Annotated in this window: 50 protein-coding genes and 6 pseudogenes (1 of these 56 running past the window's edge); 22 read left to right on the forward strand and 34 right to left on the reverse strand. The window is 58.1% G+C overall.

Annotation, left to right across the window (positions count from 1 at the left end):
* The first annotated feature begins 334 nt into the window (after window positions 1–334).
* Window positions 335–1,342 carry a DUF3179 domain-containing protein gene (locus HBA54_RS17475; RefSeq protein ID WP_167226983.1) on the forward strand — a complete coding sequence of 336 codons (1,008 nt, stop codon included), beginning with the start codon at window positions 335–337 and terminating at the stop codon, window positions 1,340–1,342.
* Window positions 1,343–1,348: 6 nt separating this feature from the next.
* Here HBA54_RS17475 and HBA54_RS17480 read toward each other — a convergent pair whose 3' ends face one another.
* Window positions 1,349–1,978, reverse strand: a complete 630-nt coding sequence (locus tag HBA54_RS17480) for a TetR/AcrR family transcriptional regulator (protein WP_167226985.1) — start codon at window positions 1,976–1,978, stop codon at window positions 1,349–1,351.
* A gap of 148 nt (window positions 1,979–2,126) precedes the next feature.
* Here HBA54_RS17480 and HBA54_RS17485 point away from each other — a divergent pair, with 148 nt between their 5' ends.
* From HBA54_RS17485 to HBA54_RS17495, 3 genes are read left to right on the forward strand one after another with little or no spacing between them, the layout of a single operon-like run.
* The gene (locus HBA54_RS17485; protein WP_205944726.1) at window positions 2,127–4,493 is read left to right on the forward strand and encodes an efflux RND transporter permease subunit; all 2,367 of its coding nucleotides are present in this window, start codon (window positions 2,127–2,129) and stop codon (window positions 4,491–4,493) included.
* Complete coding sequence (locus HBA54_RS17490; protein ID WP_205944727.1) at window positions 4,453–5,295, forward strand: outer membrane lipoprotein-sorting protein; 843 nt, start codon at window positions 4,453–4,455, stop codon at window positions 5,293–5,295. The genes HBA54_RS17485 and HBA54_RS17490 overlap by 41 nt, the downstream gene beginning before the upstream one ends.
* Window positions 5,296–5,354: 59 nt before the next feature.
* Window positions 5,355–6,521 carry a hypothetical protein gene (locus HBA54_RS17495; protein ID WP_167226989.1) on the forward strand — a complete coding sequence of 389 codons (1,167 nt, stop codon included), beginning with the start codon at window positions 5,355–5,357 and terminating at the stop codon, window positions 6,519–6,521.
* A 123-nt stretch (window positions 6,522–6,644) separates the two neighbouring features.
* Here the strand turns inward: HBA54_RS17495 and HBA54_RS17500 are convergent, their stop codons facing one another.
* A complete protein-coding gene (locus tag HBA54_RS17500; RefSeq protein ID WP_167226991.1) occupies window positions 6,645–7,325 on the reverse strand; it encodes a FadR/GntR family transcriptional regulator in 681 nt (226 codons plus the stop codon).
* Between the two features lie 201 nt (window positions 7,326–7,526).
* On the opposite strand from HBA54_RS17500, the gene HBA54_RS17505 reads away from it, so the two are divergent.
* From HBA54_RS17505 to HBA54_RS17525, 5 genes are read left to right on the forward strand one after another with little or no spacing between them, the layout of a single operon-like run.
* Window positions 7,527–8,522, forward strand: coding sequence for an ABC transporter substrate-binding protein (locus HBA54_RS17505; protein WP_167226993.1), 996 nt, complete (start codon window positions 7,527–7,529; stop codon window positions 8,520–8,522).
* A 16-nt stretch (window positions 8,523–8,538) separates the two neighbouring features.
* Window positions 8,539–9,408, forward strand: a complete 870-nt coding sequence (locus HBA54_RS17510; protein ID WP_205944728.1) for an ABC transporter permease — start codon at window positions 8,539–8,541, stop codon at window positions 9,406–9,408.
* On the forward strand, window positions 9,405–10,196 hold the full coding sequence (locus HBA54_RS17515) for an ABC transporter ATP-binding protein (protein ID WP_167226995.1): 792 nt from the start codon (window positions 9,405–9,407) through the stop codon (window positions 10,194–10,196). Before HBA54_RS17510 ends, HBA54_RS17515 begins: the two co-directional genes overlap by 4 nt.
* 9 nt (window positions 10,197–10,205) lie before the next feature.
* Window positions 10,206–10,961, forward strand: coding sequence for an ABC transporter permease (locus HBA54_RS17520; RefSeq protein WP_167226997.1), 756 nt, complete (start codon window positions 10,206–10,208; stop codon window positions 10,959–10,961).
* Between the two features lie 20 nt (window positions 10,962–10,981).
* Entirely contained in the window at window positions 10,982–11,674 is a 693-nt protein-coding gene (locus tag HBA54_RS17525; RefSeq protein WP_167226999.1) for a fumarylacetoacetate hydrolase family protein, read from the forward strand.
* A 37-nt stretch (window positions 11,675–11,711) separates the two neighbouring features.
* Here HBA54_RS17525 and HBA54_RS17530 read toward each other — a convergent pair whose 3' ends face one another.
* The 3 genes from HBA54_RS17530 to dusA are packed head-to-tail and all read right to left on the reverse strand — an operon-like array spanning window position 11,712 to window position 15,055.
* Entirely contained in the window at window positions 11,712–12,371 is a 660-nt protein-coding gene (locus HBA54_RS17530) for a GNAT family N-acetyltransferase (RefSeq protein ID WP_167227001.1), read from the reverse strand.
* Entirely contained in the window at window positions 12,368–14,089 is a 1,722-nt protein-coding gene (locus HBA54_RS17535; RefSeq protein ID WP_167227003.1) for a dihydroxy-acid dehydratase, read from the reverse strand. The genes HBA54_RS17530 and HBA54_RS17535 overlap by 4 nt, the downstream gene beginning before the upstream one ends.
* A gap of 6 nt (window positions 14,090–14,095) precedes the next feature.
* Window positions 14,096–15,055 carry a tRNA dihydrouridine(20/20a) synthase DusA gene (gene dusA, locus HBA54_RS17540; RefSeq protein WP_167227293.1) on the reverse strand — a complete coding sequence of 320 codons (960 nt, stop codon included), beginning with the start codon at window positions 15,053–15,055 and terminating at the stop codon, window positions 14,096–14,098.
* Between the two features lie 169 nt (window positions 15,056–15,224).
* Here dusA and HBA54_RS17545 point away from each other — a divergent pair, with 169 nt between their 5' ends.
* The gene (locus HBA54_RS17545) at window positions 15,225–15,470 is read left to right on the forward strand and encodes a DUF3363 domain-containing protein (RefSeq protein ID WP_167227005.1); all 246 of its coding nucleotides are present in this window, start codon (window positions 15,225–15,227) and stop codon (window positions 15,468–15,470) included.
* Between the two features lie 254 nt (window positions 15,471–15,724).
* Here HBA54_RS17545 and HBA54_RS17550 read toward each other — a convergent pair whose 3' ends face one another.
* Window positions 15,725–16,309: a CGNR zinc finger domain-containing protein gene (locus HBA54_RS17550; RefSeq protein WP_167227007.1), complete on the reverse strand. Its 585-nt coding sequence runs from the start codon at window positions 16,307–16,309 to the stop codon at window positions 15,725–15,727.
* Between the two features lie 107 nt (window positions 16,310–16,416).
* On the opposite strand from HBA54_RS17550, the gene HBA54_RS17555 reads away from it, so the two are divergent.
* Window positions 16,417–17,328, forward strand: coding sequence for an SDR family oxidoreductase (locus HBA54_RS17555; RefSeq protein ID WP_167227009.1), 912 nt, complete (start codon window positions 16,417–16,419; stop codon window positions 17,326–17,328).
* A gap of 11 nt (window positions 17,329–17,339) precedes the next feature.
* Entirely contained in the window at window positions 17,340–18,320 is a 981-nt protein-coding gene (locus tag HBA54_RS17560; protein ID WP_167227011.1) for a DMT family transporter, read from the forward strand.
* Between the two features lie 741 nt (window positions 18,321–19,061).
* Here HBA54_RS17560 and HBA54_RS29700 read toward each other — a convergent pair.
* A complete protein-coding gene (locus tag HBA54_RS29700) occupies window positions 19,062–19,580 on the reverse strand; it encodes a helix-turn-helix domain-containing protein (protein ID WP_322096064.1) in 519 nt (172 codons plus the stop codon).
* A gap of 139 nt (window positions 19,581–19,719) precedes the next feature.
* Between HBA54_RS29700 and HBA54_RS17575 the strand changes: the two genes are divergently transcribed.
* The 3 genes and pseudogenes from HBA54_RS17575 to HBA54_RS17585 all read left to right on the forward strand — a co-directional run.
* On the forward strand, window positions 19,720–20,277 hold the full coding sequence (locus HBA54_RS17575) for a hypothetical protein (protein WP_167227013.1): 558 nt from the start codon (window positions 19,720–19,722) through the stop codon (window positions 20,275–20,277).
* Between the two features lie 6 nt (window positions 20,278–20,283).
* Window positions 20,284–20,529 carry a helix-turn-helix transcriptional regulator gene (locus HBA54_RS30015; protein ID WP_167227015.1) on the forward strand — a complete coding sequence of 82 codons (246 nt, stop codon included), beginning with the start codon at window positions 20,284–20,286 and terminating at the stop codon, window positions 20,527–20,529.
* Window positions 20,445–20,792 (forward strand): annotated as a pseudogene (locus HBA54_RS17585) (integrase core domain-containing protein); the annotation flags it as partial. The gene HBA54_RS30015 and the pseudogene HBA54_RS17585, both read left to right, overlap by 85 nt.
* 400 nt (window positions 20,793–21,192) lie before the next feature.
* Here the strand turns inward: HBA54_RS17585 and HBA54_RS17590 are convergent.
* Window positions 21,193–21,579 carry an ectoine synthase gene (locus HBA54_RS17590; protein WP_167227017.1) on the reverse strand — a complete coding sequence of 129 codons (387 nt, stop codon included), beginning with the start codon at window positions 21,577–21,579 and terminating at the stop codon, window positions 21,193–21,195.
* 517 nt (window positions 21,580–22,096) lie between these two features.
* On the opposite strand from HBA54_RS17590, the pseudogene HBA54_RS17595 reads away from it, so the two are divergent.
* Window positions 22,097–23,214 (forward strand): annotated as a pseudogene (locus tag HBA54_RS17595) (IS5 family transposase).
* Window positions 23,215–23,308: 94 nt separating this feature from the next.
* On the opposite strand, the gene HBA54_RS17600 reads toward HBA54_RS17595, so the two are convergent.
* From HBA54_RS17600 to HBA54_RS17610, 3 genes are all read right to left on the reverse strand, one after another.
* The gene (locus HBA54_RS17600) at window positions 23,309–24,631 is read right to left on the reverse strand and encodes an aspartate aminotransferase family protein (RefSeq protein WP_167227019.1); all 1,323 of its coding nucleotides are present in this window, start codon (window positions 24,629–24,631) and stop codon (window positions 23,309–23,311) included.
* Between the two features lie 212 nt (window positions 24,632–24,843).
* Window positions 24,844–25,575, reverse strand: coding sequence for a formyl transferase (locus HBA54_RS17605; RefSeq protein ID WP_167227021.1), 732 nt, complete (start codon window positions 25,573–25,575; stop codon window positions 24,844–24,846).
* Window positions 25,576–25,738: 163 nt separating this feature from the next.
* Window positions 25,739–27,022 (reverse strand): aminotransferase class I/II-fold pyridoxal phosphate-dependent enzyme, encoded by a 1,284-nt coding sequence (locus tag HBA54_RS17610; protein ID WP_167227023.1) that lies wholly within the window; start codon window positions 27,020–27,022, stop codon window positions 25,739–25,741.
* A gap of 301 nt (window positions 27,023–27,323) precedes the next feature.
* Between HBA54_RS17610 and HBA54_RS17615 the strand changes: the two are divergent.
* Window positions 27,324–28,309: pseudogene (locus HBA54_RS17615) on the forward strand (IS3 family transposase); the annotation flags it as partial.
* Between the two features lie 18 nt (window positions 28,310–28,327).
* Here the strand turns inward: HBA54_RS17615 and HBA54_RS17620 are convergent.
* From HBA54_RS17620 to HBA54_RS29135, 3 genes and pseudogenes are all read right to left on the reverse strand, one after another.
* On the reverse strand, window positions 28,328–28,549 hold the full coding sequence (locus tag HBA54_RS17620; protein ID WP_322096068.1) for a transposase: 222 nt from the start codon (window positions 28,547–28,549) through the stop codon (window positions 28,328–28,330).
* A gap of 233 nt (window positions 28,550–28,782) precedes the next feature.
* Window positions 28,783–30,021: an MFS transporter gene (locus HBA54_RS17625; protein WP_322096065.1), complete on the reverse strand. Its 1,239-nt coding sequence runs from the start codon at window positions 30,019–30,021 to the stop codon at window positions 28,783–28,785.
* A gap of 403 nt (window positions 30,022–30,424) precedes the next feature.
* Window positions 30,425–31,143 (reverse strand): annotated as a pseudogene (locus tag HBA54_RS29135) (integrase core domain-containing protein); the annotation flags it as partial.
* A 145-nt stretch (window positions 31,144–31,288) separates the two neighbouring features.
* Here HBA54_RS29135 and HBA54_RS30020 point away from each other — a divergent pair.
* Both HBA54_RS30020 and HBA54_RS17640 read left to right on the forward strand, forming a co-directional pair.
* Window positions 31,289–31,882 carry a hypothetical protein gene (locus HBA54_RS30020; protein ID WP_437126219.1) on the forward strand — a complete coding sequence of 198 codons (594 nt, stop codon included), beginning with the start codon at window positions 31,289–31,291 and terminating at the stop codon, window positions 31,880–31,882.
* A 345-nt stretch (window positions 31,883–32,227) separates the two neighbouring features.
* Window positions 32,228–33,361 (forward strand): ATP-grasp domain-containing protein, encoded by a 1,134-nt coding sequence (locus tag HBA54_RS17640; protein WP_205944731.1) that lies wholly within the window; start codon window positions 32,228–32,230, stop codon window positions 33,359–33,361.
* A 705-nt stretch (window positions 33,362–34,066) separates the two neighbouring features.
* Here HBA54_RS17640 and HBA54_RS17645 read toward each other — a convergent pair.
* From HBA54_RS17645 to HBA54_RS17710, 14 genes are all read right to left on the reverse strand, one after another.
* Complete coding sequence (locus HBA54_RS17645; protein WP_167227031.1) at window positions 34,067–34,234, reverse strand: hypothetical protein; 168 nt, start codon at window positions 34,232–34,234, stop codon at window positions 34,067–34,069.
* Between the two features lie 224 nt (window positions 34,235–34,458).
* Window positions 34,459–35,244, reverse strand: coding sequence for a 3-oxoacyl-ACP reductase FabG (gene fabG / locus HBA54_RS17650; RefSeq protein ID WP_205944732.1), 786 nt, complete (start codon window positions 35,242–35,244; stop codon window positions 34,459–34,461).
* Entirely contained in the window at window positions 35,241–36,998 is a 1,758-nt protein-coding gene (locus HBA54_RS17655; RefSeq protein WP_167227033.1) for an acetolactate synthase catalytic subunit, read from the reverse strand. The genes fabG and HBA54_RS17655 overlap by 4 nt, the downstream gene beginning before the upstream one ends.
* A 29-nt stretch (window positions 36,999–37,027) precedes the next feature.
* Window positions 37,028–38,290, reverse strand: a complete 1,263-nt coding sequence (locus HBA54_RS17660) for an aspartate aminotransferase family protein (RefSeq protein WP_167227035.1) — start codon at window positions 38,288–38,290, stop codon at window positions 37,028–37,030.
* Between the two features lie 65 nt (window positions 38,291–38,355).
* Window positions 38,356–39,405 carry a hydantoinase/oxoprolinase family protein gene (locus HBA54_RS17665; RefSeq protein WP_167227037.1) on the reverse strand — a complete coding sequence of 350 codons (1,050 nt, stop codon included), beginning with the start codon at window positions 39,403–39,405 and terminating at the stop codon, window positions 38,356–38,358.
* Complete coding sequence (locus HBA54_RS17670) at window positions 39,402–40,967, reverse strand: M81 family metallopeptidase (protein WP_167227039.1); 1,566 nt, start codon at window positions 40,965–40,967, stop codon at window positions 39,402–39,404. Before HBA54_RS17670 ends, HBA54_RS17665 begins: the two co-directional genes overlap by 4 nt.
* A 782-nt stretch (window positions 40,968–41,749) precedes the next feature.
* Window positions 41,750–42,640, reverse strand: a complete 891-nt coding sequence (locus HBA54_RS17675; protein ID WP_167227041.1) for an urea carboxylase-associated family protein — start codon at window positions 42,638–42,640, stop codon at window positions 41,750–41,752.
* Between the two features lie 79 nt (window positions 42,641–42,719).
* Window positions 42,720–44,156 (reverse strand): amidase, encoded by a 1,437-nt coding sequence (locus tag HBA54_RS17680; RefSeq protein ID WP_167227043.1) that lies wholly within the window; start codon window positions 44,154–44,156, stop codon window positions 42,720–42,722.
* Window positions 44,143–45,141 (reverse strand): ABC transporter ATP-binding protein, encoded by a 999-nt coding sequence (locus HBA54_RS17685; protein ID WP_167227045.1) that lies wholly within the window; start codon window positions 45,139–45,141, stop codon window positions 44,143–44,145. Before HBA54_RS17685 ends, HBA54_RS17680 begins: the two co-directional genes overlap by 14 nt.
* Window positions 45,138–46,130, reverse strand: coding sequence for an ABC transporter ATP-binding protein (locus HBA54_RS17690; protein WP_167227047.1), 993 nt, complete (start codon window positions 46,128–46,130; stop codon window positions 45,138–45,140). The genes HBA54_RS17685 and HBA54_RS17690 overlap by 4 nt, the downstream gene beginning before the upstream one ends.
* On the reverse strand, window positions 46,127–46,930 hold the full coding sequence (locus HBA54_RS17695; RefSeq protein ID WP_167227300.1) for an ABC transporter permease: 804 nt from the start codon (window positions 46,928–46,930) through the stop codon (window positions 46,127–46,129). The genes HBA54_RS17690 and HBA54_RS17695 overlap by 4 nt, the downstream gene beginning before the upstream one ends.
* An 80-nt stretch (window positions 46,931–47,010) precedes the next feature.
* Window positions 47,011–48,027 (reverse strand): ABC transporter permease, encoded by a 1,017-nt coding sequence (locus HBA54_RS17700; RefSeq protein ID WP_167227049.1) that lies wholly within the window; start codon window positions 48,025–48,027, stop codon window positions 47,011–47,013.
* Between the two features lie 47 nt (window positions 48,028–48,074).
* The gene (locus HBA54_RS17705) at window positions 48,075–49,604 is read right to left on the reverse strand and encodes an ABC transporter substrate-binding protein (RefSeq protein WP_167227051.1); all 1,530 of its coding nucleotides are present in this window, start codon (window positions 49,602–49,604) and stop codon (window positions 48,075–48,077) included.
* 31 nt (window positions 49,605–49,635) lie between these two features.
* Window positions 49,636–50,883: a pyridoxal phosphate-dependent decarboxylase family protein gene (locus HBA54_RS17710; protein ID WP_167227053.1), complete on the reverse strand. Its 1,248-nt coding sequence runs from the start codon at window positions 50,881–50,883 to the stop codon at window positions 49,636–49,638.
* Between the two features lie 241 nt (window positions 50,884–51,124).
* Here HBA54_RS17710 and HBA54_RS17715 point away from each other — a divergent pair, with 241 nt between their 5' ends.
* Both HBA54_RS17715 and HBA54_RS17720 read left to right on the forward strand, forming a co-directional pair.
* Window positions 51,125–51,868: a GntR family transcriptional regulator gene (locus tag HBA54_RS17715; protein ID WP_167227055.1), complete on the forward strand. Its 744-nt coding sequence runs from the start codon at window positions 51,125–51,127 to the stop codon at window positions 51,866–51,868.
* Between the two features lie 13 nt (window positions 51,869–51,881).
* Window positions 51,882–52,028 (forward strand): annotated as a pseudogene (locus tag HBA54_RS17720) (transposase); the annotation flags it as partial.
* A 250-nt stretch (window positions 52,029–52,278) separates the two neighbouring features.
* Here the strand turns inward: HBA54_RS17720 and HBA54_RS17725 are convergent.
* The 6 genes and pseudogenes from HBA54_RS17725 to HBA54_RS17750 all read right to left on the reverse strand — a co-directional run.
* Window positions 52,279–52,514: pseudogene (locus HBA54_RS17725) on the reverse strand (transposase); the annotation flags it as partial.
* Window positions 52,515–52,753: 239 nt separating this feature from the next.
* Entirely contained in the window at window positions 52,754–53,500 is a 747-nt protein-coding gene (locus HBA54_RS29705) for a winged helix-turn-helix domain-containing protein (protein ID WP_167227057.1), read from the reverse strand.
* A 546-nt stretch (window positions 53,501–54,046) separates the two neighbouring features.
* On the reverse strand, window positions 54,047–54,820 hold the full coding sequence (locus tag HBA54_RS17735; protein WP_167227302.1) for an amino acid ABC transporter ATP-binding protein: 774 nt from the start codon (window positions 54,818–54,820) through the stop codon (window positions 54,047–54,049).
* Window positions 54,817–55,587: an amino acid ABC transporter permease gene (locus tag HBA54_RS17740; protein ID WP_167227059.1), complete on the reverse strand. Its 771-nt coding sequence runs from the start codon at window positions 55,585–55,587 to the stop codon at window positions 54,817–54,819. Before HBA54_RS17740 ends, HBA54_RS17735 begins: the two co-directional genes overlap by 4 nt.
* Entirely contained in the window at window positions 55,584–56,228 is a 645-nt protein-coding gene (locus HBA54_RS17745) for an amino acid ABC transporter permease (RefSeq protein WP_167227061.1), read from the reverse strand. Before HBA54_RS17745 ends, HBA54_RS17740 begins: the two co-directional genes overlap by 4 nt.
* Window positions 56,229–56,309: 81 nt before the next feature.
* Window positions 56,310–57,188 (reverse strand): substrate-binding periplasmic protein, encoded by an 879-nt coding sequence (locus HBA54_RS17750; RefSeq protein ID WP_167227063.1) that lies wholly within the window; start codon window positions 57,186–57,188, stop codon window positions 56,310–56,312.
* A gap of 184 nt (window positions 57,189–57,372) precedes the next feature.
* Here HBA54_RS17750 and HBA54_RS17755 point away from each other — a divergent pair, with 184 nt between their 5' ends.
* A protein-coding gene (locus HBA54_RS17755) for an aminotransferase-like domain-containing protein (RefSeq protein WP_240932749.1) crosses the window boundary here: on the forward strand, window positions 57,373–57,671 show its beginning. Its footprint extends 1,090 nt past the window's final position; 299 of the gene's 1,389 nt are visible here — the first part of the coding sequence; it begins with the start codon at window positions 57,373–57,375; its stop codon lies off the right edge, out of view.

Here is a 57,671-nt window from a genome sequence, read left to right on the forward strand (position 1 = left end):
CTGGGCCTTCACCCTCACCGCCACCGCCTGCAATCTTGTGCGAATACCAAAGCTCCTGGCCCAAACATGAGACCAACGCTCCACCAAAGCGCCGATCACCCGGGATAGACCAGCACCCAAAACCACCATCATAGGGGGCTGACCTCAAACCAAGGCCCAAAACCCTATACGTCAGACTTTTTCAGCAGCCTGTTAGAGCAGATTCACCCGATCAATGGATCGCCTCCGGCGATTCCATCCGATCAGGATCTGCTCTAGAAGCTCCCACCCGCCCCCTCCCTCCTCAAGTGAAATTGATTGGTCCGGACCGCAGGTTTGCGGTCATGCTCGGGCCATGTCAAAGCTGCGCAACACCCGCCCGCGCCGGCTGACCGCTTTCGGTTTCGCCGCGCTTCTTCCCGCCGCGTTGTGTTTGATCAGCGTTGCGGCCCTTGCCAATCCAGAGCGCTGGGCCCGGGAGTGGCCGGATACCGATTTCTCTCAGGCCTCCGTCGTCTTTGATGAGATCCTCAGCGGCGGCCCGCCCAAAGACGGCATTCCCTCCATCGACCAGCCGCAGTTCGTTGACGTTGCCAAGGTGACGGACCTGTCGGCAAGCGAGCCGGTGGTCGGTCTTTCGATCAACGGCGATGCCCGGGCCTATCCCCTACGCATCCTGACATGGCACGAGATCGTCAACGATACCGTCGGCGGTGTGGCGGTCGCCGTGACCTATTGTCCGCTGTGCAACTCCGCCGTCGTCTTCGAGCGCAGCGTTGAGGGCGAGGTCACCGAGTTCGGCACCACCGGCAAGCTGCGCAATTCCGACCTGGTGATGTACGACCGCAAGTCCGAGAGCTGGTGGCAGCAGTTCCTCGGCGAAGCCATCGTGGGGGAACGGACGGGGACGCGCCTGAAGATCGTGCCGGCCCGCCTGGAATCCTGGAGCAGGTTCGCCGCGCGTTTCCCCGACGGCCGGGTCCTGATCCCCAACAACCCCGGCCTGCGGCCTTACGGCGCAAACCCCTATGTGGGCTATGACACGCTCGACCGCCCCTTCCTCTACAACGGCGAAATGCCGGTGGGGATCGCGCCCATGAAACGGGTGATTGCCGTCGGCGCAGAGGCCTGGGCGCTGGACCTGCTGCGGGAAAAGGGAAAAATCGAAAGCGGCGATCTGCTGCTGACCTGGGAACCCGGCCAAAACTCGGCGCTCGACACCCGCAGCATCGCCGAAGGCCGCGAAGTCGGCAATGTGGTGGTGCAGCGCAAGGCGGGCGACGGAACGGTCGATGTCCCCTACGACGTGACCTTCGCTTTCGTGTTTCACGCCTTCCGGCCCGAAGGGACGATCCACCAGTAAACCGGTTCAGGCCGGCGCGTAGAGCTTCAGAAAGTCGGCCACGGTGGCTTCAACATGGGCGGCGATTTCGGCCTCGCTTGCCGCCTCCTGGACGCCCAGCGTACAGCGCATATGCATCGGATCCTTCAGCATATGTAAAAGCTTCGAAGCCGCGTCCCCGACATCGGGCATGTCGAGGCGCCCGCGCCGGTTCATCTCCGTCAGATAGGGCGTCAGGTTCTCCACCCAGCGCAGCGGGCCGCACTGAAAGAAGGTCTGGCCCAGTTCCGGAAAGCGCTCGGTCTCCGACACCACCGTGCGGAACAGGGCTATGGCCTCCGCAGAGGTGACCAGCCCCAGAAAACGATTCCCAAGATCACAGAGCACTGCAAAGGGGTCGGCCTCCGGATCGAGTTCCAGGCAGTCGATGCCGGCAACCCGGTTGCAGTGGCTCATCATCACCGCGGCAAAGAGCACGTCCTTGCCGGGAAAATGACTGTAGACCGTGCGTTTCGAGACTTCCGCCTTGGCGGCAATGGCATCCATCGACACGGTGCCGTAGCCGGAATGCAGAAACAAATCGGCCGCCGCCTCAATAATCGCCGTTCGCTTCGGAGACAGCGTTTCATCGGCATCGGCAGCCGTCTCCGTCAGCATTCTGTCACCTATCGCACTGTCAGCCATCATCAACCGCTTGACTTCGGGTTCACATTCCTATGTAAACTGAACGGTGTAGTTTACATACATAGCAGATTTCTAAAGCTATCACAATCATCCGGACTTAGGCGACAACGGGGCTGCGATTATGTCGAAATCCAAGGGTTTGAGCGGGAAATCGATGTCCGGAGGCTGGATCGTTTCCTATGCGGAACTGATCATCCGGCTGCGCTGGCTGGTTATCCTGGGCAGCGTCGCCCTGGCGGTGGCTCTGGGCAGCGGCGGCCAGTTCCTGGGCTTTTCAACGGACTACCGGGTCTTCTTCGGCAAGGAAAACCCGCAGCTCAAAGCCTTCGAATCGATGCAGCAGATCTACACCAAGGATGACAACATCCTCTTCGTCCTGCAGCCCAGGGACGGCGAAGTTTTTACCCCGGAAATGCTTGGCGCCATTCGGGAACTGACCGAGGCTTCCTGGCAGCTACCCTTCTCCCGCCGCGTCGACTCGATCACCAACTTCCAGCACAGCTATGCCCAGGGCGACGACCTGACGGTCGAGGATCTGGTCCCCGCACGGGCCGGTCTTACAACTGAAAAGATCGCCGCAATCCGGGCGACCGCCCTCGGCGAGCCGCTGCTGATCAACCGGTTGATCGCGCCGGATGCCCGCACCACTGGTGTCAACGTGACCCTGACCCTGCCGGGCGAGAGCGAATCCGAGGTGCCGGTCGCCATGGCGGCAGCGCGTGAGATTGTCGAGGCGTTTCGGGAAAGGCACCCCGACATCACCGTGGCGGTGACCGGGCTGGTGGCCCTGAACAATGCCTTCAGCGAGGCCAGCTTCGCCGATCTCGCCACCCTCATCCCCATCATGTACGGCATCATCATCGCCGGTCTGCTGATCTTCCTGCGCTCCATCGCAGGAACCATCGCGACGCTTCTGGTCGTCGGCCTCTCGGCCGGCACCGCCATGGGGCTGACCGGCTGGCTGGGCATCAACCTCACCCCGCCCTCTTCCACCGCACCGACCATCATCCTGACCCTCGCGGTAGCCGACAGCATCCATCTGCTGGTAACGCTGCTCCACGCCATGCGCCAGGGCGCCAGCAAGCGTGAGGCCATCATCGAGTCCCTGCGGGTGAACTTCAACCCGATCTTCCTGACCTCCCTCACCACGGCGATCGGCTTCCTCTCTCTCAACTTCAGCGACGCGCCGCCGTTTCGCGATCTCGGCAACATCACCGCCATGGGCGTGATCGCCGCCTGGATCTATTCGGTTTCCTTCCTGCCGGCCTTCCTCGCCGTGGTGCCGCTGCGGGTGAAGCGGCAGACCACGGGCAGCAACGATCTGATGCAGCGGCTGGCGGAGTTCGTCCTGCGGCGGCGCCAACCCCTGCTCTACGGCATGACCGCCCTGGTGATCGCCCTGGCGGTCTGGATACCGCGCATCGAACTGAACGACCAGTTCGTCAACTATTTTGACCCCAGCATTCAGTTCCGCACCGACACCGACTTTGCCATGGAGAACCTCTCCGGCATCTACCAGATCGAGTTCTCCCTGCCCGCCGCCGCAGAGGGCGGCATCAGCGAGCCCGAATACCTGACCAAGGTCGATGCCTTTTCCGATTGGCTGCGTGAACAGCCGGGCGTGGTTCACGTGCAAACCATCACCGACATCTTTCGCCGCCTGAACAAGAACATGCACGGCGACGATCCGGACTGGTACCGCCTGCCCGACGAGCGCAACCTGGCGGCACAGTATCTGCTGCTCTTCGAAATGTCGCTGCCCTACGGGCTGGACCTGAACAACCAGATCAACGTCGACAAGTCATCGCTGCGGTTTCTGGCCACCCTTGAGAACATGACCACCCGTGAAGCCAGGGTACTGAAGCAGAACTCCGAGGCCTGGATCGCCGCCAACATCCCGGCCTCCGTCACCGAGGCGACCAGCCCCTTCGTCATGTTCGCCTATATCTCGGAACGCAACATCATCTCCATGCTGACCGGAACCGGCCTGGCCCTGGTGCTGATATCGTTGTCACTGATCATCGCGCTACGCAGCCTGAGAGTCGGTTTGCTCAGCATCATTCCCAATGTCATCCCCGCCGTCATGGCCTTTGGCATCTGGGGCCTGCTGGTCGGTGAGATCGGTCTCGCCTCCTCCGTCGTCGCCGCCACCAGCCTGGGCATCATCGTCGACGACTCCGTGCATTTCCTCAGCAAATACCTACGCGCCCGCCGCGAGCGCGGCGCCAGTCCCGAAGATGCCGTGCGCTATGCCTTTGCCACGGTGGGCCGGGCGCTCTCGGTAACCTCGGCAGTCCTCGTCGCCGGCTTCGGCACCCTGGCGCTGTCTGCCTTTGAACTGAACCAGAGCCTGGGGCTGTTGACCGCCCTGGCGATTTTCGCGGCGCTGGTCGCCGACTTCCTGCTTCTGCCCCCCCTCTTGCTCGCGATCGACAAGGAGAAAAAGCATGCGGATGAACCGAAAGCTCTTCCTCAAGCTGGAGAATAACAAGGTCCTGCTGGCCGTAACGCTGGTGATGCTGGCCGCCGCCAGCACCTCGGCCTTCGGCGAAACGCCGGAAGAAAAAGGCCTCGCCATCGCCGAGGAAGTGGATCGCCGTGACCTGGGTTTCGGTGACAGTTCCTCGCTTTTGAAGATGGAGTTGACCAACAAGCAGGGCCAGAGCAGCACACGCGAGTTGCGCATCCTGACCCTGGAGGTGCCGGAGCGCGCGGAGGGCGACAAGTCCCTGGTCGTCTTCGATCATCCCCGCGATATCGAGGGCACCGCCTTCCTGAGTTTCACCAAGATCCTCGATCCCGACGACCAATGGCTCTACCTGCCGGCCCTGAAGCGGGTGAAGCGTATCTCTTCGGCCAATAAGTCCGGCCCCTTTGTCGGCAGCGAATTCGCCTATGAGGACCTGCTGTCCCAGGAGGTCGACAAGTACGACTACCGCTGGCTGCGCGACGAAGCCTGCGGCGAGGCGGCGGACGGCCTGGCCTGCTTCGTGATCGAACGCTTCCCGCGCTATGAGAACTCCGGCTACGCACGACAGGTCACCTGGATCGATCAGCAGGAGTATCGGCCCATAAGGATCGACTTCTATGACCGCAAGGATTCTCTGCTGAAGACCCTGACGCTGAGCCGGTACAACCAATACCTCGGCCAGTACTGGCGTGCCGACGATCAGTACATGGTGAACCACCAGACCGGCAAGACAACCCGCCTGACTTTCGACGAGTGGGAGCTGCGGGTCGGGGTGAACGAGAGCGATTTCAATCCCAACCGCCTGAAGCGGCTGCGGTGAGAATGCATCGGGGGGGAACAGCGCGGCGGTCTGTCCTGGCCGCCGCCGGAATGCTGTGCATGACCGGCTTGTCGGCGCCGGCGCAGGACTTCGACTTTTCCGGCTTCGTCGCCGGGGAAACCCGGATCTTTCCGGATAAGGCCCAGTTCCCCGGACAGAACAACAGCCACATCTCGCCCTCCCTGGTGATCCAGCCGGAACTGCGCTACCGCTGGAACGGCCGGGACGACCGCATCACCTTCGTGCCCTTCCTGCGGCTGGATGCCGACGATGAGAACCGCACCCACGTCGATATCCGCGAGTTGAACTGGTATCGTCAGGCCGATGACTGGGACGTTGTCCTGGGTGTCAGCAAGGTGTTCTGGGGCGTTGCCGAATCGCGCCACCTGATCGACATCGTCAACCAGACCGATCTTGTCGAAAGCCCGGATCAGGAAGACAAGCTGGGCCAGCCGATGGCCAACCTGAACCTGCTGCGCGACTGGGGAACACTCAGTTTTTTCGTATTGCCGGGCTTTCGCGAGCGTACCTTTCCCGACGACGATGCGCGGCTGCGCGGCGCCCTGCCCATCGACGACGATCCTTCCTATGAATCAAGCGCCGAAGAGTGGCATGTCGATTTCGCGTTGCGTTACTCCCAGACCATCGGCGACTGGGATTTCGGGCTGGCGCATTTCTACGGCACCAGCCGCGAACCGCAGCTCATCCCCACAGTGGATTCCGATGGCAATGCCTTCCTGCGGCAGCGCTATGACCTGATCCACCAGACCAGCCTGGACGCCCAGTACACCACCGGCCCCTGGCTTCTGAAGCTGGAGGCACTGACCCGCGACGGTCATGACGGCGACCGCTTCTTCGCCGCCGTCGGAGGGTTCGAGTACACCTTCTTCGGCGCCTTTGAGAGCAATACCGACCTGGGCCTGCTGGCCGAGTACCTGCATGACGGGCGCGACAGCGGAACGCCGGCCACACCCTTTGAAGACGACATCTTCCTGGGCACGCGCCTGGCGCTGAACGATGTCGAGGACACCGAACTTCTGGCCGGCGTCATCCTGGACCTCGATCAGGAAGAGCGGATCTTCAGCGTCGAGTTCGAACGGCGCCTCAGCGACAACCTGAACCTGGAAATCGAAGGCCAGGTCTTCGACAACATCGACTCGAACGACCTGTTAAGCGGATTCGAAGACGATTCCTTTGTCGAAATAAGGCTGTCCTGGTTCTTCTAGACTCTTTTCTAGTAGACGGCACCGGCCCGCTCCCCCTCCCGGCCACCCATGCGATTATCCTAGTGGGTGGCCGGGAGGGGGAGCGGGCCGGAACCGCATCGACGTCAGTCGAGCTTAAATCAGCTACTCGGCGGCCTGGCTGCTGGCGAGGAGATTGCCCTGCACATGGGACAGATGGCGGCGCATGGTCTGGCCGGCAGCCTCCATGTCCCGCTCCTCGATAGCGCGCACCAGCGCCTCGTGCTCGGCAAAGCTATGGTGATCCGACGGCGGGCGGTCGACCTTGGACCTCAGGCGCCCCCAGACCACGGTGCGGCGCACCGCATTCAGGGTGTCGAAGAGCGCCACCAGGACCGTGTTGTGCGTTGCCTCGGCCACCGCGCGGTGCAGGGCGTTGTCGCTGTTCTCGTACTGCCGCCAGGTCTTTGCCTCCCGGGACATTTTCATGCAGAGCCGCATCTCGGCGACATCGCCGGCGGTGGCGTTCAAGGCCGCCTCGCGGGCAATCTGGGGTTCGATCAGAAGACGGGCCTGCATCACTTCGCGCGGATTGGTCAACTCCGCGATGGCGGCAATGTTGGAGAACTCCTCGACCGGCCGGCTGCCGATGAAGGTGCCCTTGCCCACATGGCGCCAGAGCTCCCGATTCTCCTCCATGATGGCGAGCGCCTTGCGCAGCTCGCCGCGTGAAACGCCGAGGATGTCGCAAAGCTCCCGCTCCGCCGGAAGGCGGCTGTTGGCCGGCAGATCGCGCTGCGCCAGATAGGCCCGCAGCTGCGTCAAGGCACCCTGACCCTGATCCATGTGTGCTCCATCGCGTCAGACTTGCGGAAACCTAACCGTCACCGCGTTACCGGGTCAAATCCTTTGACCAATATAAAGTATTTGCCTAACCAATCATATATTGGTTAAATCCTCTCAAGCTCACGCAGTCTGGTGCGGCGCTATCGATGGATCGATGTGCCCCAGCCGGATCGACAAGAAGCAAAACCGGGAGGAACAACCATGCAGCGCTACCTCAATCCCTTCAGGCAGGCCGCGGCCGCCGTAACTCTGGCAGCAGCCGTACTGATCGCCGCCGCGCCCGGCCAGGCAGCGGAAAAGATCCGCGTCTCGCTCGGCGATGTTGTCTCCGTCGAGACTCTGGCCTTCGTGATCGCTCTGGAACGGGCCAAGGATCGCGGCGTCGACTACGAAATGACCTCTTTCGCCAAGGAAGAGCTGGCCATCCAGTCGATCGTCAACGGACAGTCCGACCTGGGCGTGGGCACGCCCTATTCGGTCATACAAAAGAGCAAGGTGCCGCTGAAGGTGGTCTTCCAGATGTCGCGCCTGGTCTTCTTTCCCGTGGCATCGACCGAGTACAAGACCTGGAAAGACCTGAACGGCGAACCCTTCACTTTCCACGCCCGCGGTACCGGCACGGAGGCCATCGGCAACATCATCGCCAAGCGCGAGGGGATCGAATTCGGTCCGCGCAGCTATGTGCCGGGATCGGAGAACCGCATCATCGCGATGATGAAGGGGCAGATCAAAGCCTCCATCGTTGATCTTTCCAACAAGAACAAATTGATGAACCTGGCCGGTGACAAGTTTCACATCCTGCCGGGCTTGAGCGACCCGGCCAGCGACGAATTGATCTTCGCCAGCGGCGAGTGGATCGAAAACCACCCCGAGGCGGTCGGCATCATCGTCGAAGAACTGCTGAAACTGTGGCACGAGATGAAGGAAAACCCGGCGGTCATAGAAGAGGAGCGGGTGAAACGGAACCTGCTGGCGGACCAGCCGAAAGAAATCCTGGCCGAAGTGGTCGATTACTACACCGAAGGCGCCAAAGAGGGGCTCTTTGATCCCGATGGCGGCGGCGTCGCTGCAGCCAGAGCCGACTTCGAATTCTATACCGCGGCCGGCCAGATGGCAGGCCCGGCCGATAGCCTGAACGTCGAGGACTACTGGAACCTTGGTCCGCTGAACGCCGCCAGGCAGAAGCTCGGCCTCTAGGGCGAAGGCCGGGAACGTGCAGCGTTCAAACCCTGTACCGGCGGCGCCGGCGGAGGCAGGCAGCCCGCCACTCTCCGCCGGCAATCCGAGCCATCTGACCGCCGGCGGCGGACCGGCGGCCTGGCTTGGGATCCTGACCCATCCGCTTTTTCTCCGCCTTGCCTCCATCGTAACCGTCATGGCCGCCTGGGAGTATGCGGGACGGGTGCCGATCAGCCCCGCCTTTCCGACTTTCCTGGAAACCATGGGTGCTCTCGGCGGACTGATTGCCGACGGCACCCTGATCGAGGCGTTCTGGATTACCCTGCAGCCGCTCGTCATCGGCCTGCTGGCCTCGGTAACGATCGGCGTTGCTTTTGGCGTGACCATGGGGCTCAACCGCCTGGCCGAGTGGCTGGTTTCGCCGATTTTTATTATCGCCCAGTCGGCCCCCCTGGCCGCCCTGATCCCCATCCTGACCTTCGCTTACGGCATCGGCCTGACGTCAAAGGTGATGACGGTCTGTATCATGGCCATGCCGGTGATCGTGCTGAATTCGCTGAACGCCGTGCGCCACACGCCGGTCTCCCTCTTGGAGATGGGGCGTTCTTTCCTGGGGTCACGGCGCCAGATCATTTGGAAGGTCATTCTGCCCGCAGCGGCACCGGTCATCTTCGCCGGCCTGCGCCTGGGCTGTGCCGCCGGCTTCATCGGCGTCATTCTGGCCGAGTTGCTGATCACCCCCACGGGTATCGGCGATATCATCACCTACAACCAGTCGATCGCGGAGTATCCGAAAATGTACGCCGCGATCTTTTCGATCATCGTTTTCTCGGTGCTTTTCATCGAAGCGCTGGAGCGCCTGGAGGTCACCATGTTCCGTCCCGAAAAGCGAGCCGCACGATGAGCGCCGTCGCTGCTACCGTCAGCGCATCCGCAGCGGCCATGGTCCGGGTCGACAGCCTCTCCAAGGTCTATCCCGGCGGGGTCGAAGCCCTGAACAGCGTTTCCATCGACTTTCCCGAAGGCCAGCTCACCACCCTGCTCGGCCCCTCCGGCTGCGGGAAAACGACGCTGTTGAAGATTATCGCCGGGCTGCTGCCGGCCAGCCAGGGCAGCGTGCAGGTGGACGGGCGCCCGGTGACCGGGCCGGGGCCGGAGCGCGCCTTTGTGTTCCAGGACTTCGCCCTGATGCCCTGGGCCAGCGTCCTGCGCAACGTGGGCTTCGGCCTGGAGTTGCGCGGTGTTGCCCGCTCCGAGCGCGAAGCGGTGGCGGAGAAGTACATCATCCAGGTCGGTCTGGCAGGTTTCGAACATGCCTATCCCCACGAACTCTCCGGCGGTATGCGCCAGCGCGTCGGCCTGGCCCGCGCCCTGGCGGTCAATGCCAAGGTTCTGCTGCTCGACGAGCCCTTCTCCGCCGTCGACGAGCAGACCCGGCGCAAGTTCCAGGAAGATCTCCTCCAACTGGTGGCCCAGGAACGCAAGACTTTCATCTTCGTCACCCACAGCATCGAAGAGGCGGTCTACGTGTCCGACCGTATCGTGCTGCTTTCGCGCCGGCCCAGCCGTGTTTCCTCCATCGTCGAGCCGGCCATTCCCCGCGACGGCGGCACCGAAGAAATCCGCCGCAATCCGGTCTACCTCGATACCGTCGAGGAGATCTGGCAGAGCCTGCGGCAGTACCTTGATTAGGAGGACGCGATGACCATCGGCAAAATCCGCGTCCCGCTGTTCTGTTCGCTATTCCTCTGGGCCGCGCTCTGGGAGGTTGTCGGCCAAAGCGGCGCCAGCTTCATCATCCCCCCGCTCTCGGCGATCTTCGAGCGGATGGCGGAGATCGTGCCCACCGCCTCTTTCGCCTCTGCCCTTTGGATCACCGCCAAGGCCTTCCTGCTGGGGAACCTCATAGCCATCGGACTGGGCGTGCCGCTCGGCGTGCTGATGGGCCGCTCGATTATTGCCGACCGCATCTTTCTGCCCTGGGTGAACCTTTTCCTCTCGGCCCCTTTGACCGCCCTGGTACCGGTCATCATGGTGATCTTCGGCCTGGGCGAGACGACAATCATCATGACCGTGGTGCTCTTCGCCGTCTGGATCATCGTGCTCGACGCCCGCGCCGGGGTGCGGGCGATCTCGCCCTCGCTTGTCGAAATGGCCCGCTGCTTCGGCGCCAGCCGCTGGCAGGCCTTCAGCAAGATCTATCTGCTCGCCGCCCTGCCGGAGATCCTCGCCGGTATCCGGCTGGGCATGATCCGCGCCGTCAAAGGCGTGGTCATCGGCCAGTTGCTGGTTTCCATCATCGGCTTCGGCAAGCTCTTCGAACTCTATTCCTCACGTTTCCTGATGGAGCATTTCTGGGCCCTGCTCTTCGTCCTCTTCGCCTTTGCCTTCACGCTCAATGAAGTACTGGCTTGGCTGGAGCGAAAGCTCGACTACTATGCTGCCGCCAGGCAATAGCCTTTCTGATTGGAGAAACAATGAAAGCGACCTTTGCGATCCAACCGCCCGCGACCGCGACCCTTCCGGTAAGAGGCAGCGACAGCCTGTTCCCGATCCACCGGGTCTACTGCGTCGGACGCAATTATGCCGCCCATGCCATCGAGATGGGCCATGATCCGGACCGCGAAGACCCCTTTTTCTTTCAGAAGAATCCCGACAACCTGGTGGTCAACGGTGGGGACTTTCCCTATCCCGACAAGTCCAGCGACGTCCACCATGAGATCGAAATGGCCGTGGCGCTGCACAAGGGCGGCAAAAACATCGCCGTGGCGGACGCCCTGGACCATGTCTGGGGCTACGGCGTCGCCCTCGACATGACCCGGCGCGACCTGCAGGGCCAGTGCAAGAAGGCCGGCCGGCCCTGGGAAATCGGCAAGGCCTTCGAGCATTCGGCCCCCTGCAGCGCCCTGATGCCGGCCAGCGAGATCGGCCATCCCGACAGCGGCGCGGTCTGGCTGAAGGTCAACGGCGAAATCCGCCAGGAAGGCGACCTGAACCAGCTCATCTGGAAGGTGCCGGAGATGATCGCCTATCTCTCGGGCCTGTTCACCCTGGCACCCGGCGATGTGATCCTCTCCGGCACGCCGTCGGGCGTCGGCCCGGTACAGCGCGGCGACGTTCTGGAAGGACATATCGAGGGTGTCGGCGAACTGCACACGAAGGTGACCTGACCGAGCCCTGGTCTCTCCAGCGGAGCGGCCGGCCTTCTCAGCTCGGCGAATAGGACAGGCGCAGACAGGGCTGGCCGGTAGCCTCGTGCCGGTGCTCATCATCCTGGCGAAAGCCATAGCGCTCATAAAAGCGCCGGCCAATCGGGTTCTCCTTGAACACGTCGAGCACCAGCGCCCCGCGCTCCGCAACGGCCTTGTCCATCAGTGCCTTGCCGATTTTCTGGCCGTGATAATCCGGGTCGACGAACAGGGCCCCGACTTCATTTTCCAGAAGGGCGACGAAACCGACGATCTGACCCTCTCGCTCCGCCACCCAGGTTTCGGCATTCGGCAGATAGAGCTTGCGGATGTTTTCCTTCTCCTGCTCGAGGAAATCCTGTTCCAGAAAAGGATGTGCGAGCCGGCTGGCTTTGAACCAGACCTCGATCAGCGTCTCGACGTCTTTTTCCTGATATTTTCTGATCAGAGACATGGGCTTTCCTGTTGTGGGGGGCGGCACATCGATGGCCGCCTGGAGCGGCGCGATGTTGGCGCCATGACCGTTGAGGATGTAAACACGGGCGAAACCCTGGCTTGCCAGGGATGTCAGTACGTCGCAGGCCAGCGCGGTGAAGGTGGGAACGCTGACCGAGATCGTGCCCGGCGACGTCTTCAGATAGGCCTCGACTTCTGGCCAGGTCCTTTCCGCGAGTCTCATGCGGATCGGTCCTTTCCCGAAACAGCCCGCAGGATATCCAGATCGCAACCCTGTTCGGCCTGCAGCACATGATCGCGCCACAGCTTGCGCCAACCCCTGGTGCCGTCGATCCCGGCAGGCGGCTGAAAAGCGGCGCGGCGGCGGGCCAGTTCATCCTCGGCCACCAGCAGGTCGAGGCGCCGCTCGGCCACCGAAAGGCGGATGCGGTCGCCCTGCTTCACCAGGCCCAGCGGCCCGCCAAGCGCGGCCTCCGGCGAGACATGCAGGATAATGGTGCCAAAGGCGGTGCCGCTCATGCGGGCATCGGAAATGCGCACCATGTCCTTCACCCCGGCCCGAGCAAGCTTGGCGGGAATCGGCAGATAGCCGGCCTCCGGCATGCCGCTGGCCAGCGGACCGGCGTTCTGCAGCACCAGAAAATCGTCCGGCGTCACGTCCAGATCGGGATCATCGATACGCCGCGCCAGATCGTCCAGCGAGGTAAAGACGACGGCGCGGCCTTCCCGCTCGAAGAGGTCGGGGCTGGCCGCCGCGCGCTTCAGGATCGCCCCCTTGGGCGCCAGGGAACCGCTCAAGGCGACCAGACCGCCCTGCGGCGAGATGGGATCGTCGAGCGGACGCACCACCGCCGGATCGACCCAGGGATCACTCTCGTCGAGCAGGGCGCCCAGCGTCTTGCCGGTGACACCGCAGACATCCAGATGCAGGCTGTCGCGCAGGGCCCGCAACACGGCGGGCGCACCGCCGGCGGCATGCAGATCCTCCATATAATGGGCGCCGGTCGGTTTCAGGTCGACGAGCACCGGGGTCTCGTCACTGATCCGGTTCAAAAGGTCCGGGTCCAGTTCCAGGCCGAGACGCCCGAAGATCGCCGCCAGATGCACCACCGCATTGGTCGAGCCGCTGATCGCCAGGAGAACGCGCAGGGCATTTTCCACCGACGCCGGCGTGATCAGGCGGTCGAAGGTCAGATCGCTGCCGACCAGCCCGGCCGCCCGCAGGCCGCTGGCTTCGGCCTGACGCAACCGGTCGGCATGCACCGCCGGAACCGCGGCCCCGCCGGTCAGCATAAGGCCGAGAGTCTCAGCCAGGATGGCCATGGTGCTGGCGGTGCCCATGACAGCGCAGGTACCCTGGGTCGTCGCCAGATTGCCCTCGATCTCGTGGATCTGCTTGTCGTCGATGATGCCGGCGCGGTACTGCGCCCAGAAGCGGCGGCAATCAGTGCAGGCACCCAGGCGCTCGCCCTTGTGACGGCCGGTCGACATGGGCCCGGTCGCCAGCACGATGGCCGGTTTCGCGGCCGAGATCGCGCCCATGATGAGGGCCGGCAGGGTCTTGTCGCAGCCGCCGACCAGCACCACCGCGTCCATCGGCTGCGCCCGGATCATCTCCTCGACATCCATGGCCATGAGGTTGCGGTAGAGCAGGCTGGTGGGGTTCAGGTAGACCTCGCCCAGGGAGGTGACGGGAAAGTCCAGCGGCAGGGCGCCGCCGGCCAGGACGCCGCGCTTTACCGCCTCGATCAGCTCCGGCACGCCGCGGTGGCAGTTGTTGAAACCGCTGGCCGTCCAGGTAATGCCGACGATGGGGCGGCCCAGCATCTCGTCGGAATATCCCATGGAGCGTGCGAAAGAACGGCGCAGGTAGGCGGCAAAATCCGGGTCGCCATAGTCGGTCAGGCCGCCGGCGAAACCGCGCTTCTTGTCCTCGGTCATGGCGTCTTAGGCCGCCTGCCGTTTCTGTCCGGCTTCCTGCCAGCGTGCCAGTGCCGCCAGAACAACTTCCGGGCCGGCGCCCGGCAGATGCGCCTCTTCCGAAAGATGACGCCGCCAGGCCCGCGCCCCCGGCAGACCGTTGAAGAGACCCAGCATGTGCCGGGTGATGGACTTCAAGGGCACGCCCAGGCAAAGCTGTCGCTCCACATAGGGCAGAAAATCCTCGACGATCTGTTCGCGGCTGCGCGGCGCAACCGGCTCATCGAAAATGCGGCGATCCGCCTCGGCCAGGATATAGGGTGTCTGATAGGCGGCCCGTCCGATCATCACGCCATCGACCTGTTGAAGGTGGGCCTCGGCCTCCTCCAGAGTCTGTACCCCGCCGTTCAACACGATCTCCAGATCCGCGAAGTCGCGCTTCAGGGCGTAAACCACTTCGTAGCGCAGCGGCGGCACCTCGCGGTTCTGCTTGGGACTGAGACCGCTCAGCCAGGCCTTGCGGGCATGAATGGTGAAAGAACGGCAGCCGGCGGCCGCGATGGTTTCGACGAAGGCCTGCAGGGCCTCATAGGAATCCTGCTCATCGACGCCGATGCGGGTTTTCACCGTCACCGGGATATCGACAGCACCGATCATCGCCGCCACACAGTCGGCCACGAGATCCGGCTCGGTCATCAGGCAGGCGCCGAAACGGCCGCGCTGCACCCGGTCGCTGGGACAGCCGAGATTGAGATTGATCTCATCGTAGCCGCGCAACGCGCCTTCGCGCGCGCAGGCGGCCAGGTCGTCCGGATCGGACCCGCCGAGCTGCAACGCTACGGGATGCTCGACATCGTCGAAGGCAAGGAAACGGTCGCGGTCGCCATGCAGGATGGCACCGGTCGTCACCATCTCCGTATAGAGCAGCGCGCGCTGGCTGATGGTCCGCAGAAAGGCCCGCTCGTGCCGATCCGTCCAGTCCATCATGGGCGCCACGGACAATAAATGTTCTTTATTTTTCAACTGTTTATACTACCCTTCAAGGGACCAGGCCGTGGACCTGTGCACCTCAAAATAGCTCAAATTGCACAGGTTTGGACCTCTTTTGATCTCCCTGGGCACAGGTAGCGCACACGCGGAGACGGAGTGCACAGGGATGCCATCGATCACGAAACTAGCCTCAGGCAATTGGCGTGCACAAGTCCGCCGCAAGGAGTGCTATGTCGCCGACACCTTTAGACGGCGCAAGGATGCGCTGGTGGAGCGCTCGCGGGAGTTCATACTGGTTCCCCGGCGGCCGGTCATCGAGAAGGCCCTGGGCCGGCAAGTCTCGGGTGTCATCCGGGGCAGCGGCATCTCCTGGGAGTTGGGCCGCAAACGTGGGCCCGGCATCGGTATGTAGGGGAGGTTCACCGCTTGTGCGATGAATTCGACGCCTATGGCCGTGTCCGGCCAGGAGCGGTAGTTCGTGCGTTGTGCAGCGAATGGCAGGATAGAGCCCAACAGGCACCACCGGTACAGCGCCAGAGCGCCTTTACCGGACGGTCACAGACCACCCGTATTGCAGTCATTTGCCGTGCCAATCTCTCAAATCGGCGAAGCGCACTTTGCCGTCATTGTCTGGGTGGCAGGATCGCGGTCAAAAGCTGCCGCTTATCAGGGTTTGTTTTCGGTCACCGCCGCTTCGCGTTTTCTGGCGCGGAAAGCAGCCGTCTTGGTACGGTTCTGACAGGCTGACGAGCAAAACCGTCGGGTGGCGTTTTTTGATGTGTCTGCAAAAACCCGGTCGCAGTTATCCGCCATACAGATGCCAAGACGATTCGCATTCTGCGTGCCGATCATCCGGGCAAGTCCCTCGGCACAAATCGCGGTCCACATTGGCAGAACGGCAGCATTCGCAGGATGGTGGTGAAGGTGCCAGAACCCCTCTTCCTTTGCCAGATAGGGGGTCGCTGGATGCTCCGACAGGATATCGTTCAGCAATTCTGCCGCGTCATCGATGTCACCTCCGTCAATACCGACGAATATCGCACGCAGTCGTTGCGCCAACGCCACGAAGCCGTCTGCATCATTCTCCGACACGGCTGCGACAGAAGGAGGGTCTACCGCAACAACCTGCCGGACGGCTTGTAGCACATCGATCTCGGCGACCGGCCTTCCGCAGGCATAGCCGGGGGTGAGTTTGTTTGCGAATCCAACGGAAGCGAGAATACCGGCATCTATGTAACTGTCTAATTTCATTTGACCAGTAACCCGTGGCTATATACCCTGTGTCTATCAAAGTGCATAATGACAGTAACTAGCCCACAACGCAACGTGGTCGAAACGACCGTGGAGGAGAACAAGACATGGAAAAGCCGCTGAGAAACAAAATTGCCTTGGTGGCAGGCGGAACACGCGGCGCAGGCAGAGGGATCGCGACAGAGTTGGGGCGTGCCGGGGCCACGGTCTATGTAACGGGACGTTCGACAACTGAAAGCCGATCCGAGATGGACCGGCCCGAAACCATCGAGGAAACCGCCGCGCTTGTCGATCAGGCTGGTGGCGTTGGCATTGCCGTCAGGGTCGATCATCTCATCCCCTCGGAGGTAAAGGCACTGGTCGACAGGCTCCGGTCAGAGCAGGGCCAACTGGACATTCTGGTGAACGATATCTGGGGGGCGACCCGGATGGAATGGAACAAGACGCTTTGGGAGAGTGATCTCGACTATGGTTTGCGAACTCTGCGGCTGGCCGTCGATACTCACGCTATTACCGGGCATTTTGCGTTGCCGTTGCTGATCGAACGTCCGGGAGCTCTGGTTGTCGAAGTGACTGACGGAACCGACGAGTACAACGCCGCCAACTATCGCGTGTCTTTCTTCTTCGATCTTGCCAAGGCAGCAGTGAACCGCATGGCTTTTTCTCTGGCCCACGAACTGAAACCCCATGGTGGGACGGCGGTGGCGTTGACGCCGGGCTGGCTTCGCTCCGAAGCCATGCTGGATGCTTTCGATGTGACGGAGGCGACCTGGCGAGATGCAACTGACAAGGTGCCGCATTTTGCGATTTCCGAAAGCCCGGCGTACGTCGGTCGGGCCGTTGCAGCTTTGGCAGCCGACCCGGAGAGCGCGCGGTGGAACGGCCAGTCGCTTTCGAGCGGCGGTCTGGCGCAGATTTACGGCTTCACCGACACGGATGGCAGCCAGCCGGATGCTTGGCGATACGTCCCGGAAGTGCAGGATGCAGGAAAACCTGCCGACACGACCGGGTATCGGTAGGAGTGGCAAGGATGGCACCCGTCGGGTCGGCGATTTCCAGTCAACCAGCGAAGGGCATCGCACTCATGGCTCTTGCGATGCTTTTGATTCCAATCGTGGACGGGATCGCAAAATATCTCAGTGCCGACTACTCACCGTTCTTCCTTTCCTGGGCACGCTACGCGGTCGCCAGCGCGATCGTTCTTCCGGCTGCCGCGATCTTGCGAGGTCGGCATTTCCTCCCGAGGGAACGCCGAAAGTCGCATGTAGCGCGAACGGTCTGTCTTGTCGCGGCGATGACGCTCTACTTTCTTTCGATAGCGCGCATTCCGCTGGCGACGGCCGTCAGTGCCTACTTTGTTGGACCCATCATTGCGGTCGCCCTTTCCGTTATCATTTTGAAGGAACGCTTAACGCGCCGGAGATTTGTCAGCCTTGTCCTCGGCTTCGCCGGGGCGATCATCATCCTGCAACCCGGAACCGTGATCGAGCCGGGCATTCTCCTGGCACTCGGCGCCGGTCTGTTCTTTGCGCTCTATCTCGTTGCCACACGGCATGCGTCAACAGCCAGCGATCTGATCGAAACGCTGGCGTTTCAATGTGTCGTAGGGACGATATTGCTGACACCCCAAGCCCTCCTGTCCTGGTCCACACCGACATGGGAAGATCTGACGTTTTTTGTCGGCCTTGGTGGACTTTCTGCGGCCAGTCACGTCCTCGCGATCGCCGCCTTTCGATTTGCCGACGTGTCATCCTTGTCGCCACTGGTCTACTTGGAACTGATTGGCGCTGTTTTTATCGGCTACTTTGCGTTCAACGAAGTGCCACAAGGATTCTCAATCGTCGGCGCCGCTTTGATTGTGTTCGCTGGGTATCTTTTGCTTAACAGTCACACGCGAATGTGCAAAAGGCCTGAGAAACCACTGGAGCCGTTGCCCTTGGGGTCGCACACCAAACCACTTTGCGCTCCTGACTCTTTGCAAAGTACGTTGCGAAGGCGAAAGTCGACATAGTTTGTGATGTAGAAATAGTCGAATAGAGCTCGCCGTGGGTTTGCGCGTAAACGATAAGAACGCCTGCTTACCGGAATGTATACCCTCTTATCGAAGCTGTTCGCTTGACCTCCTGAGCAACCTCGCCGTTTCCCTGTCTTTGAGGATGGTAAAATCGTCGTGGCATTTGACCACTGGACCAAAACTAACGACATCGAAATCACTAAGTGAGCGCCCCAAGAGCTGACATTCAGCTGCCTCCGTAGAATGACAGCAAAGTCCGCAAACCGGCCGTTCACGTCAGTTAAGCAGAGCGGCTGCTTCGGGTCGACTTCAGTCACTACCCACAGGAGTTTCCCGGCAGTCCTACCTCTTCACCCAACTGCTAAAATCGCTCAGAGAAGATGATTACAGCGCCCGGCTGGCTCAACGCTTTGTTATGAAACCGGTTTTGCTGGATCGGATCATGTTTTGACGGAACCACTTCGTGGTTGCGCCAAAACATGTGAATCCGATCGCCATCAAACAGTTAGAGCAGATTCACCCGGTCGATGGATCGCCTCCGGCGATTCCATCCGCCCGGGATCTGCTCTAGGCACCCTGATCGCACTGTAAACGGCAACCGGCGCCAGCGTAATCGGCAACGGGGAAGCGAAAGCCGTTTCGGACAACCCTTTGCCGAGATGGCCCCAGCTAGTTTTCCGCACCGCAGGTGCACAGGGTATGAAAATCTCTCGTTGGTAGGTTTCAATCTTTCGAGCATCACTTCCGCAGCCTAACACCGGGCCCGGCGGAACTATCGGCTTCGATGAACGCGACGCCGGCAGCTTCCAGGGCGTCACGCATTGCCTGAAGATTATTGGAGGTCGGCACCCGCGCGCCACGCTCGAACTCGGCAACCGTCGACCGTGCAATTCCAGCGGCTTCAGCGAGATCCCACTGCGACATGTTCAATATATTGCGGGCCGCCCGGCACAGGTCCGGAAAAAACAGCGTTTCGCTGGTACCAAACCCACTCCGCACCTCACGCAGGCGGACACCCGGCCCTCCGCCGTTCGCAGGAATGAACGCGATGCCGGCGGTCTCCAAGGTGGCCCGAATCGCCTGGAGATTATTGTAGCCTGGCGCCTTTCCGTATCGCTCAAATTGAGAGAGTGTCGCAGCAGTGACATGAGCCGGTTCTGCAACCTCCGACTGGGATAGGTTGAGTAGCCCTCTAGCGGCGTGGCATTGCTTTGGAGAAAAGGACATATCTTTATAATGAAAATTTTTGTTTGACATGGAGTCACTGACTATTTAGCCTGAGGCACGCTAGATAGCTTGCCTGATGGATACAACCGAAAGGCAAACAAGCGGCACGAGAGGATGCGCCAACACCCTCCCGCGCCTGACCACAACCCGACTTCGAAGGAGTCCGGTCATGGCTGACTATACCCTTAGCACAGGACTTTCGCGCCGGGCCATGCTGGCCGGCAGCGTCGCCGCCCCGGCAATGGCATTTCCGCTTTTCCAGGCGCTGGCCGCCCTGCCGGTTCCGACCTTGCTCAGCGCCGATCCCAACCCCGATGCCGAGTTGTTCCGCCGCATCGCGGTGGCCGAACGCTATCGTAACCAAAACGCCCGGGCGCGGCGGCTGCGCGCCCGCCTCCGCGAGGCTAGAGAGCTGCGCCTTGATATTCCATACCGGCCTTTCCGGGACACGCACCCGGAGGCTTGGCTGCACTGCTGGGAAACCCATGGACGCTATGCCGATGCGGTGCGCGAGGCCGTTGCCGTACCGGCCCACACCGTGGCGGGCATCCACGCCAAGCTCGCCCTTGGGGTCATCGCCTCACGGCGCGGCGGGGCGCGGGTCTACATGTACGAGGACCGTGAATGGCTGCAAGCCGCCCTGATCGATCTGGAGCGGCTGGCCAATCCCGGGCAGCGCGTCGGCCCAGTGCGCCGCTGGACGCCAGACCCTCTCATACTGGCCTAGACGCCGATGCCCACCATCGCCCTCGCCCGGGAAGTCGGTCTTCTGGTCCGCGCCCTGCGCAAGCGGCGCGGCCTGACCCAGGCTGACCTTGCCGAGCGGATCGACCGCTCCGAGACGGCGGTCCGCGCCATCGAACGCGGGGCCTCGGCGCCCAGCTTCGTCACCCTGGACCGCCTGATCACATCCGGTCTGACAATGGCAGTGAGTTTACTGCCATCACGGTGCGGGAATGGCTGCCGCGGGTTGGCGTGAAAACACTGTTCATCGAACCGGGGTCGCCCTGGGAGAACGGCTACAACGAGAGCTTCAACGGCAAGCTGCGCGATGAGCTGCTCAACGGGGAGATCTTCTACACGCTGCAGGAGGCAAGGGTGCTGATCGAACGTTGGCGCCAGCACTACAACACCATCAGGCCGCACAGTTCGCTCGGCTATAGACCGCCAGCACCCAATGCGATCTTGCCGCCAAAGGTCAAATCGCCTTACCCTGAAACCCTCCGGGCTCTCTCACAGTAGCTGGGCCACTGATCTGGGGCAGGTCACCCATTTCACACCCCTTGAGCGACGTCAAAAACGTCAACGGTGGAAAATCAAAGTCTACTATTGCCAACGCCGCTCACCTTGGCAGAAGGGCGGCGCCGAGAACTTCAACAAACGCCTCGGGCGATATCCGCCAAAACTTTCCATATCAGCCGCTTCAAAGAACATGCAATAAACAAGATCATTCGCTGGATGAACAACACACCCAGCAAGTGCCTCGTGTACATGACACCGGCCGAGGCATTCTCTCAAAACTGTCTCGCTTTAGCTTAGAAGTAATCGGACGACCATAGTCTGCTCAAGGGCGATTCTGCGCGGATACAACGAACTCCAATGCTAGAAGGAAGGGCTCCATCAAGCAGCACATCTTGCTTGCTCAGTAGGCCGATCCGTTCTGCTTAGTGAGGTCGTGTTTCTCTGTGCCCCTCAAGGGAGGATTGAAGACGCTGACGAGGACAAGATCCTTGTTCTTGCCGCTTCGTAGGTAGTGCCGGTCGTTCTGGTCTAGAACATAGATGTCGCCCTGCTTGATCGGATAGACATTGCCGTTCATATCCTCGACTTCTCCTTCGCCGTCGATGCAATAACAGGCTTCGAGGTGGTTGCGATATTGCAACAAGGACTCCGAACCGGCGCGGACTACGGTGTGGCACACGGTGTAACCCATTCCATCCTTTTCAGTCAGCAGGCGATGGCTGGTGCCATTGCCCCAATCAACGTGGAAATCGGTAGCTTCCACATCTCTCAGGCTTCTAACAAACATACTTCTTCTCGCCTATCAGTTTTTCTCACACTATGTGACAGTGTCCGGCGCTTACCTCTTACAGAGTGCCCTGTGTATGCGACCAGCGATGATCTCCTACGAAATACAGTAATCTTTGTCGCCCACTACCCCCATGACGTGATCCAGGGGTTTCGCTCTGAGAAACCGGTATTGCGGAACCCTTACAGGGCACGCGTCTGCCGGAGAGTTTCTCAACGGTCTAACTTACGTAATCAATTACCCGAACAGGTCGTAGTGAACCTTGCTTGAGCTTGTTTCATTGCGTCGAAATGTTCCTTGTTCAAACATCTACAAGCATAGCAATTCTCAGAAACTTCATTGGTAAAGTTTTCGCAAAAGTTCCAATCGCGTTTCTTAACAAGGTAGATTTCACGGTCTCAATGGCTGCCGATCTGATCTCCAAAAAATGGACCGTTGTGAGTTGGCAGGTCACTGCAAAAGTCTCCCCATGGCACGTAATTCATGATTCCTTTGTCTTGTCGAGAAGGAGGCTTTGATGCGAAGCGATGACGGTCGGAGCGGCGCTCTTTCAGCTATGTTGATCTTGAGGTGCGGGTGCCGTCGGATCATCCGCCTTGGGTGATCCGTGGGATTATGAATGATGTTTTGTCTGAATTGCCGTCGGATTTCGGGTTGACGGGATCGCACATAGGCCGACCGTCGATCGCGCCTGAGCAGCTTCTGCGCGCTCTCTTGTTGCAGGCATTTTATGCGATCCGTTCCGGGCGACAATTGATGGAGCAGTTGGATTTTAATCTTCTGTTTCGCTGGTTTATCGGCCTTGGGGTGGATGACCGGGTGTGGGATGCGAGCACGTTCTGCAAGAACCGAGATCGGATTTTGGAGCCGGACGTATCGGCGAAGCTTCTGAACGGCGTTGTGAAGCACAAGAGGGTGCGGCAGCTTATCAGCCGAGACCACATTTTTCGGTGGATGGCACGCTAATCGATGCCCGGGCGTCGATGAAGTCATTTCGCCCCAAGGCCGGCGGCGGCGGAGGTCCTGGGGCGGGTCGCAACGGCGAGCGGAATTTTCACGGCGAGAAGCGCTCCAACGGGATCCACGAAAGCGCCACCGATCCGGATGCTCGGCTCTATCGCAAGGGCAATGGTCGGGAAAGCAGGCTGTGCGTCATGGGCCATGCCCTGATGGAGAATCGCAACGGCCTGGTGGTCGGCGGCGGCGTGAGCGTGGCTTCCGGCACGCCGAGCGCTAGGCGGCGCTTGAACTGCTTGACGCCCACCGGCCCGTGAACGCCAAGAGCGGCACGCGGCGTATCACCCTGGCAGGCAACAAGGGCTTCGACGTGGCGGGTTTTGTCGAGGAACTCCGCGAGCGCAAGGTGACGCCCCATGTGGCGGTCCAGAATCATCTGACCAAGACCGGCAAGCGATGTAAGTCCAAGATCGACGACCGCACCACCCGCCATCCCCGCTACCGGATCAGCCAGCGTATCCGCAAGCGGATCGAAGAGATCTTCGGCTGGGTCAAGGTCCAGGGCGGCAGGAAAAGACAAAGTTTCGGGGCCGAGAACGGGTGTACGCCTCCTTCATCCTGGCTCTAGCCGCCTATAACCTCGTGCGACTACCCAGGTTGTTGGAGGCGCCGCCATGAACGCCGGCGTGACCTGCGCGGTGACGAGGCTATCCTAAAGGCCCGGAAATGGTGACTTTTTCAGCAGCCTGCTAGTGCTCTTCACTGCACGCCATCACTTTGTCACTTGGCTGTCGACGGCTTGGAGGCCTCGCCCAATGATCTCGATCATCTTGTCGATGTCTAACGTCGTCATCGGCGTTGAGAGTGCCCCGAGTCCAGTTGCCGACAGGATCACTCCGTTGTCTCGGACAAATGCGATCAGTCGTCGCTGACGGTCACGCTCGCAGTTGCTTGGAAAGCCGCTCCGATAGTCGAGTACATTTTCTTCTTTAATCATGATACGGAACAAGGATCCCATGCCGGTCACCTGCGCAGAAACCCCGGACTCTGCAATGGCCTCGCGAAGCCGTCGCCGGGTATATTCACCAAGATCATCCAACTGCTCAAAAACCTCGGCGGTCATTGCACTCATCGAGGCAGCGCCAGCTGCCATTGACAGAGGATTTGCAGTAAAGGTTCCTGACTGCGAGACGGACGCCTTACCCCGGCTCGAATCGAACACCTTCATGATTCCTGCGCGACCCGCCACGGCACCTATGGGCAACCCCCCACCGATGATCTTTCCGAACACACATAGGTCTGGTTCGACACCAAACCGCGAGAGCGCGCCTCCGTAGCCGATACGAAAGCTGAGTACTTCATCGGACAAGAGAAGGATTCCATGCTGCTCCGTGAATTGGCGCAAAAACGAGAGATACGACGGATCGATCGGAACAAGGCCGACCCGCGCCGGCAAGGGGTCAATCAAAACACAGGCAAGTTCGGACCGGCGGTCGCAAAGGATTTGCTTTGTGCCTGGGAGATCGTTGAACGGAATTACCACAACATCATCCAAGATCGAACGCGGGGTGGCAATGTTGTACGGCACGGCCTCTGGGGCATCCTGCCCCCAATTTTCCGGCACCGGGTCAAAACTCACTTCGACAAAGTCGTAGTTCCCGTGATAGGCCCCTTCGAACTTTGCGATCTTTGATCGGCCTGTAATCGCTCTGGCTGCCTTGACAGCCATCATCACCGCTTCAGAGCCCGTATTCATGAATCGTATGCGCTCGAAATATCCGACGCGATCACAAAGGACTTCTGCAAGATCGATTTCACTGGTTGTTGGGTGGGCAAAGCTGAAGCCTTGTCCCGCTGCAGCTGTCAAAGCCGCAAGCGTTTCCGGGTGAGCATACCCATGAATTAGCGCCGTGAAATTGTTCTGGAAATCAAGGTAGTCATGTCCGTCAACGTCGCGTACATATGCACCACGGCCGGATTTGACATAAATTGGAAAAGGGTTTTCGAAAACACTACTTCGGGTATTGCCGCCGGGCATCACCCTCTTAGCCCGCTCGTAGGCCTCAATTGAATGCCTGTAGTCAATGTTTGTCATTTCAGTTCACCACCTTCCGCTTGATCGGCCTCAGAGCGCACCGATGCGGCGGCCGGCCCGCGTAGAGGTTAGACGGCCGTGAACCTTGAAACATGACGTGCTTCCTTCATCGCCTTGATCCTCAGCAGAATGATCGTCGGGATCCAGATGGACGGTTCTTCCAGCATTGAGCCTTCATTGTAATCTTCCATCTAGTCTGTTTCGCGATTGCGCTAGGGGAACTCGGAATGCTGATATGTGGTCCCTCGTGTTCGCCGGACTGAATGAGATTCCCGGGTTTTGCCAGGCGTATGAACAAACCCGGTGATCAGATCTAAATAATCGGCGGTGTTGATTAAGCTGAACCCACTGCTGCGAAAACTGCTCAGTTCGTGCTCTTCTGGTAAGCGAAAATATTTCCGTTGGCCGAATTTCTGAGAGGTCCCATGAAGCTCTCCTCCCCTCCGCAGGGTGTTGATAGCTTCAACAGCTCTGTCAACCCCTAACTCATAGAGCCGTGCTTGGTGCCAGAGCATAGACTTCTCTTTATTTGCGTCGATCCAATCCAGAAAAAGGATGTCACCAGTGTCGATGCCGCGATCAATCAAGTGCACACTGCAGCCTAGCTTTTCTTGTCCTTCGAGTAGCTGCCAAAACACCGGAAATAGCCCAGCATAACGTGGCAAGGCGCCTGGGTGGACATTAATGATTTTCCCGGGAAAACTGGATATGACTGCGTCGTCAAAGATGAAGCTAAATCTAGCCGAGATTATTATTTCTGGTTGGAACTGTTCGACGAACGCCTCAAAATCTGGAGGTTGTAGACTATAAAGCACCCGAGAGGTGATACCTCTGGTCGGCCCGAATTCTGCAAAGGTAAGTTGCCGTTCCTCGTGAGGTAGAGATTCCCCTTCAACCAACGGGAAAAGGACATTGTTCGGAAACTCGGATTCAAAAAACTCCAAAGACATAAGCTCAGCAGGACCACTGGGACTCGCTCTGGTTTTTATGCTTAGAATTGCGGCGAGTTGGTCAGTCTGTAGCGCACGGCAAAGCCGGTTTAGCACTAGACAACCAAGGAGATCCTTCTTAACACAGACAAGAATGCGCACTTTCGATCAACCTCTCTCAAGCCGTTTTCAGTTGAGAAGCGGATATCATTTCGTTGTCGAGATTGTTCAGTTCTTCGCAGAGCTCATCTATTTCTCCAAGAGAGTGCGCAGTTGACAGGCAGATGCGGATGCCGGCCTCATTCTGCGCCACCGTTGGAAAGAATACTGCTGAAGTGTAGAGCTTGCTCTCCAGCAGTTGCTGCGCTGCATAAATCGCTTTGCTTGAGTTCCCGACCGGGAAGAGCCGAATAGGAAGCGGATCCCCGCGTTGGACCGTATCTACGCGCTGGTCAAAGAATCGAATTCTGTCAAACAGCTCCTTTTGCAACTTTGCAAGTTCGGCCGTCTCATGTACCTGTGCGGACGCGAGCGCTGCGCCCACCGCGGCGAGATTGGGTGCGGCCGAAAAGGCATAAGCGAGCGAATAGCGGCGAAAAAGATCCTCTTGCCGCTTGGTGCCGAGCATCAGAATACCGCCGGACGCGCCGAAGCCCTTGCCCAAGGAGGCTGCGATGATCGTCAATCCACCAAGCTCGTTTGGGAACTGCGACCGGGCGTAGCCTTCACCTTTCTCGCCGAAGATGGATATTCCATGCGCGTCGTCTATGTAAAGAAATAGACCGTAGCGATTTTGCAGTTCTTGAATCTTGGCCACAGGCGCATGGCCGCCCATGGAATATACGCCGTCGGCCACATAGGCGACACGTTTGTGCGTCTGGCAGATCTGTTCCAGTGCATCAATGTCGTTGTGGTCGATGGTCAGAACCTTCGTTTCGTCCGCCATAGCTGGCTTGTGATAGGCCAGAGTTACGTGACAAAGACGATCGAATACCATAACGGGCTTGACGCCTTCGGTAAGGTAACCCGATGCTATGAGAGGCAGAGCCCCCATGTTGGCCACCATTACTGTCGAATAGGCAATCACGCGTGCTGAGAACAGGATGGCCAAACGTTCCTCGAGTTCGCGCAGAAGATTTGAATTGAGACGGGTACGAGCGCAGGACCAATGTAGAGATCCATAGCGCGTGACTGCTGAAACTGCACCTTCGATCAGCTTGGGATGATTATCGAGCCCCAGATAGGAACACCTGACGAAGTCAGTCACACATCGGCCGTCACTTAGGCGCACTCGACGACCATCTAGGGACAGTCCGTGAACACCCATCACACCCGCGTCATAGGCTGCATCGAAAGCCGGAAGCGATTTTTCAATTACGAATTTCGTATTGCGGAAAGAGGTTTTCTTTTTGGGTTTTTCAAGCTTTGGTCCGTCAGAAGTACTCGATTTATTGAACGCCATGGACTTTGGTCCTCTTGCAGACTGCGTGTATCGGGTTGCGATCTAGAAACCTGTTGAGACTTTGATCCATATCGAACCGAGGTCACAATTTTTGCTTCCGCAGAAAGAGAAGATACGACACCTTGGCTAAGGTGACTAAGACACGTTTGTGTAAAGCTTTCGAGAATCGTCAGGCTCGTTTGTTTGAGTTACTTCCCAAAAATCGGACACTGACGTAAATGATCTACCTCCCGAGAATTGGAGCATTTATGGTTAGAGTTTTCCGCGATGAGTTTCCTGGCTGGGAAAGGAGCGGAGAACGATGAAAGCATCACGATTCACGGACGCTCAAAAGGCGTTCATCATCAAACAGGGAGAAGGTGCGACGCCGGTTGCTGAGATCTGCCGCCAGACTGGCATTAGCCAGGCGACCTACTTTAATTGGAAAAAGAAATATGCCGGCCTGGTGCCGTCGGAGACGCGGCGTTTGCGGAAGCTTGAGGACGAGAACGGTCGGCTGAAGAAGATCGTGGCGGATTTGTCGCTCGACAAGGAGATGCTTCAGGACATCGTCAAACGAAAGCTCTGAGGCCTGCCCGGAAGAGAACGCTGGTCGACGAGATGCGCTGTGATTGGGCTGTATCGATCCGCTGGGCCTGTGGTGTCCTGCTGTTCAATCAGTCCAGCATCACTACCGGTCGCGTCGACCCAGGCAGACCGCCTTGGAACAGCGGATCAAGGAGATATGCGAAACGCGGGTACGCTACGGCTATCGCCGCGTCCATGTGATGCTTCGGCGCGAGGGATGGATGATCAATCAGAAGAAAACACGCAGGATTTACAACGAGCTGGGCCTGCAGCTGCGCAACAAGACGCCAAAGCGGCGGGTCAAGGCAAAGCTGCGTGACGGCCGTTGTTCTGCGTCCCGACCCAATGAGACCTGGGCAATGAACTTCGTGCATGACCAGTTGGCGACAGGCCGCAAGCTGCGGATCCTGCTGATAGACACCTTCTCACGCTATGTGCCAGCCATCGACCCGCGGTTCAGCTATCGCGGCGAAGATGTCGTGGCGACGCTTGATCGTGTCTGCGCGCAGATCGGCTACCCTGAGATCATTCGCATTAACCAGGGCACGGAGTTCACTTCGCGCGATCTCGACCTCTGAGCTTACCAAAACGATGCGATCCTGGACTTCTCGCGCACGGGCAAGCCGACGGACAATGCGTTCATCGAAGCTTTCAAGAGGCTTGCGGGCGGAGTGTTTGAACGTCCACTGGTTCCTGAGCCTTGTCGATGCAGAGGAAAAGAATGCCGGAAAACTCTAATCACCGGCGCTCCAGAGAATGGTCGCAGGGCAATATCTCGACGGACTCTTCGTCCGACAGATCGTGCATATGCTTGAGGATCAGCAGCCCGGCCACCAGCCGCGTCGGCAGCGGCGGCTGACCCGGGTCGGACCGGCAGACCGAACCGAACCGGCCATCGAGAAAGCCCCAGTCGATCTCCCGCGCCAACCGCACCAGCAGCGGATGGCCCGGATCGATGATCTACTCCAGCGCTGGCCGGAACAGATCTTTGTGACGTTCGTCGCGCGGTTTGCTCATCGCTCACTCCAGAAGCCGAAAGCCGGTCTCCAGGGAATCACAAACCGACCAAATCGGGAATCCGAAATCGCAAGGAAACCGGCATCATCACCCCGCGTTCTTGCAATACCGATTACTTCCGTATCGCCGATCCCGTCCAAACATCAAACACTTACGCGTTCCTCACGGGCAACTAATTATGTTTCCGATTGAGCAACTGAAGTCTTTTCTGCGGCGTCCAGTCGATAGCGCCATATTAGGAGAACTGTAGAGGCCGCCGCCAGAACTGCCGCGAAGCTCACATAGACCGTGCGTATAGAGAGATCGGCATAAAGGGTGGGTGACAGATAAATGACAATGCCTATCACCCCGATTGTAGCCTCTATATTGTTTCGGACACGACCTACCATCCCGCTGTCGACCGTTCTGAGAATGTAAGCATCGTAAGTAGTGCGATTTACTGCGAACGCTAATCCCATAAGGCCTTGCAGCAACATTGCGGACGATAAACCCTGCGCCACCGAAAAACTGGCCGTTGCCGCAGCGAGAAGCAACAAACCAAATCTTAGCAAGTAGCGTTCGACAACAGACCGAGGCAACCAGACCAGTACCATGCTGCCGACGACTCCGCCAACTCCCCACATTGCGTCTATCCAGCCGTATGCGTCGGCTCCCAGACCAAGTTCAATTAGAGTGAACGCGGCCAGTAAAGCCATGGTTATCTGGGAGGTAGACCAAATCAACGCAATTGCGATACAAGTTATCAAGAGTCGGTGGTCCCGAAAAATGAGCCGGAAACCGTCGGCAATGGCAACGGAATAAGTCGTCGTCTCTCCACCAGGCGATACCTCGCCATTCTTCCGCAGAGGCAGAGCAAAACACATGGCAGCGATCGAGCAGGCTGCACTGATCGCTAGGCCGCCCTCGAATCCAAGTGCAACAATGGCAAGCCCGCCGAACAAAACGCCGAAAATGTCGGCTGTTTGGACAATCGCGACTCCGACGGTAACAACCTGTGTCAGCGACTTGCCGCCGACCGACTGGAGCAACCCCTGCGCCGCCGGAGCGGAAAGTAGGGCACCAAGGGATACGACACAGGCTGTCATATAAAGCGGCGCCATTCCGATCTGGTCCAATGATCGAATATGGACATTGAGTATCAGCCATGAATTGCCAGCTGTATGCAGGATCTGGCCAATGATAAAGAGGTTACGGCGATTGAAGCGATCGACAAGGACGCCCATGAAGGGTCCGATCGTCACATTGAGCAAAGGCCGCCATATTAGTACTAGGCCGACTGAAGCAAGTTCACCAGTAACGCTTAATGCAAACCACGAAATTATGATAACAAACACGCCTCTGCTAAATACAATAGCAAACAATAGAGAATATACTAGGCCGACTGGCGATAACAGTGTCCGAACATTATTTCCCAATTTCTCTATCGCCCACGAATATCATTTTTGGAATGACGTCGCCGATTTCTCTCGCCACCGAATTTCGAGATCATAGAGTCTGCCAAAAGGCACGTGCGCCCTGCCCAAGCCTCGCATCTTTGAGAACAGCCGAAACTTTGCCACGCTTAACTAACGCGGATGGTTTCATACAAACACGCGGTATGGCTGTAAAACTTTTACAATGTTTTTGTTATGATGCGATCGTTATGACGAAAAATTGCAGTGTTGCGAATTGGGCTGGCCATATGCAAACGGGTTGTACAGGGATGGTTATCGCCTGACAGTTGCCGCTCCGGGGCTTGGATAGTTTAGGCTGCTTTTTTCGGTTTTCCTCCTTTGCGCTTTTGGCTTTTGGCAGGCTTGCGACAATGACTGTCGCGGAGGTTCTTCCCTGCATATTGCGGCCCTGGTGGGGAGCTTGGTGTTGTATGTGCCGAGACCGGCGTCGAGGTCGGCCTGCCTCTCTTCGACGCTCTCGTAGAACTTGGTTAGGCCCAAAACGCGGAAGCGCTCGTCGAGCAGGGTGCGGTGCAGGCGTTCGACATAACCGTTCGACTGCGGGCGGCGGGCCTTCGTGGTGCAATGCACGATCTCTTCGAGTTGCAGGAACTGCTCGTAAGGGTGTCGATCGGGCCGGCCGCAATACTCCCTGTCGTTCTCCGAGAGCACGTTGGCGATCCGGACGTTGTGGGCCTCGAAGGCGGGGATCACGTTATTGTTCATGACGTGCACGGCGGTCACCGGCAGATTGGAGGTATAGAGCCGCCCCATGCGTAGTGGGAGAAGCAATCGATGACGGTCTGCAGGTAGACCTTGCCGACCCCCTTCAGGTGGCCGACGAAAAATGTGCCCACGGTCACCAGGTCGCCGGTATGGCGGGTTTCGATGTGGCGTTCGCGGAATTCCGAGCTGAAGCGTTCCAGCAGCCTGATCTGCTCGTCCGTCAGGTCGGTTTTCTTGTCCGAGACGTGCTTCTCCAGGCGCAGCAGGCGTTGGAGCTTGGTCAACCAAGTCATGGCGGCCCCAAACGCCGCGCACGCCGCCCGACGAGACCTGGATGCCCTTCAGTATCAGTTCGTGGGCGGCCCGCAAGGGGCCGTGGCGCGACGTTCCCGAGAAGTTCGGCAAGTGAATGACCGTGTACCAGCGCTTCCGACGCTGGAGCCAGGCCGGCGTGTGGGAGGCTGTTGCCGCCACGCGGGCCCAGTGGATTGCGGATAACTTCCGCTACAGCATCGACTCGACGATGGTACGGGGCCATGCCTCGGTTGCCGGCGCAAAAGAGGGGCTCGCGAGCAGGCTTTTGGCCGCTCGCGGGGCGGGTTCACCTGTAAAGTTCACTGTCTCAGTGATGCCCGATGCATCTCGCTCGTCTTCCACCTCACCGGCGGCGAAGCGGCGGACTGCACGGCGTTCGAAGTCGTTACCGCGTCGCCGAGATACGCCCTGCTGTTATCTGCTCGCTGACAAGGGCTACGACACCAACGCGATTCGCAACGCGCTGCGCGAGAATGGCGTCCGGGCCGCCATCCCACCGGCGGGCCCATCGCAAAGCCATGATCCGTTGGAACCGGAGCATCTATCGCGAGCGCGACCGCATCGAGCACATGATCGGCCACCTCGAGATCAACCGGGCCGTCGCCACCCAATACGACAAGCTGGCGCAACCCTTCCTCGACGCACTTCATCTCGCGACCATTCGCCGATGCTTACGACTGGCCACTTTGTAAACAGGGCCTATCCAAGCTGGATCCATTTCAACCATCGAGACTTAAAACACTATATACAAAACTTTATCAAAAATTTTACTTTATATATTTCCAAATTATCCGATATTTAGAAAATAAAATAAGTATAAAATCAAATAAATACGGTAATAAATACTTAGGAGCCAGTGTCGGTTGGCGCCCCAAAAAAACATCCCTATGCTCACTAGCATCCCAACAACGCTCAGGTATTTGTACGTCGAAGGATTGGCTGAGCCGCAGAAACTTGCAGCGTTTAAAAGTCCCGCCGTCTTCAACACAGATGATCTTTATGGATAGGAACTATAAGGGGAAATCAAGTGACTGAAAGAGTGTTAATCCTAATTGAAGACAGCCCCACTGGCGCTTGCCGAAAATTTGCCCAGGCAGCCCGAAGATTTGACCTCCGTCCGGTGATGCTATCAAACAATCCAACCCGCATGAGCTACATCGCAGCCGACGAAGTTGATGCAATTCAGGTCGATACCGGCGATATCGGCGCCATAATCGACGCATGCGAGCAGTTGACTCTGACTTACGATATTGTCGGCAGTACGACGGTATCGGAAGTTTTCTGTCCAATGGCCGCTATGGTTTGCCGGCATTTTGGGCTACCCGGACCAGATCCGGAAGCGATCAAGCGATGCCAGGATAAGTTTGTGCAGCGTCAACTCCTCACCAAGTCCGGCATACCGACGCCGGCGTACCGCCTCGCAAGGGATGCTGTCGCCGCTATAAAGGCCGCCGCAGAGGTTGGATTGCCAGTCATCGTCAAGCCGGTCACCGGCCGCGGCAGTTCCGGTGTAAAGTTGTGCCGTGATCTTAACGAGGTAGCCGAGCACACGGATTTTCTGTTGGCTGGTAAGCACGGACTGCCACCGCTGCCGAACGTGCTGGTCGAGGAATTTGCAAGAGGATCGTTTTACACTGTCTCGACAATTGGAAGTGAAGTCGCAGCGATCTCGGCAGCAGATTTTAGCGAATTGCCTTATTTTACCATGCGTCAATTCACTTTTCCAGCGCACCTGACCAGTGACGAAAATGACCGTGTTGTTGCTGTCGCATTGCAAAGTTTGCAGGCGCTTGGCCTCGGCTGGGGACCGGTGAATACCGAAATCCGGATAACCAGCCGTGGCCCAGTTGTCATTGAGGTGAATCCGCGTATTGTGGGTGCCCCAGAGCCCGAGTTGATTCGGCTAGCGCACGGTATTGACCTCTATGCAGAGGCCCTCAAGCCTTTCCTAGACCTCCAACCCGACCTTCGCAAAACCCGCTCGCATGCCGCTGCCGCGAGGTGGCTTATGGTCGAGCAAAATGGCTTACTACAGGAGATCAGCGGCGAGCGTGAGGCCCGCGCGATTCCTGGGATCACGGATGTAGAACTGAAAGTCGAGGCAGGAACACCTCTCGTTTGGCATGGGTCCTTTCAGGACGTAATAGGGCATGTGTTTGCTGCTTCACCTAGTCCAGGTCGCACTGATGCAGCACTTCGACAGGCATTAGATCTGATCAAGTTGTCGGTGGTGCCCTTCCCCAAGAGGAAGGATAAGGAGCAACTAGCAAACGTTGAATGAAATAAAACGTCGCGCCCTTGGTGATCGCGATACATGATATTCGAGCACGTGGTCAGTTAGGCAATTTGATCCTTTGGAAGGTGCAGTCATCTATGGACATGAGTCACCCCTGGGTGCTGAGCTATGGCACCCTGGAGGTGAAAGCGGCAGCCGGTGGTCGTTACGGGAGGCTGAGATGATCCATGGAGAATACGTGGTCGTCCGACAGGAAGCGGTTCTGAGCGCTGAGAGTGGGATGATAGCGGCGATCAGGACGGCGATAATTTTGCACAAGAGCTTTCTCAGCCATCTGAGGACGAAGCGCAGGTTGCGTCCGGTGGCGGTGAGGGCCTCGGTCTCGGTGATGACGGTCTCCAGGGTGTGACCGTCATAAGGCCGGCCGTGGAAGGCCTTGGAGTGGAGCACAAACTGGCCACCCTTGGGCTTCGCGGCCGGGACTGCGATGGAGCCCTTGCAGCCGATCTATGGACCACGCCCACAGCGCAAGTTCGGTTTTCGTTGGATGGCCGACACGGTCCGCATCAATCTATCCAGCCTCTGGGTGGAGTTGCAGTTCCGGGCCATCATGCGTATCCGCGCACGCCTGTCCTCTTTAACTCGCCGGCCTCGAGGGTCGTGGCTGCAACCAGGTTTCAGGCGCGCCGGTTAAACTGTTCTTCTATCCTCCTCAGCCGATCTCGCAACCCGGGCGGGAAGCCTCTGTTTCTAATCCTCTACGCTCAAGCTCTCGGCCAGGTGCAGTTCGAGCGTCTCGCTCGGGCGCCCGCGCCAACGGCTGAGTCTCGAGCGCTCGTGGCGCATGTCGAAGATCTGATCGAACCGCGCGCGGAACAAGTCGCCCGGGCCCTTCTCATCGCGCTTCTTGGGTCGCATCCGATATCCCCTTTCGATCCGAAAAGGGAATCATGGATCACCCCAAAACGGAATCCTAAATCGCAGGGATCCAGCCTTCAAAACACTGATTTCTCGTAATTGCGATTACTTTGGAAAGCCTCCGAACCTGCCAAATCCAACAGATTCAGAGCTCTTAACGGACGACTTTGGCCCAGACAATCTTGATTTTCACGCCAGTATCACTCCGTGGGACTAAACATCTACTAGCCGAACTCTCCACCGTTTACGTCCAGAGCAGCGGCGGTAACAAAACCAGCGTCCTCGGATGCGTAGTAAGCGACAGCCCCAGCAATGTCGGCCGGAGTGCCGAACCTTCCAACCGGGATTCTCTTCAGGGCAGCGATATTCACAGGTGCTTCGGCAGAGCCGGTCATTGGCGTAATGATGCGACCTGGCGCGACGCAGTTGACCGTGACGCCGTAGGGCGCCAAGTCCCGCGCAAGAGCTCGGGTCAATCCAAAAATCCCAGCTTTTGATGCCGCATAGTGCGGCCCAGCAATCAAGGGGATTGTGCGGCCGGCCAACGAAGTGATGTTGATGATCCGCCCCCAGCGATTTTCGACCATGTCTCGGGCACAGAAGCGGGTACAAAGAAACGTTCCAGTGAGATTGGTTCTCACGACTCGGTCCCAGTCCTCAAGGGAAAGGTCGAAAATCCACGGCTGTTCGTTCGCGCGACGGGTTGAAATTCCAGCGTTGTTGACGAGAACATCAACATGACCCCAGCGGTCCCGGATATCTGTAAACATGCCCTTGACACTATCCTCGTCGCTAACATCCGCACACAGCGCCATAATATCTTCGGCTGGCGTAGTCGTGTTCAGGATTCTGTACGCTACCTCCAAGCGGTCTGGATCGGAGCTGCAAAACGCTACTCGAAAACCATCCATCAGCAAGCGCTCGACGATACCAAAGCCGATACCACTTGAACCGCCCGTAACAAGCGCGATACGTCGGGTTGGATTTACTGGCATCAACGTCGCACTCACGATTCGTCTCGCTTTCCATCGTCCAGAGCGCGCGCGGTCCGGACAGAGTCTAAGTATCCATCAAACATGGTGATTGGTGGGTAAGCCGCAGGGTCGATCTCGACATCCAAAACGGTCGTACTATGAGACCGCAAAGCGTCGGCTAGTGCCTGCGAAAACTCATCAATGTTTGAAATCCGCTGTCCTTCGCACCCGCAAGCGCGAGCAATCTGCGCATGATCGACATTGTTCAGTCCGCAGGCATCAGTGTGACGGCCAAATTTTACGTCCTCGGCATCTTGTTGATACCCAAGGATCCGGTTGTTCAGCACCACGACTGTGACCGCAATGTCCATCCGGCAAGCGGTCTCGAGTTCCGACCATACGTGAGCAAACCCCCCATCGCCGACAATGGCAAGAACCGGTGACTCCGGGTTCGCAAGCTTGGCCCCGAGCGCCATGGGAAACCCCCATCCAAGCCCGGCCATGCCCCGAGGCGTGATGAAGCGCATGCCTGGAGCAAGTGAGCGCAGATAGTTCGCTATCCAAATGGACGAATAGCTCGCATCCGCAACCACGACGGTCTCGGCTGTAAGGTGGTCCTGGATTTTCGTCATGAGTCTTTCTGGGCGAAGCGGCAGCAGGTCGCTTTTGGCAACATCCAACGTCTCGTCTCTATGCCGAGTCCGCGCGCTGACGATCTCTTGTTCAAGAACTGCCCGAGCCTGATACCTGCGGCCGAGATCCAATGCGCTTAGGTGTTGCTTCAATGCCTCAAGAGTTAGTTTCGCGTCGCCGACAAGCCGTAGACTCTCGTAATTTCTGCCTATCTCCTGCGGGTCAGGATCCAAATGGATATATCGCGCGGTCGGCGGGAATAGGCTCCAAGAGTCAGTGGCATTTTGGTTTGTGCGAGTTCCTACAAGTAGAATGACATCGGCCCGATCGATAATTGGCCGCATGTAACGAGTAGCGCCACGCTTGCCCATAAAATAACCAACAACACCAAGGGTTAGCGGATGGAATTCACCGACAGCACCCTTTCCCATTGCGGTCGTTGCGACGGGAATTCCGAACTGCTCTTGTATGTCCGCAAGGACATCGTGAGCGCCGGAAATATGAACGCCGCCGCCGGCGACAATAAGCGGGTGTTCGGCTTCGGAAACCATTTCCGCCGCCTGCCGGATGCGGCTTGAGTCAGATGTGACCCGATCAAGGGGGTAGTGACCAAGCGAAACATTGCGAACGGGATCCACCGACGCCGCGGCGCTTTGCAAATCGGCCGGTAACAATATTACAGCTGGTCCGGGTCGCCCGCTTGCTGCAGCGGTGAAGGCCATGTCGATGTAATCGTCGACTCGCGTAGGGTCAGTCACACGCCGAACCCATTTGGTGCAACTGTCAAACAGTTTTATATGATCAAGTTCCTGGAATGCGTTCTTGTCCACTGCAGCGACCGGCACGTCCTGGACGATGGCGACAATCGGTACCGACGCCTTCAGGGCCTCCGCCAAACCAGGCACTAGCAATGTCGCGGCAGGTCCATTCTGTGCCGTCACGACAGCGACACGGTGCGAAACCCGTGCATATCCATCGGCCATATAAGTACCGGCGTTTTCCGTCCGATAGGCTATCTGCCTAATACCCAGATCAGTATTTGAAAGCTGAACAAGCGAAGGTAGGCTCTGCCCGAAGGTAAGCTCCACACCATGGCGCATTAACGCTCGGGCAATGGATTGAGCAACCGTCACTTGAGTCTTTTGGGTGGTTCTCATAGCGTTCGCCTTAATTCCAGAATTTAACATCAACTCTCTTCTTTCGCGATTATCCGGAGTCCGTTCCGAAGCACGTCCACAAACTCATCAATGTCGGACTGCGTCATGACCGTGGAGAGGCACCCAAGTCCGCTTGCTGGAAGAAGAATGCCGTTGTCACGAGCGAAAGCCACTAGGCGTGTCAAGCGTTGCCTTGCGCGGTCAGCAGGATAGGTATCCCGATAGTTCCGAAGCGATCCGCACTTAAAATGCAGCTTGAATAAAGAACCGGCACCGACGACTTGTCCTTCTACACCAGTGTCGCTTAGACAGGCACTAAGCTGTGCTCGGCTGTACGCCCCGAGTTCATTGATCTCCTCAAAGCGCTGCGGCGTCATTGCCCTCATTGCCTCCAAGCCAGCGCGAAGGCTCATTGGATTGGCAGAGAAGGTTCCAGCTTGGGAAACGGCAGGCTTACCTTTGCTTGGATCGAAAGCGGCCATGAATTCGCGCGGACCAGCGACAGCACCGATCGGCATGCCGCCGCCTATGATTTTTCCAAAAGCGCAGAGGTCGGCTTCTACATCTGACTGGCTGATTGCGCCTTCCGCACCGAGGCGAAAGCTGAGCACTTCGTCGGAGATAAGCAGCATGCCGTTGTCGCTAGTGTAATCGCGTAAAAACCTTAGAAAGCCAGGATCTGCGGGAATGAGGCCTAAGCGACTCGGCAAGGGGTCAATCAAGATTGCGGCGAGTTCGGTCTTGTCCACATCTAAGATAGCACGACAGCCATCCTCGTCGTTGAAAGGCAAGACCACGGTTTCCGATAGTGCGGAAGGCGGCGTACCTACGTCGTATGCAACCGGTCGCGGTTTCCCTTCACCCCAATTCGACGGAGACGAATCCAAGCTCACCTGCACATGATCGTAGCTGCCATGATAGGCGCCCTCAAATTTGGCTATTCGGTATCTCCCGGTCAGCGCTCTCGCCGCTTTGACCGCATTCATAACGGCTTCAGTGCCGGTATTCATGAAGCGAACATGTTCGAAATACGGTACGCGCTCGCAAAGCAGTTCGGCCAATTCGACCTCAAATTCGGTCGCGGCGCCGAAGCTCGTTCCAAACACGGCTTGCTCACGTAACGCCTCTGCTATGGGAGTGAATCCGTGTCCGTGAATGAGCGCAGTAAAGTTATTGTCGAGATCCAAATACGTCAGGCCATCTACATCCACGACTCGCGCGCCGATACCACTTTTGACGTATATGGGGTGAGGTTTGGCGTAAACGGTGGTCCGCGTATTGCCGCCGGGCATTACCTTTTGAGCGCGCCTATAGAGCCGGGCGGATTGAGATCGAAGGGGTGGAAAGCCCATGAGTCCTATACCTCCACAGGATTGTGTTTGGTTCGGCTGGATTTTTCGCCATAAGTGGCTCTCAAGAACCTCGTGGCGCTTTGGTCTGACGAGCCATCATCGTTGATCACACCGCCATAGACGGCCTTTGCCGCGCCGGATATGGGTCCCGCCGCTCCAGTGGCAATCAGGACAAATCGCGAAGGGTCGAGGCCCCGTTCTATACTGACTTGCTCGATGGCACGAACAACACACTGCTCTATCAACCGGACATTGCCTATAGCAGCACCGGCAGTGGTCAAACCCGTGTCTTTCCCAATGCTGATTTCGATGGCCTTGTCGGCCAGACCAGCCATTAATTCAATAAGCCCGCCAGCATATTCGGTCGAACACAGCCGGCCCTGAACAAACTGTGCATCCGTGACTGTCGGATCTGATTCTCCAGGCGCATACGCAGCGAGTCCTGACAACGCCCCAGCCCCATCTGGATTGGCACAAGTCATGCCGCCCGAGTCGAGCTGAGCAATTGTGCCTCCGCCCTCACTTTCAGCGTGAATACTGACTGCAGGAAGGGGCAGATGATAGCCTGCAACCTCGACTTGATCAGCAATGCCTGCTTCGTCAAGCGGGATGACGACCTCTCTATTGCACCCAATACGTTCTGCAATTGGTCTTCCGAACTTCCGCGAGACCAGAATTGGTGGATACAGTAAACGGTGACCCCAAGAACTTTCTCGGTTATCTCGTCGGATTTCTAGCGCATCACAAAACCCATCAGTCACCAGAAGACCAACCCGCGTGCCCTTGCACTCTAATATAGTGTTAGTCGCAATCGTCGAGCCGTGAATGAATTGCCTAAATCCAACTAGCAACTCGCCGATAGTCGTCTTGCAGACCCGTGCAGCAAGACCAAGTGCCATGACAACGCCGCCTGCAGGATCGGAAGGTTTTGAGGAAGCCTTGAACTCTCGAACGCGCTCCGCACCATTGATTAAAACCAAATCAGTGAAGGCGCCGGCAGTGCCAACTCCAACTCGCCAAGGGGTCATGAGACGCGTTGCGTAAAATCCAGTCACGACGCCCTCGTACACGAACTTGTTGGAATTGCAGAAGAACTCTGAGGTGTTTCCTTCGGGTAATTTTGGGTAAAGATTTTCACCTTTGGCGCGTCAAATATGACGTCGTCCTCCGGCCAAATCGGGCGCTTGGCACGAAACGGAACAATCCCAGGCTTGTATAATGAAAGTCCTGGCGTACCAACCACTACTGGCGTGGCAATGTCCTCAAATGACAGCTTGAAATGGAATCCCGACTTACTGACGATCAGATCCTGCTGGCTTAAGTCGATGCCCTGGCTCGTGAAGGCAGCGGGATCCTGTGTCAGGCCGGCCAGTGTTGTCAGCAAGAGTGTGCAGCGCCCCGCCTCAATAACCGCTGTTTCTCCTAAAGAACTCGTCTGCCCAGCCATGAATGGGCCACGTAATTTGAACCGGCCGTCGGTCAAGTTCACCACCTTGCCATTTACTACTAGAGGCTCAAGCCCAGGCGTGAGCTTTCCTCCGACAGGCAAAGTTACTTCTGCGCCAATTCCGGCAGCCGTTGCAGCCCGGACAGCCTCCGGATCAGTTATCGGCACTACCGCGCGCAGTTTCAGTTTTCGCTCGACAAGGCGACGCAGAATCGCATTGTCGTCGCCAGGAGTCCCTGCGATCACTCTGTCACCTTGATCACCAAGCACAAAAGGACGCCGCGAAGGATGTGCAACAACCATATTCAGGACGCGATCGATTGAAGGCAGATTGACCTTAAAATCAAAACGCCGTTGCCAAATCAGCCCAGCGATCTCGGTCGCCGCCGCAGCAGCGGTTTCAACATCGCAGTCCCCGACAGCCAACACAGTCTGACCACTATTTGGGACGTCCAGGAACGTCATCGTATTGCAAATCGAAATATCCAGAATCGACGGGTGTTGCCGGATCCAGTGTCGAGACCGCGCATGAAGATCGGCTAGCGGCCCGCTGCCGGTCTCAAGCGCGCCTGGCAGCAACATCGGTACCCGGGCACAGGCTGTCACAGGCCCCGCCTCTCCCCGCACAGCAGCCAGGACGAGTTCTGCGACTTTGTCTCCGGTTTCCGGGAAATCGGCATGAGGGTTTGTCTTACAGGCTATGCAGAAGTCCGCCGCCTGCAGCATAGCGTCGGTCACATGGGCATGAAGATCGAGCCCGACACCGATGACTACTCCCTTCCCCACTTCTTTTCGCAGAGCGGCAAGCAAATCACCTTCCGGGTCGCAGAGGCAGTCGGTTGCCATAGCTCCGTGCAGTTCCAATGCAATGGCATCAACGCCACCTCGCCGGGCAACGCTTACAATTTCTTGCTTGAGTTGCTCAAAGAGCGAATGCTCCACCGGCCCACCTGGTCGCGCCATGGCGGATAATGCGGGCGTGATGATCGCTCCCTCTTTTTGTAGCCGACGCAAGATCCCGCTCAGAATCGAAGTCGATCGCACCTCTAATTCGAGGAGGTCATCTCCTCGTTCAATAGAGAAGTCGTTCACACAAGTGAGTGCAGGATTGAAGCTGTGCGATTCCTGGTAGATACGCGCTACCATCACACGCGGCGCAGATTGCAACATACTTCCAAACGACCTTCATTTTGTTATCACATTTCCTTTACAATAATATCACCTTTTCCTTACATTGAAAGCGTAATGACAAAGAGCATCTTGAGGTAGTGCGTAATGGGACCTGCGCGCGGGTGGTATTTTCTGCTTGATTGTCAATAATCTATGGGATTGCGCCTGACCTTTAGTGCTGGCGCTGCAAGTTGCGCCGGGGCAATGCGATGGCGTTGCCTCATGCAGTTTTGGCGATGATGTTGAGAATACGTTTGAGATTGTAGGCGATGGCGGTGAAGCGGACCTGAAGTGTGCATTGGCGATGCCCTTCCATCGCATTTGCCGGAGGCCATAGCCTCGTTTCCAGGTTCCTAAAATCTTCTCGATACGGGCCCGCACCTTTATGAGTGGCCGGTTCCAGGCTGCGAGCCGCGCCAGTGTTTTTCGTTCGTCGCGGCCCCACATCGCGGTCGCGGCAATGCATGGCCAGAGTGGCCTGGGCCGTGCTCTAACGAGGCGAAGTCTATCGCTAGCAAGCGCAGGCTCACCATGACGAAACAGACCGGCCATCGCGGTCACGCGGTGCGAACAGGTCCATGAGACGGTAAGGATGCCTGGAAAAATGATGCCGATGTGGTAAATCCGCGATCGAAATAACTCGTGTAGTGTCCAGCGCCGCTTACACAGCTATTCGGATAGCCTCCGGACATATGACTGCACCCGATCCAACGTCGTTGCCATACCAAGAATCCCCTTGCCCGCGAGGGCCTCCACCTAGGGCACTACCGCTCGGTCCGGTTCTAATCGCTACGCAGACGCCAACGGGAACCCGCACCGCAGTCTCCGCCTGAGTAGGTCGAACGAGCCGGTGGTTGCCAATCCCCTGTATAGGCTGGATCAGCCTTATAAACCTCGATCGTCAACGGAAAACATTGAGCATTTTCGCTGGAGTGGCTCGCACTACAATCCCCACCGGGACATGCCGACAATGCACCGAACAGGTCTGTTTCCGCGAAAAACTCCAAATAGTCTCCTGGCCGCACCGGACTCGCTTTCATGAAATACTGATGTGTGTCGAGGGTGAATCCCGTGCACATGAAGACATTCAGAACATCATGAACGTGTTTTTCAGCTTCGGCCAAGGATATCCGTTTTTCCTTGGAAACTGCCCTGGTCAGGTTTGAGTGACAGCAATGATGGTATTCGCAGCCGTTCAGAAGAACGTTGGTATATGGGTCGCATCGAGTTCCGATGACATCGTGAACACTCCCTCCATCATCATCCCATCCATACCAATCAAGCGTGTCATGAGTGATCGTTGCCATCGGACGCATATAAGGAAGATTGCTCCACAACCTGTCACCCGTGCTTACATGAGTGCCATGTAAAGCTCGAGTCTTGCCGCTGAAGAAACGCTCGTCCATATCGTCTGCGTTCCAAAGATTGAGGTCTCCAACCTGGGGCCCCTCTGCGCAGACGATCCTAAAAAAACACCCCGCAGCAACTTCGAAAGTTGCCGCATCCCGGGGAGGAACCGTGGTTTTGCTGATTAAAGCCAGTTCGCACCTCGCCCGTTCGTAAAACGATGGATCGAGCACTGGTAAATCGTTGATCGGATAGCAAATAACAGGCCGACTGGCTCGGCGTGCAGCGGCATCAGGAGGTGCCAGATTCTTGGGAGGAAATTTCATTCGTTATTCGCTCACTCACCGTCATGTCGAGAATCTTGGCATACCAAAAATATATTCCGCGAGAACGCCGGGGAATCGATCAGCCGCTCCCCGCGTGGATCGGCGGGCGGCGGCCAGCCCAAGGCATGGCCTCCTCCAAATCACGGGCGACGCGGACCAGCGTTGCTTCGTCGCCGAAGCGGCCAACAATTTGAACGCCGATGGGTAGCGCGTTGCTGCTTTGCGCCAGAGGTAGGGATACGGACGGATGGCCGGTTACGTTAAAGACGCCAAGGTGCTGGTATAGCGCGGCATCGGCGTCCATGTATTCTTCCGCCGAGAATGTATCGTTGGTCGCGCAATAGACGCCGCCATGCGGCAACGCCGTGACCGGCATGACCGGCGTTAACAGAATATCGAACGCCTCGATCGCCTCCCCCACGCTGGCCCGCATCTTGCGCACAGCCTCGTATACGTGGCCCGCGTGAGACAGCGGCAGATTCTTACCATGCTCGTACAGCTTGAGATTGACCGGCTCCAGCGTATCCGAGTTGATCTCGCGGCCCATGGCTCTCGCCGCCTCTTCAAGGGCTCCGGCTCTGATATCAGCCATGCCCAGCAATATCTCGCTGTAGTCTGCCGCCGCGTGCGGCGGGTCCATGTCCTCAACCGCATGTCCCATTTCCGCGAGAGCTTTGGCCGACGCCTCGACAGCGGCAAGGGTTTCCGGTTCGACATCGACGTCTCCCCATTTGGTTCTCGCAACCCCAACCCGCAGACAGCCAGTCGATTGCTTCAACTCCTCCACATAAGGGCGATCCGGTTGGACGATGATGAACGGATCGCCGGAAAAGGGCCCGGAAAATACATCCAGCGCCGCTGCCATATCGCGCACGGAACGGCAAAGCACGAAATTCCGGGAAAAACCAAAATTAGAATCCTGCCGGTCCGGACCGCTGGAGATGCGGCCGCGGGACGGGTTCAACCCGACAAGACCGCACCAGGATGCCGGTGTGCGGATGGAGCCTCCGCCATCGCCGCCGCTTGCAATGGGCACGATGCCCGCCGCGACCGCCGCCGCGGCCCCGGCGGATGAACCGCCCGCCGACAGTTTCAGGTCCCACGGATTGCCGGTGACTCCGTTAAGCATCGACTCGCTAAACCCCGAAATGCCAAACTCGGGGGTAGTCGTCCGCCCAAGCGTGCGCAAACCGCCTTCCCGGGCACGACGATAAAAGTAACTATCGGTTTTCGTCCGGCGCCCCTTGAACAGCCGGCTCCCCCCTTCCTGAAGGCGGCCCGCTTCGGTGCCCCCGAGATCCTTACGGAGAAACGGCACGCCATTGAACAATCCCGCATCGGCGCCAGCAACGGTTTCGGCGTCTTCGTAAAACTCTATAATCGCGTTGATTCGCGGATTAACGATGTCATGAGCCTCGCGGGCAAGCCTGGTCAATTCGAGTGCTGTCACCTCACCGGCACTCACCAGTTTTCCCAGCCCCGTGGCATCGTAATCGACGTATTCATCGAGCTTCATTCGCGATCTCCTCGACTTTTCCATCGTCTATTTCGAAAGACAGTGGATGGTGGCAAGCGTGGACGCGGGCTTGGTCCGCGTTTATCAACGCCGGAGCCAATGTCCGGCATTGATCGTCGCTCCAGTGGCAACGCGGCGCGAAGGCACATCCGTCTGGCCGGTTCAGGGGGCTTGGAATTTCGCCTCTGATGGTCACCAAGCCTCCGCGCTTGCCGGGATCGATGGTCGGCACCGCGTCAAGCAGCGCCCTGGTGTAGGGGTGACGTGGATCGGCGAATACTTCGTTGACGGGCCCGCTCTCAACGATCCGACCGAGATACATCACGACGATCCGGTCGGCGATGTAATCGACCGTGCCGAGATCATGGGTGATAAACAGGTAGCTGACGCCGGTATCCGCCTGCAGCGCTTTCAGCAGCTTCAGGATCTGAGCCTGCACGGACACGTCTAGCGCCGCCGTCGGCTCGTCTAGGATCAGCAGCCTCGGTTCCAGAGCCAGCGCCCTGGCGATGGCGACCCGCTGCATCTGCCCGCCGGAGAGTTCATGCGGATACCGGCGCATATGCTCCGAACCCAACCCGACCTGCTTCAGCAGTTCGACGATACGGCCGGACAACGTCTTGCCGCGCATGCGGAACGCCGTAACCAACGGCTCGCCGATGAGCGCGCGTACCCGCATCTTCGGGTTCAGCGAGGAATGTGGGTTCTGAAACACGACGCCGATGTCGCTACCGGCGCGCTTCGTCATCGCCCCGGAAGCCGGTTCTGTTTTGCCACCGTCGATGGCGATCGTCCCGGCGTCGGCGGGGACAAGACCCAGCAACGTCAACGCCAGCGTGCTCTTGCCGCAACCCGATTCGCCGACTACGGCTAGTGTCTCGCCGGCATAGATTTCGAAACCTACGTCGTCGACCGCCTTCAACACGCCATGCCGGGTCCCGTAGCTCTTGCACAGGCCCTCGACGGAGACTAGGGCCGCGTTCATGACGTAACCTTCGCGGCATCCCGGATGTCGCCGGCGCGATGACAGGCTACTTCGTGCGCACCGGCCATGACTTTGGTCCGAGGAATTGTTTGGGAACATAGCTCTATCGCCAACGCGCAGCGGTCATGGAAGGCACAGCCCGGCGGCGGGAAGGCCGGGTCCGGCACTTGGCCTGGAATCGAGTCGAGATCCCGCAGGCCGTGTCCGATCGTCGGCACCGTGTTCATCAGCTTCGCGGCATAGGGATGGCGGGGATTGTCGATGACATCCTCGACGGACCCGGTCTCGACGATCCGGCCGGCATACATCACCGCGACCCGGTTGCAGAGCTGAGACACGACACCGAGGTCATGGGTGATAAACAAGATGGTCAGGCCGGTTTTATCCGCCAACTCGCGCAGCAGCGAGATGATCTGCGCCTGGACCGTCACATCGAGCGCCGTGGTGGGCTCATCGGCGATCAGCAGTTTGGGGCGGCACGCCAGGGCGAGCGCGATCATTACCCGCTGGATCTGGCCACCCGAAAGCTGGTGCGGGTATTTGCTTAAGGCGAAGTCCGGGTCCGGCATGTGCACCGACGTCAACTCTTCCATAGCTATCATATAGGCGTCCGCCTTATCGCATGAGCGGTGAAGTCGGATGATCTCCGTCATCTGCCGGCCAACAGAGAAGAACGGGTTCAGCGAGCGCATCGGATTCTGGAAGATCATCGCCGCTTTGCTACCTCGTACCGCACCAAGCTCGGCGTCCGATCGACCGACGACCTCGTAACCATCGACCTTGATGCCGCCACTAACACTTCCGGGAGCCGGAACCATGCCAAGACAAGCCAATGCCGTCATCGACTTACCGCATCCCGACTCACCCACCAAGCCAAGAACGTCCCCAGCGTCGATGCGCATGTCGATACTGCGCAGGATCGTCGTGCTGCGCACTAGGCCGGGAAACGTGACCTCAAGCCCACTTATCTCCAGAACAGGATCGCTCATTCTCGGCGTCCATGTTTCGGGTCGAGGACGTCGCGCAGACCGTCGCCAACCAGATTGATGGCAAGCACGGTCAGAAATATCGCCAGTCCCGGACCAAGCGCCGTCCACCATTGATCGAGAAATTGGGTCCGTGCGGCAGCAGCCATCAAACCCCACTCGATGGTTGGCGGGCGGGCACCAAGTCCGATGAAGCTCAAGGATGCCGCGGCGAGAATTGCATAACCAAAATCCATCGAGCCTTGGACGATCACCGGCGTCAGCGAATTGGGCGTGACATGGCGCAGCATGATCCGCAGGTGACTCACCCCCATGGTCCGGGCGGCATCGATATAGAGCTCCTTACGCACCCGCATGACGGCACCGCGCACGATGCGCGCATACCAAGGGAACCAGGAGACGGCGAGTGCGATCATCGCGTTCCACAGGCCAGGCCCGAGAGCCGCGGTAATCGCAATTGGCAGAAGCAGCGGTGGAAACGCCAGGAATACATCAGAGATACGCATCAGCGCAGTATCGAGCTTCCCCCCGAAATAGCCCGACAACAAGCCTATAGGGGCGCCGATCAAAACGGCCAGAGCCACGACGCACACGCCGACCGTCAGGGAGATCTGAGCGCCGAACAGCACCCGCGAGAAAATGTCCCGGCCGAACTTGTCGGTTCCCATCGGATGATCGATACCCGGCGCCATCAGCTTGTTCGACATCACGATTTCGGCTGGCGAGTGCGGTGCTATCCATGGCGCAAGAATTGCGGATATCATCACCAGGAAGAATATCGATGCACCAGCGACAAAAAGCATGTTGTCCAAGATGAACGCCTTTACGCGCAAGCGCCAACTCGCGCGAAGAACAGTATTGTCGGGCTTCGTGGAAAATTCCGTCACTGCGTTCTTAACCTCGGATCAACAACGAAGTACAGCAGATCGACGATGAGATTGACCGACAGATAAATGCCGGCCAGGAACAACGTCGCGCCAAGCGAGGCCGGATAGTCGTTTGCTATGATGGAAAAAACTACGAATGCACCCAATCCTGGCCAATCGAAAATGAACTCGACGATCACAGCGCCGCCCAGAAGATTACCGTAGGTCAAGCCGATGACGGTCAGCATCGGGATCAGCGTGGCCTTCAGCGCATGGCGGTAATAGATCGACGATTTCGGCACGCCGTAGGCGAAGGCCGTGCGAATGTACTCTTCCTTTAGAACCTCGACCATCATGTTCCGGGTAATACGTGTCACCGTGGCCAGGAGCAATATGACCAAGGTCAATAGGGGTAGAGCAATGTGGGCGAGCGCATCACGGAAGCCGTCCCAGTTCCCCGTCAAAAGGGCATCGATGAGATATAGCTGGGTTATCGGTAATATCGGCGAATCGAGCGATACGATCGGGGCCACGCGACCCTGCAACGGCAGCCATCCGAGCGCTCCGTAAAATATCAACTGCAGAGCCATAGCCAGAATGAAGGATGGAATGGCAACACCCCCTACCGCGATTGCCCTGGCGACATTGTCGAGCATAGAATTTCGCCGCACCGCTGAAAGAACACCCAACGGGATCCCAACGAGCACGACCAGCACGATGGCAAGAGTGGTCAGTTCGAAAGTGGCACCCAGCCGGTCACTGACTTCGCTCAAGACAGGCTGACCCGTCCGCAGACTCCTGCCGAATTCACCCTGGGAAAGGTCGCTGACATAGTTGATGTATTGAACCGGAAGAGGCTGGTCCAAGCCCATCTCTGCCTCGGCGGCAGCGATCTGCTCGACAGTCGGGCGACCGCCGAGCATCAACTCCGCCGGTGAGCTGGGAAGTACGCGGCTCAGGATAAATGTGATGGTAACTACACCCAGAACGACACCCACCATCAGGATCAACCGCTGAACCACGTACTTCACCATTTGCTGTCCTACTACCCTCTTGAAAACTTGTCTATAATCCGCTGCGTTTATTTACTGAGGGCGTAGATGAACAAGGTTTCATATGCAGGGTTCGAGCTTTTATCCATACCCTTAAGGCTTGACGAGTGGGTAAAGACGCGATCCACATCCGCAAAGAATATGGCGGGCGTGTCTTTCATCAAAATGTCCTGCGCTGCAATGTAGGCTTTTGCTGACTCTTTTACATCGACGCCTTCTGCATCAATGGCGGTAGCAAGCGCTGCATCAAATTCCGCATTTTTATAACGCGAAAGATTGAAACCGGTGTTTTCCTTTCGGGTTTTGAACAGTGAATATAGCCAGTCAGACGGCGTCGGATAGGCTGGATACCAGACCATGCTATGCATGTTGGCAGCTGTACTAGCACTCCTAGCTTTGGTCATATATGCCTTGCTCACCTGCGGCAATAAATTCACCCGAACACCTACTTGAGCGGCATTCGCTTGGAACAGCTCAACAGCATCAATCTGTTCCTGATTGCTGTTCGAATACATGGCATCGATTTTCCAATCCTCTTTTGGAATCCCGGATTCCTCCAGCAGCTTCAAGGCTTTTTGAGGATCGAAGGAGCCGATATCGTATTTGCCATGTCCCCACATGGAGGCCGGTACTGGCCCCAACGGGCGCTTTGCATAGCCCTGAAATATGTCGTTCAGCACCGAGTCGTAGTTCCAAAGATGGACAAGGGCCTCGCGGAATTTTTTGCTGTCGGTGGGGTATTTCTGCATATTGAGCAGGTACATCTGATTGCGCCAACCAGAACTGGTAGCGACCGAAGTGTTCGGCAATGCATCCAGCGCCGCCAACTGGCTCACTGGTACGCGCACAACGTCAGCTTCGCCGGACTTGATCATCTGAACACGTGTTGAGGCCTCCGACACCACCGGGTGGATAACGCGATCGATTTGGCCGGGCTTCCAGCCGCCCCAATAGTCATCGAACTTGCTGATCACGGTCAGCTTGTTCGGCTCGTATTTTGTGAGCGTATAGGGCCCGGTGCCGATGGCGTTGCCTTCGTTCATCCAGTCGTGCCCTTTGTCGATCGCCGCTGGGCCAATCACGTAGGACCCGTACTGACCGCTGGCGACCAGATCGAACGCGATCGGTTTCTTGAACTTGAACACGGCGGTCCGGCTATCCGGTGTCTCAACGGTTTCAAGGTCCGCATAAAGATAGCCGGCGCCCTTGCCAAGATCTCTCGTATACTCGAAGGATTTCTTGACTACGGCTGAATCCAGCTGGGAGCCGTCGTGAAACTTGACACCATCGCGCAGCGTCACATTCCAAACCCTGCCGCCATCCGATTTACTCCACGAAACCGCGAGACGGGGCTTCACTTCCCCATCATCATACAGGAACAGGGTCTCGTAGATGTTTCCGAGGATGTAGGTCTCGGCACCGAAACTGACTGCGGGGTTCATATCCCTGTATGAAAGTTGCGTCGCCCAGGTGATGGTGTTCTCCGCCGTTGCGCTTTGGGGCAACAACAGAGGAGCACTCACGAAAATCGCGGCAAACAGCTTTGTTAGTCTCAGCATAGTCCGTCTTCCCATTTGGCTTTATTGCGGATCAGTAGGTGTTTTCGTCCAGTACACCGACGCGCCCAGAGCGTCGAACGTGACTCACCACGGATGCGAGATCCTCAAGATACTCGTCAACAATTGTCGCATGCACGGGGTTGAACATCAGATGAATAGCCGATGGCTCAGTGCAACGGCCGACGAACCAACCGCGTTCAGCCATCTTTTCGGCGATAGCGTTAATGTCGAGTTCCGGATCTACCGACCGATAGAGAAGAAAGGAAAGGTCGCTGGGCTCTATGACCTCTAGGCCGAGAATCGCCGCGATGCCCTCAGCGAACTTCGCCCTGGTGGCCATGATAGTCCGAGCGATATTCAGATAGCCCTCCTCACCGAGATAGTTTATGACTGCCCAAGCTGAGGCAACGGGACCGGCGGGGCGTGTTCCAAGAAAAGTATCGGTTGCGTATGTCCCACGCGGCCAATCCGAAAACTTGAAGCGCTGGTATTTTTGAAGACCGGCGTCGTGGAACAAGATCAGCGACGCGCCTTTAGCGGCAAATCCGTACTTGTGCAAATCCGCCGATATGCTCGTAACGCCATTTACGGCGAAGTCGAACGGCGGAATATCATAGCCGAGTCGCCGGACAAAGGGCGCCAGAAGTCCGCCGACGCAAGCGTCGACGTGCAACCAGACGCCCTTCGCCATGGCAAGGCGGGCGAGATCCTCAATCGGATCGAAGACCCCGTGAGGATAGGCCGGAGCCGACCCCACGATCATGATAGTATCGTCGTCGACCGCCCGCTCCATCGCGGCGACATCGGCGCGGAAATCAGCTCCGAGCGGTATACGAACAACGTCCATATTGAGGTAGTGGCTCGCCTTGTTGAAGGCCGGATGCGCGGATTGCGGCACGACGATCCTGGGCCTTCCGATTCCCGGTCGCTCGGCCCGCGCATGGTCGCGAGCTGTCTTTACTGCTTGGAAGATACTCTCGGTGCCGCCCGCGGTGAAGCTTCCACCTGCCGCCTCATCGGCTTGCAGCAAATGGAGAACCATGCCGATGACCTCACGCTCAAGCTTTTGCACACTTGGAAAGGCGAGCTTGCCAAGGCCATTTTCGATAAAGAACAGGGAGTATGCGTCTCGAGCCACTTGATACAGCTCTTCGTCGCGCCAATAAACGTACAGCGGAAGGCGTCCACGCTTCCAAGCATAGTCATCGGCCTTTGTAGCTTCGAGTTGCTGTTTTAGATCAACCCAAGTGCTACCGTTTTTAGGAAAGTGCGTCGTCATACATCAGGCTTCAATTCGAACGTTTTAACTCGATGTGGAAAACAGGCTGCGTAAGCCTTGAATCAGCATCACAGAATCAAACGATATCACAAAATAGATACACCATCATCATAAAACTTCCATCATTTCGTTACATAATCTTTACATTAACGATTCGATTCGCGAAAAGAAGCAGGGAAAAGCGGATAAAAGACACGGTCAGCCTAGACGCGCCGTGCAAAATCGGGTAACTGACCGTCGAATGAAAGAAAGCAAATCGTTGATGCCTCGGCCTGTTGAAAATGGCCATGTCTTGCGTGATCAAGTCTATGCCGATATCAGCAATGCTCTCATGATGGGACATTATGTGCCTGGCCAGAAACTGGTCATCCGTCAATTAGCGGAATCCTATGGTACGAGCCTGACCCCCGTGCGTGAGTGCCTAGGCCGGCTTGTCGCCGAGGGGGTGCTTGAAGGTGAAGCGAAGCGCTCGGTACGGGTGCCGCGCATGACCAGCGCAAGGGTCCGGGAACTGCGGGACATCCGCTTGGCGGTTGAAGGGTTGGCGGCGGCGCGTGCTGCGGAAAGGATCACACTGGACGAGGTCGCCCGGCTGCGGATAATCGCAAGCGAGATCATAGCGGCGCGGGAACGCGAAGATATTGCGACCGACGTGGCTAAGCTGGGTGAGTTCCAGTTTGGAGTCTACCGTGCTTCGGCGATGCCAAACCTCGTCAGAATTATCGAGAGCCTTTGGCTTCAGACCGGCCCATATCTCAGACTATTGTTTCCGAACTATATTCAAACTGTAACGGCAAGCCGAGGGGATTGGCGAGGCCGGCTTTGTGCCGCACTAGAGACCCGAGATGTGGAAGTAGCACGACGTGAGATAGAGGCCGATGTTGGCGAGGCTCTTGAATACTTGATTACTCTCGTTGATGCAGCTGATGTTATCGGGTCAAATATTGGAAGGGTGGTTGGTTTGGGCACCAAGAAAGCGTCATGAGAAACTGCAGATCCCTGAATGCGTCCGGCGCATCATCTACACGACAAACGCCATTGAGGCGCTGAATTCCAAGCTGCGCAGGGCCGCCAGACCCAGTGGGCACTTCCCCTCTGACGAGGTCTCGCTGCAAAGCAAAATAATCGCTGCCAATTATGCCGCGATGACCCCTCGATCAGTGCTCAAAAAACCCTTGTTAACCGAGGACCAATGAGGCCTGTGCACGGGTGGTCCTTTCTGTTTGATTGTCAACGAACTATGGGATTGCGGCTGGCCTTCAGCTGTCGCGCCGGCTACAACTTCCATCTGCTCATCAGATGGTTCAAGGCGCTTTTCGCCCCCTGATCCAAGCGATCCTCAGAAGCGCATTAATACCTCAAACCGCCTGAAATTAGCCCTGCGCGAAATCTTCACAGACGACTATCTAACGATAAGTCCGCAACGATCTTCTTCAGTCGGGTGTTCCGCTGCTCCAACTCGCGCAACCGCTTCATCTCGCTCGGCATCAGACCGGCATACTCATCTTTCAATTAAAGTAGGTCGCCTGGCTGATCCTAGCCTCGCGACAAACCCGTGCTACCGGCACACCGTCCTCACCTTGCTTAACGATGGACGCTTTCTGCGCGTCCGATAACCTGGAGGCCTTCATCTGTCTCCGCTCCTTCCCCAGCCAGGAAAATGGTGCGGAAAACTCTAACCCAAATCGAGGGCATTTCCGGGAAGCAGATCACGAGCCATTGATATGGCTTTTCCAAGCGGTCTACTGCCAACACCCTCAGTCATCAGCGCGGGAATAGAATCTGAAATCGAAGTAAAGACACAGGAACAGTGCCAAACTCCTAGATCTTACGAGTCTCACCCGCTTCCTACTCTAACGCTGGCGGAATCTCATTTGGCAATCGTAGTATCGTCTGCAGGATTCACGGTTAGAGCGTAGCCGACCGACCTGATGGTGCGTATCAGTTCTTGATCGGGAGCAGAGCCGAGCGCCTTGCGCAGACGGCCGACGTGAACGTCTACAGTCCTCGGCCCGACGTGCACGTTGTCCTTCCAAGCCGCGCTGTGCAGCTCTTCCCGTGTCACGACCTGTTCAGGGTGTTCCAGGAAGTGTCGCAGCAGCTTGAACTCCGTCGGGCTCAGATGAATAGTGCGGTCAGCGCGGCGGACCCGGTAGGTGGAGAGATTCATCTCCAGATCGGCATAGCACATTGCCACTACGATGGAAGTCTGCGCCCCATTTATGGACCGACCACGATCGAGCATTGAGCGTACACGCTCGATCAGCTTGGCCGGCCAAACCGGCCTGATGAAGGTGTCTTCGATCCCGCACTTTATCAGATCGACGTAATCTCTTTCTGCGCCCTGATCCATCAGGGCGATGACTGGAATGCCCTTCGTCCGAGCGTCGAGCTTCAAAGGGGCGCAGACTTCGGGTGCGGAAATCGCGCGGGTGCGGCAGTCCATCAGGATCGCATCCGGCTTCCGCTCCACCGCAGACTGCAGGGTTTCATCAAGGTCAACGGAGAGATGTGTTGCAAGGTGTTCAGCCTGAAAGACGTGATCCAAAAATAAATAGAAATCGACATCTTCTGAGTAAACCAAAATCAAGGGTTTTGCCTGAGCTTCTTGGCCCACTTCTTCCTCCCTCAAAATACCGCCGGCGGTAGGCGCTTGGCGTAAAAAAGAGACGAGAGACTACAACCATGTCAGGAAAAACAACTTACCCGCACTTCGTTACCATTCGCAGGGCAACGGCTGCCAGGTACCCCAATATAGCCTCCCTGTTCACGGATCATTCGGGCGCCGCCAGCCTGCGATCACCCCCTAAAGGCCCTCGCCTTTGACCAACCAAAAAACGTATACTAACAAACTCGGATCAACGTGAATATTATGCAACCCTGAATCTATAAAAGGAACGATGTTTCTCCCCATGGTCACAGAAATTTCTTTTCTGGCCGAGACAATCTACTCGCTGTGTAAAGTTTTCATAGTTGAAGCGAGATGAAAATCCTATTCAGCTATCTTTTCCACCTAAGACCGGGACAGAAAGTCTGTCGCGCGGCGACGAACCCGTCGCGTCGCAACGAATGGCACCGTCAAACCTTCTCCACACGATCTTGCGCGTCGGTGATGCGCGATTCTCCCGCTCAGCGTGGCCCGAAGCTGCACAATCTAAGGTGGTCAGTGAGATAAGATCTTGCTCAAAAAAGCCTTGGTGCGCTCGTCTCGAGGTGTTTTGAAAAATCGCTCCGGATCGTTCTCTTCGACGATCCGGCCATGATCCAGCAAGGCGATACGATCGGCGACGCGGCGCGCGAAGCCCATCTCGTGGGTGACGACCATCATGGTCATGCCGTCGCGGGCAAGATCGGTCAGAACGTCCAGAACCTCTTTGATCATTTCTGGATCGAGGGCCGAGGTCGGCTCGTCGAACAGCATAATCTTCGGATCCATGGCCAGCGCCCGGGCGATCGCCACGCGTTGCCGTTGCCCGCCAGAGAGTTGCGCCGGATGTTGCTTGGCTTTCTCCGGAATTCCGACGCGCTCCAGCAACGCTTGCGCTTTCCCCTCAGCCTCCGCCCTCGACAAGCCGCGGACCTTCATCGGCGCAAGGGTGATGTTGCCGAGCACGGTCAGGTGGGGATAGAGATTGAAATGTTGGAACACCATGCCGACCTCGGCGCGCAGTTCGCGCAAATCGGGGAAGCGTCCGTTCAACAGCCTGCTGAGCACCGTCAGCCGTCCAGCGCCGATGGGCTCAAGGCCGTTGACGCAGCGTACAAGCGTGCTCTTCCCCGAACCGCTCGGACCACAGATCACAAGAACCTCCCCCTGGCGGACCGAAAGGTTGATATCCCGCAGCACATGCAGATCGCCGAAATGCTTTTGCACGCCGGCGAACTCCACGACGAGCTGCGGCTTGGCCGAATTGTCTGGCGAGGAGGAAGCGGTCATTCGACGAGAAGGTACTTCGGATCGAAGCGGTGGACCACCCAGGTGAGCAGCCAGCAGCACAGGAAATAGCCGACGGCCATGGTAAGATAGAGAGCGTAGGGCGCGAAGGCCGAGTTGTTGACAATGGTGACGGCGCGAAAGAACTCAATGACGCCGATGACGTAGACGAGCGAGGTTGTCTTGAACAGCGAAACCAGCTGCGCCACAAGAGCGGGAACCATATTGCGCAGGGCTTGGGGCAAGACGACATAGACGAAGGCCTGTCCCCGGCTCAGCCCGGCCGAAAGGGCGGCATCCCACTGCTCCTTCGGCACCGAATAAAGTCCGCCGCGGATGACCTCCGCGAGATAGGCTGCTGCAATGACGCTCAAGGCAGCGACCGCCGCCGTCCAATTCGACACCGCCTGCCCGATCAAGGCCGGGAAAGCAAAAAATATCCAGAACACGATCATCAGCTCTGGCGTGGCCCGAACGACCTCGATCACGGCAACGGCGGCATGGCGCAGACCAACCGGGCCGTAAACGCGGGCCACGGCAAGCGGCACCGCCGCCAGCGCACCGAGCCCGATGGACGTCAGGGCCAGTACCCAGGAAATCGCCAACCCTTTGAGAAGAAACGGAGCGCTCTCCCAAACCACGGCCCAGCCGAGATCGCGCGCCATCCAGGCAGCCCAGAGCACCACGGCCAGCAACGTCAAACGCCAGTAACGCTCTTTCACATCGATGCTGGCGCGAACGGCGCCACCGGCCATGGCGATCGAGGTCACGCCAGCCTCCTGTCCACCAGCCGTTGTGCGCCCGCCATAGCGGCGGCGACACAGAGAACGATCAGCAGATAGAGCAGCGTCACGGTCGAGGCCGCCTCAACGCCGCGAAAGGTCTCATGTTCGATCCTCTGGGTCATAAAGGTCAGATCCTGAAGCGCGATCAGCATGACGACCGACGAGTTCTTTACGACCTGCGTGTACTGCGTCGTCATCGGCGGAATCATCGCGCGCAGCGCCTGCGGCAGGAGCACCCAGCCGAAGACCTGGCGGGTGCTCAGGCCCGAGGCCAAAGCGGCCTCGGTCTGTCCATAGGGGACCGACCGCAGTCCCGCCGCCGTCACGTCGGCGATATAGGCGGAGCGATGGAGAATGAGGACGACAATGCCGGCGGGCAGCGCATCGAGCCCGAGGATGAAATGCGCGAAAAAGAGTTTAACGACGATCGGGATGTTGCGCAGGACTTCGACGTAAAGCCCTGTCAAACGCCGGACAAGGAAACCCGGTAAGGTGCGAAGACAGCCAACCGCGACCCCGACAAGCGTCGCGCCGACCATGGCGATAAGCGATATCCGAACGGTCAGCCACAACCCGCGCAGCAGGTCGGCGCGATAATCCCAGATGATATACCAATCGAGGTCCATGAAACCGGTACCGCGCAGAGGCTTTCGTGGAAAACGGATTGAACCGCGGACGCTGGCCTTCCGGCCCTCTGCGGCAACAGTTTACTGTGACCAGAAATCGTTTTCCTTGGCCACCTTCTCGTAGCCGGGCTGCAGCCGTCCGGCATCGCCGAGTTCGAACGCGGGCTGCGTCTTGAAGTGCTTCTCATACAAAGCCTGATAGGAACCGTCGCCCCACATCCGCTGCAGCGTCCAGTTTACCCAATCGCGCCAGTCGGAATCGTTCTCCCGCAAGCCAATCGCCATGAAGTCCTCGAAGAACGCGCCGCCGACCTCGATGTTATCCGCCCGCGCGCCCAGCTTTTCGATGATTTCGTAGGCATTGCGCTTGTTGGTCGGCAGGACGTCGATCTTTCCCTGAATCAACGCCACCACGACGTCCGGAAACTCCTGGTATTCCTTCATGTTGGCGTCGGGCGAGTGCTGCTTCCAAAGATCGATATAAAACGAGCCTTGCATCCCGCCGGCGACCGTGTCGCTGTTGAAGTAGTCCTCGGGATCGGTGCTCGCCCCTTTGCGGACCATGATCCGGGCCTGATCCACCACATAGACGTGCGAGAAGTCGACCACCTCGTCACGGGCCTTGGTTGGCGTGGTGGTGCCGATATCCGCGTCGATCTGCCCGTTCAGCAGCAGCGGGATGCGGTTTTTCGACGTCACCTGAACAAGCTCCAGCTCAACGCCCAGGTGCTTGGCGAAGGCGCGGGCGAGATCCGGGCCGAACCCGATGTTGTTACCCCGGGTATCGATATAGCCGCTCGGCGGGTTATCGAAGCGTACGCCGGCGAGCAACTTGCCGCGCTCCTGGATCGCCTGCAGAGTGGACTGGGCGTGACCGGGAACCGCCACGGCGGCGGCCGTGATCCCGAAGACCGCCGCGGCAAGCAATGCCGTGCCTTTAAATCTGGATAAGTTTTTCATGATCCCCCTCCCCTTCGCTGGAGCACATTTTCGATACCGCCGGACTAAGCGGGCTGCTGGCCAAAAAAATTCGCGGAGACTACGACAATTACTTACGATTGCCCCAAAACCAGAGGATGTATTCTGCGGATATATTTGATATTTTCAACCACCAAATTTAATCACAAATTGAAAATCGCGGTTAATGGAAACCTCATGGCTCCCTGATCTGGACCTGACTCGCGGACCGTTGTACTGGCGTATCCAGGGGGCCCTCGCAGAGGATATCCGCTCCGGGCGTCTTGCCGCGGGGGAACGGCTGCCGACCCACCGCGCGCTCGCCGACGCCTTGGGCGTGACCGTCAACACGGTGACGAAAGCCTTCGCCGAAGCGGAACGGACCGGCCTCATCGTCAGCCGCGTCGGCCGGGGCACCTATGTCAAGGGCTTCCCCGAGGAGATGCAACTTGACAACGGCAAGGCGCAGGATGTCATCGACCTTTG

It is taken from the genome of Pelagibius litoralis (assembly GCF_011683915.1).
Taxonomy (GTDB): domain Bacteria; phylum Pseudomonadota; class Alphaproteobacteria; order Kiloniellales; family Kiloniellaceae; genus Pelagibius; species Pelagibius litoralis.

Coding starts and splice junctions, on each gene's coding strand:
- HBA54_RS17475 (WP_167226983.1), top strand. CDS start 335: ATGTCAAAGCTGCGCAACACCCGCCCGCGCCGGCTGACCGCTTTCGGT.
- HBA54_RS17480 (WP_167226985.1), bottom strand. CDS start 1,978: ATGCTGACGGAGACGGCTGCCGATGCCGATGAAACGCTGTCTCCGAAG.
- HBA54_RS17485 (WP_205944726.1), top strand. CDS start 2,127: ATGTCGAAATCCAAGGGTTTGAGCGGGAAATCGATGTCCGGAGGCTGG.
- HBA54_RS17490 (WP_205944727.1), top strand. CDS start 4,453: ATGCGGATGAACCGAAAGCTCTTCCTCAAGCTGGAGAATAACAAGGTC.
- HBA54_RS17495 (WP_167226989.1), top strand. CDS start 5,355: ATGACCGGCTTGTCGGCGCCGGCGCAGGACTTCGACTTTTCCGGCTTC.
- HBA54_RS17500 (WP_167226991.1), bottom strand. CDS start 7,325: ATGGATCAGGGTCAGGGTGCCTTGACGCAGCTGCGGGCCTATCTGGCG.
- HBA54_RS17505 (WP_167226993.1), top strand. CDS start 7,527: ATGCAGCGCTACCTCAATCCCTTCAGGCAGGCCGCGGCCGCCGTAACT.
- HBA54_RS17515 (WP_167226995.1), top strand. CDS start 9,405: ATGAGCGCCGTCGCTGCTACCGTCAGCGCATCCGCAGCGGCCATGGTC.
- HBA54_RS17520 (WP_167226997.1), top strand. CDS start 10,206: ATGACCATCGGCAAAATCCGCGTCCCGCTGTTCTGTTCGCTATTCCTC.
- HBA54_RS17525 (WP_167226999.1), top strand. CDS start 10,982: ATGAAAGCGACCTTTGCGATCCAACCGCCCGCGACCGCGACCCTTCCG.
- HBA54_RS17530 (WP_167227001.1), bottom strand. CDS start 12,371: ATGAGACTCGCGGAAAGGACCTGGCCAGAAGTCGAGGCCTATCTGAAG.
- HBA54_RS17535 (WP_167227003.1), bottom strand. CDS start 14,089: ATGACCGAGGACAAGAAGCGCGGTTTCGCCGGCGGCCTGACCGACTAT.
- dusA (WP_167227293.1), bottom strand. CDS start 15,055: ATGATGGACTGGACGGATCGGCACGAGCGGGCCTTTCTGCGGACCATC.
- HBA54_RS17545 (WP_167227005.1), top strand. CDS start 15,225: ATGCCATCGATCACGAAACTAGCCTCAGGCAATTGGCGTGCACAAGTC.
- HBA54_RS17550 (WP_167227007.1), bottom strand. CDS start 16,309: ATGAAATTAGACAGTTACATAGATGCCGGTATTCTCGCTTCCGTTGGA.
- HBA54_RS17555 (WP_167227009.1), top strand. CDS start 16,417: ATGGAAAAGCCGCTGAGAAACAAAATTGCCTTGGTGGCAGGCGGAACA.
- HBA54_RS17560 (WP_167227011.1), top strand. CDS start 17,340: ATGGCACCCGTCGGGTCGGCGATTTCCAGTCAACCAGCGAAGGGCATC.
- HBA54_RS29700 (WP_322096064.1), bottom strand. CDS start 19,580: ATGTCAAACAAAAATTTTCATTATAAAGATATGTCCTTTTCTCCAAAG.
- HBA54_RS17575 (WP_167227013.1), top strand. CDS start 19,720: ATGGCTGACTATACCCTTAGCACAGGACTTTCGCGCCGGGCCATGCTG.
- HBA54_RS30015 (WP_167227015.1), top strand. CDS start 20,284: ATGCCCACCATCGCCCTCGCCCGGGAAGTCGGTCTTCTGGTCCGCGCC.
- HBA54_RS17590 (WP_167227017.1), bottom strand. CDS start 21,579: ATGTTTGTTAGAAGCCTGAGAGATGTGGAAGCTACCGATTTCCACGTT.
- HBA54_RS17600 (WP_167227019.1), bottom strand. CDS start 24,631: ATGACAAACATTGACTACAGGCATTCAATTGAGGCCTACGAGCGGGCT.
- HBA54_RS17610 (WP_167227023.1), bottom strand. CDS start 27,022: ATGGCGTTCAATAAATCGAGTACTTCTGACGGACCAAAGCTTGAAAAA.
- HBA54_RS30020 (WP_437126219.1), top strand. CDS start 31,289: ATGGTACGGGGCCATGCCTCGGTTGCCGGCGCAAAAGAGGGGCTCGCG.
- HBA54_RS17640 (WP_205944731.1), top strand. CDS start 32,228: ATGAGCTACATCGCAGCCGACGAAGTTGATGCAATTCAGGTCGATACC.
- HBA54_RS17645 (WP_167227031.1), bottom strand. CDS start 34,234: ATGCGACCCAAGAAGCGCGATGAGAAGGGCCCGGGCGACTTGTTCCGC.
- HBA54_RS17655 (WP_167227033.1), bottom strand. CDS start 36,998: ATGAGAACCACCCAAAAGACTCAAGTGACGGTTGCTCAATCCATTGCC.
- HBA54_RS17660 (WP_167227035.1), bottom strand. CDS start 38,290: ATGCCCGGCGGCAATACGCGGACCACCGTTTACGCCAAACCTCACCCC.
- HBA54_RS17670 (WP_167227039.1), bottom strand. CDS start 40,967: ATGTTGCAATCTGCGCCGCGTGTGATGGTAGCGCGTATCTACCAGGAA.
- HBA54_RS17675 (WP_167227041.1), bottom strand. CDS start 42,640: ATGAAATTTCCTCCCAAGAATCTGGCACCTCCTGATGCCGCTGCACGC.
- HBA54_RS17680 (WP_167227043.1), bottom strand. CDS start 44,156: ATGAAGCTCGATGAATACGTCGATTACGATGCCACGGGGCTGGGAAAA.
- HBA54_RS17685 (WP_167227045.1), bottom strand. CDS start 45,141: ATGAACGCGGCCCTAGTCTCCGTCGAGGGCCTGTGCAAGAGCTACGGG.
- HBA54_RS17690 (WP_167227047.1), bottom strand. CDS start 46,130: ATGAGCGATCCTGTTCTGGAGATAAGTGGGCTTGAGGTCACGTTTCCC.
- HBA54_RS17695 (WP_167227300.1), bottom strand. CDS start 46,930: ATGCTTTTTGTCGCTGGTGCATCGATATTCTTCCTGGTGATGATATCC.
- HBA54_RS17700 (WP_167227049.1), bottom strand. CDS start 48,027: ATGGTGAAGTACGTGGTTCAGCGGTTGATCCTGATGGTGGGTGTCGTT.
- HBA54_RS17705 (WP_167227051.1), bottom strand. CDS start 49,604: ATGCTGAGACTAACAAAGCTGTTTGCCGCGATTTTCGTGAGTGCTCCT.
- HBA54_RS17710 (WP_167227053.1), bottom strand. CDS start 50,883: ATGACGACGCACTTTCCTAAAAACGGTAGCACTTGGGTTGATCTAAAA.
- HBA54_RS17715 (WP_167227055.1), top strand. CDS start 51,125: ATGAAAGAAAGCAAATCGTTGATGCCTCGGCCTGTTGAAAATGGCCAT.
- HBA54_RS17735 (WP_167227302.1), bottom strand. CDS start 54,820: ATGACCGCTTCCTCCTCGCCAGACAATTCGGCCAAGCCGCAGCTCGTC.
- HBA54_RS17745 (WP_167227061.1), bottom strand. CDS start 56,228: ATGGACCTCGATTGGTATATCATCTGGGATTATCGCGCCGACCTGCTG.
- HBA54_RS17750 (WP_167227063.1), bottom strand. CDS start 57,188: ATGAAAAACTTATCCAGATTTAAAGGCACGGCATTGCTTGCCGCGGCG.